General features: G+C 50.8%; 59 protein-coding genes (2 of these 59 only partly in view). 17 read left to right on the top strand and 42 right to left on the bottom strand.

Annotated elements, in window-relative coordinates:
- The 6 genes from AC1RVX_RS02190 to AC1RVX_RS02215 all read right to left on the bottom strand — a co-directional run.
- Window positions 1-742, bottom strand: the 5' portion of a protein-coding gene (locus AC1RVX_RS02190; RefSeq protein ID WP_493214932.1) for a hypothetical protein. The gene continues 329 nt to the left of window position 1, outside the view; the window shows 742 of its 1071 coding nt (coding positions 1-742); the start codon lies at window positions 740-742; its stop codon lies off the left edge, out of view.
- Between the two features lie 111 nt (window positions 743-853).
- Window positions 854-1441 carry a hypothetical protein gene (locus tag AC1RVX_RS02195; RefSeq protein WP_493214933.1) on the bottom strand — a complete coding sequence of 196 codons (588 nt, stop codon included), beginning with the start codon at window positions 1439-1441 and terminating at the stop codon, window positions 854-856.
- A 14-nt stretch (window positions 1442-1455) separates the two neighbouring features.
- Window positions 1456-1791, bottom strand: coding sequence for an antibiotic biosynthesis monooxygenase family protein (locus tag AC1RVX_RS02200; protein WP_493214934.1), 336 nt, complete (start codon window positions 1789-1791; stop codon window positions 1456-1458).
- A gap of 109 nt (window positions 1792-1900) precedes the next feature.
- Entirely contained in the window at window positions 1901-2239 is a 339-nt protein-coding gene (locus AC1RVX_RS02205) for a YkvA family protein (RefSeq protein ID WP_493214935.1), read from the bottom strand.
- Window positions 2240-2286: 47 nt separating this feature from the next.
- Window positions 2287-2922 (bottom strand): LysE family translocator, encoded by a 636-nt coding sequence (locus AC1RVX_RS02210; RefSeq protein ID WP_493214936.1) that lies wholly within the window; start codon window positions 2920-2922, stop codon window positions 2287-2289.
- Window positions 2923-3019: 97 nt separating this feature from the next.
- Window positions 3020-3748 (bottom strand): L,D-transpeptidase, encoded by a 729-nt coding sequence (locus AC1RVX_RS02215; protein WP_493214937.1) that lies wholly within the window; start codon window positions 3746-3748, stop codon window positions 3020-3022.
- Between the two features lie 363 nt (window positions 3749-4111).
- Between AC1RVX_RS02215 and AC1RVX_RS02220 the strand changes: the two genes are divergently transcribed.
- Complete coding sequence (locus AC1RVX_RS02220; protein ID WP_493214938.1) at window positions 4112-4570, top strand: hypothetical protein; 459 nt, start codon at window positions 4112-4114, stop codon at window positions 4568-4570.
- A 72-nt stretch (window positions 4571-4642) separates the two neighbouring features.
- On the opposite strand, the gene AC1RVX_RS02225 is transcribed toward AC1RVX_RS02220, so the two are convergent.
- From AC1RVX_RS02225 to AC1RVX_RS02250, 6 genes are all read right to left on the bottom strand, one after another.
- Entirely contained in the window at window positions 4643-5092 is a 450-nt protein-coding gene (locus AC1RVX_RS02225; protein ID WP_493214939.1) for a GNAT family N-acetyltransferase, read from the bottom strand.
- A gap of 86 nt (window positions 5093-5178) precedes the next feature.
- Window positions 5179-5718 carry a gamma carbonic anhydrase family protein gene (locus AC1RVX_RS02230; RefSeq protein WP_493215152.1) on the bottom strand — a complete coding sequence of 180 codons (540 nt, stop codon included), beginning with the start codon at window positions 5716-5718 and terminating at the stop codon, window positions 5179-5181.
- Between the two features lie 98 nt (window positions 5719-5816).
- Window positions 5817-7853, bottom strand: a complete 2037-nt coding sequence (locus AC1RVX_RS02235; protein ID WP_493214940.1) for a primosomal protein N' — start codon at window positions 7851-7853, stop codon at window positions 5817-5819.
- A 474-nt stretch (window positions 7854-8327) separates the two neighbouring features.
- A complete protein-coding gene (gene hemE, locus AC1RVX_RS02240; RefSeq protein ID WP_493214941.1) occupies window positions 8328-9416 on the bottom strand; it encodes a uroporphyrinogen decarboxylase in 1089 nt (362 codons plus the stop codon).
- 330 nt (window positions 9417-9746) lie between these two features.
- On the bottom strand, window positions 9747-9944 hold the full coding sequence (locus tag AC1RVX_RS02245; RefSeq protein ID WP_493214942.1) for a hypothetical protein: 198 nt from the start codon (window positions 9942-9944) through the stop codon (window positions 9747-9749).
- Between the two features lie 72 nt (window positions 9945-10016).
- Entirely contained in the window at window positions 10017-10841 is an 825-nt protein-coding gene (locus tag AC1RVX_RS02250) for a PPK2 family polyphosphate kinase (protein WP_493214943.1), read from the bottom strand.
- A 389-nt stretch (window positions 10842-11230) separates the two neighbouring features.
- Between AC1RVX_RS02250 and AC1RVX_RS02255 the strand changes: the two genes are divergently transcribed.
- Window positions 11231-12490, top strand: coding sequence for an alpha/beta hydrolase (locus AC1RVX_RS02255; protein WP_493214944.1), 1260 nt, complete (start codon window positions 11231-11233; stop codon window positions 12488-12490).
- 116 nt (window positions 12491-12606) lie between these two features.
- Here AC1RVX_RS02255 and AC1RVX_RS02260 read toward each other — a convergent pair whose 3' ends face one another.
- The 16 genes from AC1RVX_RS02260 to AC1RVX_RS02335 form a co-directional block, all read right to left on the bottom strand.
- Window positions 12607-13038 (bottom strand): CoA-binding protein, encoded by a 432-nt coding sequence (locus AC1RVX_RS02260; RefSeq protein ID WP_493215153.1) that lies wholly within the window; start codon window positions 13036-13038, stop codon window positions 12607-12609.
- Between the two features lie 101 nt (window positions 13039-13139).
- The gene (locus tag AC1RVX_RS02265; RefSeq protein ID WP_493214945.1) at window positions 13140-13562 is read right to left on the bottom strand and encodes a F0F1 ATP synthase subunit epsilon; all 423 of its coding nucleotides are present in this window, start codon (window positions 13560-13562) and stop codon (window positions 13140-13142) included.
- Between the two features lie 76 nt (window positions 13563-13638).
- On the bottom strand, window positions 13639-15045 hold the full coding sequence (gene atpD, locus AC1RVX_RS02270; protein ID WP_186945797.1) for a F0F1 ATP synthase subunit beta: 1407 nt from the start codon (window positions 15043-15045) through the stop codon (window positions 13639-13641).
- Window positions 15046-15075: 30 nt separating this feature from the next.
- Window positions 15076-15945 carry a F0F1 ATP synthase subunit gamma gene (gene atpG, locus AC1RVX_RS02275; RefSeq protein ID WP_493214946.1) on the bottom strand — a complete coding sequence of 290 codons (870 nt, stop codon included), beginning with the start codon at window positions 15943-15945 and terminating at the stop codon, window positions 15076-15078.
- 29 nt (window positions 15946-15974) lie between these two features.
- Complete coding sequence (atpA, locus tag AC1RVX_RS02280) at window positions 15975-17516, bottom strand: F0F1 ATP synthase subunit alpha (RefSeq protein WP_162044016.1); 1542 nt, start codon at window positions 17514-17516, stop codon at window positions 15975-15977.
- Window positions 17517-17542: 26 nt separating this feature from the next.
- Window positions 17543-18076 carry a F0F1 ATP synthase subunit delta gene (locus tag AC1RVX_RS02285; RefSeq protein ID WP_493214947.1) on the bottom strand — a complete coding sequence of 178 codons (534 nt, stop codon included), beginning with the start codon at window positions 18074-18076 and terminating at the stop codon, window positions 17543-17545.
- 2 nt (window positions 18077-18078) lie between these two features.
- On the bottom strand, window positions 18079-18549 hold the full coding sequence (locus AC1RVX_RS02290; protein ID WP_493214948.1) for a F0F1 ATP synthase subunit B: 471 nt from the start codon (window positions 18547-18549) through the stop codon (window positions 18079-18081).
- A gap of 65 nt (window positions 18550-18614) precedes the next feature.
- Complete coding sequence (gene atpE, locus AC1RVX_RS02295) at window positions 18615-18857, bottom strand: F0F1 ATP synthase subunit C (protein ID WP_110254369.1); 243 nt, start codon at window positions 18855-18857, stop codon at window positions 18615-18617.
- Between the two features lie 80 nt (window positions 18858-18937).
- A complete protein-coding gene (atpB, locus tag AC1RVX_RS02300; protein ID WP_493214949.1) occupies window positions 18938-19768 on the bottom strand; it encodes a F0F1 ATP synthase subunit A in 831 nt (276 codons plus the stop codon).
- A 2-nt stretch (window positions 19769-19770) separates the two neighbouring features.
- A complete protein-coding gene (locus tag AC1RVX_RS02305; RefSeq protein WP_493214950.1) occupies window positions 19771-20109 on the bottom strand; it encodes an ATP synthase subunit I in 339 nt (112 codons plus the stop codon).
- 279 nt (window positions 20110-20388) lie between these two features.
- Window positions 20389-20937 (bottom strand): RBBP9/YdeN family alpha/beta hydrolase, encoded by a 549-nt coding sequence (locus tag AC1RVX_RS02310; RefSeq protein ID WP_493214951.1) that lies wholly within the window; start codon window positions 20935-20937, stop codon window positions 20389-20391.
- 13 nt (window positions 20938-20950) lie between these two features.
- Entirely contained in the window at window positions 20951-21844 is an 894-nt protein-coding gene (locus AC1RVX_RS02315; protein ID WP_493214952.1) for a ParB/RepB/Spo0J family partition protein, read from the bottom strand.
- A 2-nt stretch (window positions 21845-21846) separates the two neighbouring features.
- Complete coding sequence (locus AC1RVX_RS02320; RefSeq protein WP_493214953.1) at window positions 21847-22623, bottom strand: ParA family protein; 777 nt, start codon at window positions 22621-22623, stop codon at window positions 21847-21849.
- Between the two features lie 17 nt (window positions 22624-22640).
- Window positions 22641-23264, bottom strand: a complete 624-nt coding sequence (gene rsmG / locus AC1RVX_RS02325; protein ID WP_493215154.1) for a 16S rRNA (guanine(527)-N(7))-methyltransferase RsmG — start codon at window positions 23262-23264, stop codon at window positions 22641-22643.
- A 26-nt stretch (window positions 23265-23290) separates the two neighbouring features.
- Window positions 23291-25234 (bottom strand): tRNA uridine-5-carboxymethylaminomethyl(34) synthesis enzyme MnmG, encoded by a 1944-nt coding sequence (gene mnmG, locus AC1RVX_RS02330; protein ID WP_493214954.1) that lies wholly within the window; start codon window positions 25232-25234, stop codon window positions 23291-23293.
- A 186-nt stretch (window positions 25235-25420) separates the two neighbouring features.
- A complete protein-coding gene (locus tag AC1RVX_RS02335) occupies window positions 25421-26179 on the bottom strand; it encodes a TSUP family transporter (RefSeq protein WP_493214955.1) in 759 nt (252 codons plus the stop codon).
- Window positions 26180-26433: 254 nt separating this feature from the next.
- On the opposite strand from AC1RVX_RS02335, the gene AC1RVX_RS02340 reads away from it, so the two are divergent.
- Both AC1RVX_RS02340 and AC1RVX_RS02345 read left to right on the top strand, forming a co-directional pair.
- The gene (locus AC1RVX_RS02340) at window positions 26434-27309 is read left to right on the top strand and encodes an alpha/beta hydrolase (RefSeq protein ID WP_493214956.1); all 876 of its coding nucleotides are present in this window, start codon (window positions 26434-26436) and stop codon (window positions 27307-27309) included.
- 62 nt (window positions 27310-27371) lie between these two features.
- Window positions 27372-28529: an iron-containing alcohol dehydrogenase gene (locus tag AC1RVX_RS02345; RefSeq protein ID WP_493214957.1), complete on the top strand. Its 1158-nt coding sequence runs from the start codon at window positions 27372-27374 to the stop codon at window positions 28527-28529.
- Window positions 28530-28597: 68 nt separating this feature from the next.
- On the opposite strand, the gene AC1RVX_RS02350 is transcribed toward AC1RVX_RS02345, so the two are convergent.
- Window positions 28598-29992: a YncE family protein gene (locus AC1RVX_RS02350; protein WP_493214958.1), complete on the bottom strand. Its 1395-nt coding sequence runs from the start codon at window positions 29990-29992 to the stop codon at window positions 28598-28600.
- Window positions 29993-30020: 28 nt separating this feature from the next.
- Window positions 30021-30464: a DUF305 domain-containing protein gene (locus AC1RVX_RS02355; protein ID WP_493214959.1), complete on the bottom strand. Its 444-nt coding sequence runs from the start codon at window positions 30462-30464 to the stop codon at window positions 30021-30023.
- A 150-nt stretch (window positions 30465-30614) separates the two neighbouring features.
- Between AC1RVX_RS02355 and AC1RVX_RS02360 the strand changes: the two genes are divergently transcribed.
- On the top strand, window positions 30615-31295 hold the full coding sequence (locus AC1RVX_RS02360) for a heavy metal response regulator transcription factor (protein WP_493214960.1): 681 nt from the start codon (window positions 30615-30617) through the stop codon (window positions 31293-31295).
- Window positions 31292-32734: a heavy metal sensor histidine kinase gene (locus AC1RVX_RS02365; RefSeq protein ID WP_493214961.1), complete on the top strand. Its 1443-nt coding sequence runs from the start codon at window positions 31292-31294 to the stop codon at window positions 32732-32734. The genes AC1RVX_RS02360 and AC1RVX_RS02365 overlap by 4 nt, the downstream gene beginning before the upstream one ends.
- On the opposite strand, the gene AC1RVX_RS02370 is transcribed toward AC1RVX_RS02365, so the two are convergent.
- From AC1RVX_RS02370 to AC1RVX_RS02415, 10 genes are all read right to left on the bottom strand, one after another.
- On the bottom strand, window positions 32724-33392 hold the full coding sequence (locus AC1RVX_RS02370) for an O-methyltransferase (RefSeq protein ID WP_493214962.1): 669 nt from the start codon (window positions 33390-33392) through the stop codon (window positions 32724-32726). The genes AC1RVX_RS02365 and AC1RVX_RS02370 overlap by 11 nt on opposite strands.
- A 172-nt stretch (window positions 33393-33564) precedes the next feature.
- Entirely contained in the window at window positions 33565-33975 is a 411-nt protein-coding gene (locus AC1RVX_RS02375) for a hypothetical protein (protein WP_493214963.1), read from the bottom strand.
- 124 nt (window positions 33976-34099) lie between these two features.
- Window positions 34100-35080, bottom strand: a complete 981-nt coding sequence (locus AC1RVX_RS02380; RefSeq protein WP_493215155.1) for a branched-chain amino acid ABC transporter permease — start codon at window positions 35078-35080, stop codon at window positions 34100-34102.
- Between the two features lie 13 nt (window positions 35081-35093).
- Window positions 35094-35978 carry a branched-chain amino acid ABC transporter permease gene (locus AC1RVX_RS02385; protein WP_493214964.1) on the bottom strand — a complete coding sequence of 295 codons (885 nt, stop codon included), beginning with the start codon at window positions 35976-35978 and terminating at the stop codon, window positions 35094-35096.
- 315 nt (window positions 35979-36293) lie between these two features.
- Window positions 36294-37532, bottom strand: coding sequence for an ABC transporter substrate-binding protein (locus AC1RVX_RS02390; RefSeq protein ID WP_493214965.1), 1239 nt, complete (start codon window positions 37530-37532; stop codon window positions 36294-36296).
- A 68-nt stretch (window positions 37533-37600) separates the two neighbouring features.
- Window positions 37601-38320: an ABC transporter ATP-binding protein gene (locus AC1RVX_RS02395; protein ID WP_493214966.1), complete on the bottom strand. Its 720-nt coding sequence runs from the start codon at window positions 38318-38320 to the stop codon at window positions 37601-37603.
- Entirely contained in the window at window positions 38317-39090 is a 774-nt protein-coding gene (locus AC1RVX_RS02400; protein ID WP_493214967.1) for an ABC transporter ATP-binding protein, read from the bottom strand. Before AC1RVX_RS02400 ends, AC1RVX_RS02395 begins: the two co-directional genes overlap by 4 nt.
- Before the next feature lie 194 nt (window positions 39091-39284).
- A complete protein-coding gene (locus AC1RVX_RS02405) occupies window positions 39285-40904 on the bottom strand; it encodes a GMC family oxidoreductase (protein ID WP_493214968.1) in 1620 nt (539 codons plus the stop codon).
- A 20-nt stretch (window positions 40905-40924) separates the two neighbouring features.
- Window positions 40925-41962, bottom strand: a complete 1038-nt coding sequence (locus AC1RVX_RS02410; RefSeq protein WP_493214969.1) for an NAD(P)H-dependent flavin oxidoreductase — start codon at window positions 41960-41962, stop codon at window positions 40925-40927.
- A gap of 1004 nt (window positions 41963-42966) precedes the next feature.
- The gene (locus tag AC1RVX_RS02415) at window positions 42967-44463 is read right to left on the bottom strand and encodes a CoA-acylating methylmalonate-semialdehyde dehydrogenase (protein WP_493214970.1); all 1497 of its coding nucleotides are present in this window, start codon (window positions 44461-44463) and stop codon (window positions 42967-42969) included.
- A gap of 113 nt (window positions 44464-44576) precedes the next feature.
- Between AC1RVX_RS02415 and AC1RVX_RS02420 the strand changes: the two genes are divergently transcribed.
- The 4 genes from AC1RVX_RS02420 to AC1RVX_RS02435 all read left to right on the top strand — a co-directional run bounded on the left by AC1RVX_RS02420 (window position 44577) and on the right by AC1RVX_RS02435 (window position 47107).
- Entirely contained in the window at window positions 44577-45461 is an 885-nt protein-coding gene (locus tag AC1RVX_RS02420) for a LysR family transcriptional regulator (protein WP_493214971.1), read from the top strand.
- A gap of 122 nt (window positions 45462-45583) precedes the next feature.
- Window positions 45584-46312 (top strand): substrate-binding periplasmic protein, encoded by a 729-nt coding sequence (locus AC1RVX_RS02425; protein ID WP_493214972.1) that lies wholly within the window; start codon window positions 45584-45586, stop codon window positions 46310-46312.
- Entirely contained in the window at window positions 46312-46593 is a 282-nt protein-coding gene (locus tag AC1RVX_RS02430) for a hypothetical protein (protein ID WP_493214973.1), read from the top strand. Before AC1RVX_RS02425 ends, AC1RVX_RS02430 begins: the two co-directional genes overlap by 1 nt.
- Before the next feature lie 34 nt (window positions 46594-46627).
- Entirely contained in the window at window positions 46628-47107 is a 480-nt protein-coding gene (locus AC1RVX_RS02435; RefSeq protein ID WP_493214974.1) for an FKBP-type peptidyl-prolyl cis-trans isomerase, read from the top strand.
- A gap of 54 nt (window positions 47108-47161) precedes the next feature.
- Here the strand turns inward: AC1RVX_RS02435 and AC1RVX_RS02440 are convergent, their stop codons facing one another.
- A complete protein-coding gene (locus AC1RVX_RS02440) occupies window positions 47162-47428 on the bottom strand; it encodes a hypothetical protein (protein WP_493214975.1) in 267 nt (88 codons plus the stop codon).
- Between the two features lie 211 nt (window positions 47429-47639).
- On the opposite strand from AC1RVX_RS02440, the gene glpK reads away from it, so the two are divergent.
- The 7 genes from glpK to AC1RVX_RS02475 all read left to right on the top strand — a co-directional run bounded on the left by glpK (window position 47640) and on the right by AC1RVX_RS02475 (window position 54713).
- Entirely contained in the window at window positions 47640-49109 is a 1470-nt protein-coding gene (glpK, locus tag AC1RVX_RS02445) for a glycerol kinase GlpK (RefSeq protein WP_493214976.1), read from the top strand.
- A gap of 75 nt (window positions 49110-49184) precedes the next feature.
- Window positions 49185-49718, top strand: coding sequence for an SRPBCC family protein (locus AC1RVX_RS02450; RefSeq protein WP_493214977.1), 534 nt, complete (start codon window positions 49185-49187; stop codon window positions 49716-49718).
- Window positions 49719-49907: 189 nt separating this feature from the next.
- Window positions 49908-50300, top strand: coding sequence for a hypothetical protein (locus AC1RVX_RS02455; protein ID WP_493214978.1), 393 nt, complete (start codon window positions 49908-49910; stop codon window positions 50298-50300).
- A 179-nt stretch (window positions 50301-50479) separates the two neighbouring features.
- The gene (locus AC1RVX_RS02460; protein ID WP_493214979.1) at window positions 50480-51694 is read left to right on the top strand and encodes a BtaA family protein; all 1215 of its coding nucleotides are present in this window, start codon (window positions 50480-50482) and stop codon (window positions 51692-51694) included.
- A 9-nt stretch (window positions 51695-51703) separates the two neighbouring features.
- Window positions 51704-52828 (top strand): hypothetical protein, encoded by a 1125-nt coding sequence (locus AC1RVX_RS02465; RefSeq protein ID WP_493214980.1) that lies wholly within the window; start codon window positions 51704-51706, stop codon window positions 52826-52828.
- A 990-nt stretch (window positions 52829-53818) separates the two neighbouring features.
- Window positions 53819-54322 carry a DUF2059 domain-containing protein gene (locus AC1RVX_RS02470; protein ID WP_493214981.1) on the top strand — a complete coding sequence of 168 codons (504 nt, stop codon included), beginning with the start codon at window positions 53819-53821 and terminating at the stop codon, window positions 54320-54322.
- A gap of 88 nt (window positions 54323-54410) precedes the next feature.
- Complete coding sequence (locus AC1RVX_RS02475; protein ID WP_493214982.1) at window positions 54411-54713, top strand: hypothetical protein; 303 nt, start codon at window positions 54411-54413, stop codon at window positions 54711-54713.
- A 353-nt stretch (window positions 54714-55066) separates the two neighbouring features.
- Here AC1RVX_RS02475 and putA read toward each other — a convergent pair whose 3' ends face one another.
- Window positions 55067-57671, bottom strand: partial view of a trifunctional transcriptional regulator/proline dehydrogenase/L-glutamate gamma-semialdehyde dehydrogenase gene (gene putA / locus AC1RVX_RS02480; protein WP_493214983.1) — the 3' portion only. Its footprint extends 1040 nt past the window's final position; only the last 2605 of its 3645 coding nucleotides appear in the window; the start codon falls outside the window, past its right edge; it ends in the stop codon at window positions 55067-55069.

Consider the following 57671-nt stretch of genomic DNA (forward strand, 5'->3'; position numbering starts at 1 on the left):
GCACGACGCCGCCATCCACAAACAGGGTATGAGTCACTTCTTCGACCTGGTAACCCAGGTCTTGCAATGTCTGTTCCAGTATCAGGGCCTGGGCTTCTTCGACCTGGCGTTTTTTCTCTGCGTCCAGCAGGGCTTGAATTTGCAGGCGCAACTCAGCGGCAAGCAAATCAGCACGTTCACCCGGCAAGGATTTTTCCAGCTCTTTCGCCAGTTGTGCAATGTGTTCTGGCAATTGCGTCAGATGCGCAAGGCGTTTCAACAGACGTGCCAGACGGTCTTGTGGCAAGGCTGCGGCGCTGGCTGCCTGCAGGTCGACATCGGTTTTGTCGAACAGGGCATCGGCACGTCGGGTCGATTCCTGCAACAAGACAGGACGCATTTCATGGATCAGCAATTGCAGTGACCGGCAATATTCGATGATGTCTTGTTCATCATTACTTGCAGGCACGGCAGGTCTGACGGCGGTCACTTGCGCAGTGCAACCTATCTTGTCAGCCAGCACCAGCAACTGGGCAAAGTCTTGCTCTGCAAGGCGCACCTGTTCCTGTAATGCCTGGCGCCCCTCAACAAGTGCATTTTGCAGGCGGTCCAGCAAAGCGGCATGTTGCTCTGTCTGGCGCTGGCGCAAGGCATTGGCCTGCTGGCGTGCGTCGGTAACGGCCCGCGCAGCACGAATTGCCGCTGCCGACAAGAGTATCAGGAAGACATCGCCGTTGATCAGGACTGTGGTAGGACCGCTCATATGCCAGATTCAGGTGGTTGAGGCTTCAGTAGAGCTAATTATTAAGTAAAGCTAATGAAGTAGAAGTAATATAGCACGCCATGGCTAGCCAAAAACTACAGGCCCTGGACCTTACTTGAACACACAATAGCCGGTAATCATCCACTGACTATTGCTATTAATCCTGGCAAAACGGAACTCAGTTTCCCATTGATAGGGTGATACCACGATGACGGTGGCCGTGTCACCATCCAGTTTGACGCTCTTGGCCTTCAATTTGCTGACAAAGGATTTTTTATATTCATATTCCTGTGCACAAAAGAAGATGTCCATATCTTCCGTATCCATCAGCGGGCCACGGCCATCCTTGGCCATTTCTGCAAATTCAGCCGGGGTATAGGCGGCAAATTGCTGCTGGTACTTGTCATAGTAACGTTCAATCGCGACCGGGAATTCTGGCGCAAAATAGCCGGAGGCCATGAACTTGCCGCTGAAAGCCTTGATATTCCTGGTATCGAGCTGGAATTTTTTGCTGCCGGGGATATCCTTGATGGCAGGCTGGAGCTTGCTCACTTGGGTACCGTTCTTCAATACCCAGTCGTAAAAACCATGCACGCGCGCCATCAGCGCCTGTTCATCTGCGGTACTGGCAAATACCGGCGCGGCAGTCAGGCTTAGCACCAGCGCAGTCAGGATGCCTGTCAGCCAGGTCGTTTTCATGTTTGTTTCCATTCTTAAGAGATGGCACCATGCAGCTCAGCACAGGGATGCGCCAGTTTGCCATCGCCATAACTACGCAAGACTTGGGCGACGACCACCTGGTAGCCATCCAGCCAGTTGGCCTGAGCAGCCTTGGCTTGCTGGTGTATGGGATTGGCCATCAGCGCCTGCAAGGCTTCCAGACTGTCCCAGTAATAGACATTGGAGATCAAGCCAGTGTCGGCGTTTTCCCAGCTTTCTTCGCCCAGGTAACCGGGGATGGCTTTTGCCAGGCTGGCGATCTGTTCATCCAGCGCATAAAACGCGGCATCGTACTGCTTTTTCTGGAAGGTGAAAGTCGAGGTGTACATGGTCGTGCCAGTCTGATCAAACAAGGCACAGATGATACCGAAATAATCCGGCTGGCGGATGGTAATACATTATGATTTTTACCATTGACCACCCAAGCCCGTAGTGACGCTATTTCAACCCTGTGCCAAACCAGGAATGCATTTTCTGTTGCGCCTGCTGTTTGACTTCATCGGTGATATACATGCTGACGGTGGCTACTGCAGCCGCCAGTGTGGCCATGTCGTCGGTATAGCCCAAAAAAGGTATGGCATCCGGAATAGCATCCAGCGGGGAAATAAAATAAGCCAGTGCGCCGAAAATGACAGCTTTGGCCCAGGCCGGGGTTTCTGGCCTTTGGGCAGCGTAATACAACCACAAGGCTTTTTCGACGACATTGCTGCCGGCGGCCAGGGCAAAGTGTTTAAGCTTGTCCCAAAAACCGCTTTCGCTATAGTGGATTTCTGTCATCGCTGTTTCTCCGGCTGAATTTGGTGCTGGGACGACGTCAACACGCCCTAATCTGCCCCGGCACGTTTGACAGTCGCCAGCAGTGCGGCAGCAGCAACAAAGATGCCACCAGACAATTGGTTAAACATCCTGGCCTTGCCTTTGGAACGCAGCCACGGTCCCATGCGTTCAGCAAATGCGGCATACAGCATCAGGACGCTGAATTCGAAAAATACAAAGGTGATGCCCAGTACCAGGAACTGTGGCAATTTGGCGGCAGCCGGATTGATGAATTGCGGGAAAAACGCGGTAAAGAACAATAGCGCCTTGGGATTGCTGGCACCGACCAGCATGCCTTTGACATACAGGCGCAGGCGAGTGCCGTTGGTATCAGTATCTATCGGCATCTCAAAATCACTGGCTTTCGAGCGCAGGCTGGAGATGCCCAGGTACAGCAAATACAACACACCCAGATATTTAATGACAGTAAACACCATGGCTGAACTGGCCAGTATGGCACCAATGCCGATAGCCGAACAGCTCATGATGGCGATCAGCGAAGTAATGTTGCCCAGTGCCGGATACAGGGTCATGCGGGCGCTGGAGTTGATGCTGTTGGTCACACACATCAACACCGCTGGACCCGGCGTGATCGTCAACACCAGAACGGCAAGCACATACAGTAACCAAGTATCAATAGACATGAACAACTCCGGGAAAAATAAATAAGGCTTTAAACGTCGTTGTTGCATGGTATTACATTTTCCAGTTCCACGTCACAATACGGCAATCACGACAGCCTTACTGCACTTTCACCTGCTTGCGGATGGCAATGCCTGCCCATTCTGGTTTTTCTTGCCGTTCACTGTCGATGACGACCATATAGCGCCCGGCCCAGGCATTGTCTTCCCTGTTCTTGTCCAGCACCCAGAATTTACGACCGGTCGCCAGCGCAGCATCATAATCAGCATCCAGCACGCCATAACGGTCAAACAACACATTCAGGGTTGCCGGGATGCGTACACAGCCTTTGGATTGGACGCTGCCCAACCGTTTTTCCAGGGAGTTCGGATCAGTCGCATGCATTTGCAGGCGCATGTCGGCAATCTGGCGGTCGCCCCAGCCCTTTTTGGCCTTTTGCCAGCCAAAATCAAACACCCGGCGTCCCTTGGCACCGTAGCCACGAATGCCCTTGCTGTTTTTACTGCCTTCGGCACGGTAATCAAGGTTGGCGATGGAATGGGTAAAGACACCGGTCGGCGTTTCAAAATGCTCGAAACCAACAGCACGACCGGTGGATACTGGTGATGCGCCGATGAACTGATACTGCCCTTCTTCATCAATCCAGAACAACATGGCTGCCTGTACTTTGGGATTGCGGTCTACCAGCAAGATGAATTGCGAAGGTAAATTGATCGTGCCGGCGTTAGTCAGCGCGCCGCTCATCTGATCTATATATGTCTGTAGCTCTTCAGAGGGTGGGGTCAGTTGCTGTTCCACGGTAGTTTCATAAATCTCTTTCATCTTCATTGCTGACTCCAGCGCATGGACTGGGGCAGCAAAAATAAAGACGCTAATAATGAACAATGGGTACTTCAGGAAAACGCTGGCTGAACATTGCCGTGCCAGTTGGGTAAACATGTGCATGGAATCAAATAGTAAGTTGATGGTCAAAATATGGAACTCACTGCATTAACGGGAAGCAGTATTTCCCTTCATGAAATGAGTTTCAAGACTACATCTTCAATATGCCGCAAGATCTTCCATGCAGACAAGCGCTAAGCGCAGGGAAAGTGGATAAATGTTGCAATTTTGATTCAAGTCAACGTCGCTGCATGGCTGACTACTATATTGAAGACACCATTGAATCAGGTTTGATATGGAGAATTTGATATGAAATCAGTACAGCTTATTGGGAAAAGTATGCTGCTCGGCACGCTCTTGACGGGATTTGCCAGTCTGCCATCGACAGCAAGTGCTGCGGGACTGGTTTGTTCGGCCAAGGGCATCACCTGCCTTTCTGGTGGCATAGGCGAGCCGGAACGGGAAGAATTGCGTCAGCAGGTTGGTCAATATAGCCTGTGGATAAGCACCGCAGCAAAGAAAAGCGGTGCGTTTCTATCTGACACGAAGATTGTTGTGCGGGATAGCAAAGATCACCGGGTCGTATTTACTACTGTCATGGATGGCCCATGGTTATTCCTGGGTTTGCCTGCTGGTCAATATGAAGTAGAAGCTGTATTTCACGAAAAAACCATGCGCATCGACCAGCAGTTCAAAAAAACCCTCACGATCAAACCGGCTGACCATCACCAGATGATGTTTTATTTTGATGTACCGGATATCGAATAACTAGAACTCATTTCATCAATAGGGATGAGTTCTAGTCGCCAATTTGGCTGCCACTGTCGTCAGGCTGCTGCTCTATCCTTCAAGGTAAATTTTTGGCCTGTAGACTTCCATGAAAGATTCCGGCTTGCTCAAAGGAGTGAAGCCGAATTTTTCATACAAGCCATGGGCAGTTGAAGTTGCCAGTGTGAAACGGCGGAATTTTTTGACTGCCGGATGCGCCATCACGGCATCCATCAGCAAGCGTGAGATACCTTTACCGCGCATGTCAGGCACAACAAAGACATCGACCAGATAGCCAAAGGTAGTCATGTCGGTAATCAGGCGGCAGAAGCCGACCATGCGGTCTTGGCGGAAGACACTGAAACACAGGGAATGTTGCAGGGATTCTGCTACCAATTCACGGGAGATGCCGGTTGCCCAGCCGCTTTGAGTGGACAGAAATTGATGCACGACATCCACATCCACCTCATTGGTATCGGTACTGATCCAGTATTCGCCTTCTTTCGCCCGCCGGTCTTCCATGCTGTTGTTCCTTTTTCCGGTTTATTAATCGCTTTCTGCTTGCCGTGATGTTGGTCTGAGCCAATTCGTCAGCACGAGTTCAGATTTCAGTTTTGCTCTGTTTGCTGATAGTTATTTTTGATACGTACATAATGTTCTGCCGAATAACGCAGGCGGCTGATTTCTTCTGGGGTCAGGGTGCGTACCGCTACAGCCGGGCGGCCCAGATATAAATAACCACTTTCCAGTACCTTGCCCGGCGGCACCAGGCTACCTGCTCCCACCATGACCTGGGGTTGGATGACGACATCATCCATGACGATGCTGCCCATGCCTATCAGGCATTCATCACCGATCTGGCAACCATGCAGGATCACGGCATGGGCGATGGTGACGTAATTGCCTATTATCAGGGGAGAGCCATCGGGTTTGGCAGCGTTTTTGTGCGAGACATGCCCCATTGCCAGGTCTTGGACATTGCTGCTGTGGCCAATGCGTATATGATTGACATCGCCCCGCAATACGGCATTGCACCAGACAGAGCTGTCCTTGCCTATGTGGACATCACCAACAATCTGGGCACTGGGATGGATATAAGCCGTGTCGGCAATCTCGGGTGAACTGTTCAGGTAGGGGCTAAGCGGCATGGATTTCAGGATGTAATTGATACAGTGAAATACCATTTTACCTGATGCCACAAATATGTCTGAGGTGAAGCCAGCGCCAGTCCCTGTGGATATCCCGCTCAGATATCCACAGGATCAATTTCTACCGACCATTTGACCCGGCTTTTCATGGCGCGTAAATCGGCTATCCAGGCTTTGACGAAAGCCTGCAAGGCTGGGCGTGATACTGATTCCACCAATAATTGTGCCCTGTCCACATTCGCCACCCGCGTCATGGTCATGGGGATAGGGTCATTGATCATGATGCCCTGGTGTTCGGTACAGATTGCGGCTTCTTTCAAAAAGGCAATTGCGGTTTCCAGCTCCTTGGCTTCAGCCCGCAATAAAGCCTGGTACATGAAGGGTGGCATATGGGCTTGCTGGCGTTCATCCAGCAAGTCTTTGGCAAAGTCGGGATAGTTATGTGCCATCAGCGCATGATAGAGCGGATGATCAGGGTAACGGGTCTGCACCAGCACTTCAGAAAGATTGCCACCTTCTTTTTGCGCTGCCCGCCCGGCCCGACCCGCTACCTGCATGAGCTGGGCAAACAGGCGTTCGCTGGCGCGGTAATCCTGGGAAAACAGGGCCGCATCCGGATTAAGGGCAGCCACCAGGGTCAGATGTTTAAAGTCGTGGCCCTTGGCCACCATTTGTGTGCCGATCAAAATATCCACTTCGCCTGCATGCACACGTTCAAACGCAGCAGCGGCACTGCCTTTCAGGCGGGTGGAGTCGGCATCAATGCGAAACACTCTTGCCTCTGGGAAAATTGCCGCCAGGCTTTCTTCCAGTCTTTGCGTGCCACGACCCAAAGGTTGCAGGTCGATATTGCCGCAAGTTGGGCAAGAACGCGGTATGCGTTGTTCCAGCCCGCAATGATGGCAACGCAATCTATGGTCACCCTTATGCAACACCAGATGGGCGGTACAGCGTGTGCAATTGCTGATCCAGCCGCATGCATCACAAGCCAGCACCGGTGCATAACCACGCCGGTTCAGGAATAATAGTGATTGCTCACCTTTCTCAAGACGCAGTTTGATGGCGGCTATCAGCCTTTGTGTCAAACCTTCACTGGGTTTTTCACGTTCCAGATTGATCAGCTTAATAACAGGCAATACCGCCAGTTTCACTGCCCGTTCACGCAATTCCAGCAAACGATAGCGACTGGTCTGTGCACCCTGCCAGCTTTCCAGCGACGGTGTTGCCGAACCCAGCAAAACCGGGATGGATAGCTGCCGCGCCCGCCAGACTGCCAGGTCACGGGCTGAATAGCGCAAGCCTTCCTGTTGCTTGTAAGAAGGATCATGTTCTTCATCGACAATCAGTAATTTCAGATTTGGCAGGGACGCCAACATTGCCAGCCGTGTCCCCAGGATGATACGGGCACGACCTGTATGTGCAGCCAACCAGTGAAGCAAGCGCTCACCTTCTGCCATGCCACTGTGCAAGGTCGACAGCATCAGGCCAGGAAAACGGGTGCGGATATGGGCTTCGAGCTGCGGTGTCAGATTGATTTCCGGCACCAGTATCAAGACCTGGGCATCTGCCGATTGTGCCAGTATCCTGGCTGCGGTCTGCAAATAGACTTCGGTCTTGCCACTGCCAGTCACCCCGAATAAGAGATGAGGGGCAAAGCCCTGGGACTGGACCACCGCATCCACCGCTGCCTGTTGTTCTGTGTTCAATACCGGCTCATCACTGGTACTGACATCGGCCTGCACGGGCAACTTGTCGAGTTTCTTGATGGCGCGCTGCAAAGAAACGGTTTTGATAGCTTTGAGATTTTTCGGCAAGGCCGGCAACGCCACCTCACCCAGCGGGCGCTGATAATATTCGGCGGCGAATTGACACAAGGCCATCCACTCTTTATTGAGCGGCGGCAAATCGTGCCTGACGGCCAACACATCACGCAGCTTGGCCTGGGGGACATCAGTTTCGGTCAGTACTTCAAGAATCAAGCCCACCACTTCTTGCCGGCCAAAGGGCAAGGCGACCAGTTGTCCAATCTGAGGCATGACTGTTGGATCAGCATTTGCGTCTTCTGCTGACCATCGATAATCGAAGCTGGTGTCAAGTGGCGTATCGAGCGCAACGCGTAGATAAATTTGTGTCACGATCTAATGTAAGGCCTGAAGTTTAGCGCTAACTATTGATTTCATAAGGCTTTTTGACATATCCACAGATCCTGTGGATAACTTTGTGGAGAAAGGTCTCTTGACAACGGTTTTCGCTAGCGTTTACGCGGGTTTCAGCGAATTGCCTGTTCTGACAGCATAGAATTTAGTCCTTTAAAATCAATCACTTATAAAAAATGCTTGGCGACAAAAAAATATTTTTCAAATTATTTTTTTCCGCCCCGATTTTGTGCATAAGTGACAGAAAACGTGCATGGAAATGCAAAAATTCTACAGTGGCTTATCCATTCATTTTCCGCAGCTTTTGTGCCAGAGAACCGCACCAAATCTATGTTTTGCATAGCAACATGACGACCTGGCAAGCATGCCAGGAGCTTGTTGTAAGGTGTCAATGATTTATTATTTTACCAGCGCATGAATTTTCAGCATCTATAAGCGATTTCCAGCACTGTTTCAGCCCGTCTGACGTTGCTTGCGGCTGTATTCATGCACTGTTTCGACCAGCACGCTAACTGACTCTACCGGTGTGAATTGCGAAATACCGTGGCCCAGATTGAATACATGACCATGCCCAGCCGCCGGTTTGCCATAGCTATCCAGCGCCGTAATAACTTGCTTGCGGATTTGTTCTGGCTCGGCAAACAACACTGCCGGATCAAGATTACCTTGCAAGGCGACCTTGGTACCGACTTTGGCGCGGGCCTGACCCAGGTTCACTGTCCAGTCCAGGCCGACGGCATCAGCACCGATATCAGCAATTTGTTCCAACCACAGGCCGCCACCCTTGGTAAAGACAATAGCAGGAATGCGCTTGCCATCTTTTTCTTTTTGCAACTGGCTGACGATATCGCGCATATAAGACAGCGAAAACTCTTGATATGCGCCATCTGCCAGCGCCCCGCCCCAACTATCAAAAATCATCACGGACTGGGCACCTGCGTCAATTTGTGCATTTAAATAGGCCGCCACCGCATTGGCATTGGTACGCAAAATGTGATGCATGAGGTCCGGGCGCTTGTACATCATGGTCTTGACGGTGTGGAATTCACGCGAACCCTGCCCTTCAACCATATAACAAGCCAATGTCCACGGGCTGCCGGAAAAACCGATCAGCGGTACACGGCCATCCAGCGCGGTGCGGATCTGGGTCACTGCATCAAATACATATTGAAGGCTGCCTGCTTCCGGTACTTTCAGCGCCAGGATGTCTTTTTCATCTTTTAACGGACGCTCAAACTTCGGGCCTTCGCCTTCTTCAAAATACAGGCCCAGTCCCATCGCATCAGGTACGGTCAAAATATCGGAAAACAGGATGGCCGCATCCAGGCCGTAGCGGTCTATAGGTTGCAAAGTCACTTCGGTGGCAAAACCAGGGTTTTTGGCCAGACTCATGAAAGAACCCGCCCCTTTACGGGTTGCGCGATACTCCGGCAAATAACGGCCTGCCTGGCGCATCAACCATAAGGGTGTGTAATCGGTTTCCTGGCGCAACAAGGCCTTGAGGAAGGTATCATTCTTGAGTGGTGCAAAATTCATGGACATAATTGCTTTCAGTAATACCATGCCGTACAAACCATCATCCGGCGCAGTCAATTTCTATTCAGACTACATTATCGCCGATGCAGGCGGTATAGGCATCTGATCTGCAACAAAGGACATATTTTCATCAAAAATTTTCCCTTGATAAACTGTGGATAACTTTGTGGATAGAAATGACAGAATGCCGGTTTACTGATTATTTTTAAATTCGGTTAACAGGAATATTGTGTAAGTCATTGATTTTATTGGTTTGAAACCGCGATTTCTTTAAATAATCGGTTTTTGTAGATAAATAGCTTGCAAACCAAATTGTGCATAAGTCGCCAATTTCTATTATTTTTCCTGATGATTTTCAATAATTATTTTCGCTAATTTTCCAGTCCAAATACTGACGCCAAGTACTGTCGGATAGTAGTCATCTTCGGCCATCAGGCACTTATCTTCAAAAATCCCGCTAACAACAATATGTAAGATTCCAGCTCTGGATACCTCGGTCTGCATCTGGACTTGGTACAGCAGCGGTATTTTCATATCTGATCAGCAACAATTTATGTGCAATTTCCTGACCGGGTTCAAACTGGCAGCAATTCGGAACAAGACATGTCATTCCACCTTGAGTTTGGCATATTCTGGATTGCCTGCCGGGTATTTGAGTTTCATACTCAGCATCTTTTCATGCGCGATACTGGCAATCACCAAATTGCGCTGGGTCTTGGAATCGGCCGGTACGGCATACCATGGAGCATGATCAGCATCGGTAGCAAGCAAGGCATTTTCATACGCCAGTTGATACGCATCCCAGTATTTACGTTCTGCCAAATCCTGAGGATCAAACTTCCAATGTTTTTCAGGGTCCGCCAGGCGCTCTTCCAGTCGCAGCTTTTGTTCAGCTTTGGAAATGTGCAGGAAAAACTTCATGATCACCGTCCCGGTTTCGGCTAGCATGCGCTCGAACTCGCAAATCTGCGCATAGCGGCGTTTGCATTCCGCATGATCTATCCAGTCATGTACACGGGTAATCAGCACATCTTCATAGTGACTGCGATTAAAGATCGTGATTTCGCCCTTGCCCGGCACCTCCTTGTGCACACGCCACAAGTAGTCATGATTGTTCTCTTCTACGCTGGGTGCTTTGAACGCAACCGTACGTGCACCCAAGGGGTTGATTTGTCCAAACACGCCTTTCACCGTCCCGTCTTTGCCAGCGGTATCCATGCCCTGCAAAATAATCAGCAACTTGCGATTATGTTCGGCGTACAGGAGGTTTTGCAGCTCTGCGATCTGTTCTGCCAACTTCAGTGTCGCCAATCTGTCCGCCACTTTTGCCGCGTTCTTATCGTCTGCGGGAGCACCCAGCAACTTCTTTTTGGCATTGACATCCGTAACCTGGAAATTCTTGCTGATGCGGAATTGTTCGGCAATGCTCATGCTGTCCTCGCTCGGTTATTTTGTTTGTAGGGCCTATCTTATCTTATGCATTCAGCAGGTGGGTGATGCGATTGCACAGCGTCACTTATTACCGCTCTTGAGGCCGTTGACGTTACTGAGTTGTGTTTATTGTAATTGGGCGTAACAGCATTTTTGTACGAAGAAAAACGAAGTTAGAATTGTTTTGGCTAAAAATCCCAAGGTAAATATAAACGTGTCAATGCTGCTCGTATTGTGGGCCACTGTCGCCATGCTGTACGCCTCAATGCAAAATCCCGACCATCCCTCTGTGTAACAGGATGGAAAAACGATGCTGCATGTTTTTCAGTAATTCCCGAATGACGATTCACTTTTAGTTCTATACACAGGCAACCAAAAGGAGGTATCTCGTGAAGTACACATTCAGAGCTGGCATTCAATTCTTGTTTTCCTTACTGTTGCTTTCAGCCAGCGCATGTTTTGCCCAGACTTCGGCACTGCCAGCTCCAGACTGTTCCAGCAGTCTGCCTGCCGCCAAAAGCTATACCATCGCCTATATGAATTACCTGAAGCAATCGGGACAAATCACATTTTGGGAACGCGATAATTTTTGTTATGGTGACAGCGCCGTTTGGTGGGAACCGGACTCTGCAGCCTATCTGACCGAGCGCGCATCGGTGTACACCCTCACGGATCCGGCGACTGACCCTGTGGGCACGAAACGCCCTGTTGTTATCTTTACCCATCCCAATGGTCAGACAGAAAAGTTTCTGTTCAAGGACAGCAGCACACCACGCGACAACCCTTACGCAAAATCGACCTTGTTCCAGAGTGTGCTGGTTCAGGCTCTGAACGCAGGTTACACAGTGATCTCACTGGAATTCAGGCATCCAATCGCATCCTATGATGTCAATGCAAATCCAGCACCCGGCAACACCGACATTCGCGATGGCATCCAGTACCTTCGTTACAATGCAGAGCAATTGCACATCGACCCTGACAATGTTTTTCTGGTAGGCCAGTCGCGCGGGTCGCTGAATATGTTGTGGGGTATCAAGGATAATGCTGCTGGCAGTGATCCTCAACGCCCATGGCGTTCTGCATCTTCAAAGGCCAGTGCCATCTGGGATTATCAGGCACAGACTTGCTATGACCGTAATACAGTGGAAAAAACATTTATTCTGTCATCTTCTTATTCTGTGTTTGAATCAGATCCAAAGTTTCCACAACCAGCAGGCTATCGCGCCGGTTGTTCATTGGGGGCAGTAGGAAATTCATCTTCTATTCCACCGATGGTGTTGATGTACGACGAAGCACCGGCCAATACCAGTGCTGTGACCTTGCAGAATTATTGTTCAACTATCTGGACCAGCCAGTATTGCTGGCAAACCCTGAAATGGCATGACGCGAACAATATCTGGAACACCTGGTTTGATGAGCATGATGCCAATTTCGGCGTAGCGATGAACAATGCTTATAACAGCGCTGGTGCCAGTTCGAAGATCAAGGCATGTTTTGGCGTGACGATCACCTACGACGATCCTCCAGGACCGTGGAACGGCTATACCGGGTTCACCAACTTTTTTGACCAGCACCAAACTTTGCCGGTATCACGTGCATCTTCACCATTCCAGTGTCCGCAGGTAACGCATACACCGCCAAGTTCATAAACGGTTTTTGGTGAGCAATCCCTTCCCAGCTTATGCAAACAAGGTGGGAAGGGCGATACAAGGTACACCCTGAACGATGCAGCAAGACAACGTGAGTTTGAACCACCTCAGAAACTTCAGGAACGCATACGGTGTTCTATCTTGATGCACTTATCCATCACGACGCGGATACCAGCAGATTCTGCCTTTTGGGCGGCTACCTCATTGACGATGCCTTGCTGCATCCACAAATACGGAGCTCCAATACGTATCGCTTCTTCGACTATGGGTGGGATATCGTCAGCATTGCGAAAGCAGTCGACCATATCAATATGGTGATCTGCTGCTGCAGCAATCAAGTCTGCATAACAAAGTTCACCCAGTATGGTTTTACCCGCCTCGCGCGGATTCACGGGAATAATCTTGTAACCTTGCGCCTGCATATAAGCCGCCACGCCATAACTGGCTCGTGCAGGCTTGGGTGACAAGCCGACGATGGCAATGGTCTTGCTATTGGCAAGCATGGCGCTCACCAGATTGGTATCTGTTTTGCTTTGTTCCATATTCATCATTAGCTGTGTTTAAAAAACTCAATAAACAAAAACAAAAGGCAGCCTTAGCTGCCTTTTGTTTTAATGTTTTCAACGCAACGGAGTGATCCGCTGGCGTATCAACGCTTTTGACGCAATCTTTGTATCGCTGCCAATTGGGCGATCGCGGAAGCCAATTCTGCCTGTGCTTGCGCATAGTCAATTTTGGAATCGCGATTAACCAAAGCCTGCTCTGCCAGTTTCTTGGCTTCATTGGCTTTTGCTTCGTCCAGATCGTGACCGCGAATCGCAGTATCTGCCAAAACTGTCACTGCATTCGGTTGCACTTCAAGCAGGCCACCGGCAACGAATACGAATTCGTCTTCGGCTTGTCCTGGAACCTTGATGCGCACCGCACCCGGCTTGATGCGGGTGATCAGTGGTGTATGTTTCGGATAAATACCCAATTCACCAGCCTCACCCGGCAACGCGACGAATTCGGCTTCACCAGAGAAGATCAGCTCTTCTGCGGAAACCACGTCAACGTGAATAGTGTGTGCCATGTTGGACCCTTTGTATTCGCTTAAAAAAGCTTTGGTGCGACCAGTTCAGTCGCACCGCCAGTGCGCTCAATTATTATTAAGCAGCAGCCAGTTTTTTCGCTTTTTCGATTGCTTCGTCGATAGTACCTACCATGTAGAACGCTTGTTCTGGCAGGTGATCGAGTTCGCCGGAAGCGATCATTTTGAAACCACGGATGGTTTCTTTCAGCGAAACGTATTTACCTGGAGCACCGGTAAACACTTCAGCAACGTGGAAAGGCTGAGACAGGAAACGCTGCATCTTACGTGCACGTGCGACCAGCAGTTTGTCTTCAGGAGCCAATTCATCCATACCCAGAATCGCGATAATGTCGCGCAATTCTTTGTAGCGTTGCAAAGTACCCTGAACAGCGCGGGCTGTTTCGTAGTGCTCAACACCAACCACTTGTGGGTCCAGCTGACGGGATGTCGAATCCAGTGGATCAACCGCAGGGTAGATACCCAGGGAAGCGATGTCACGGGACAGAACAACGGTGGAATCCAAGTGAGCAAACGTCGTTGCTGGAGATGGATCGGTCAAGTCATCTGCTGGAACATACACGGCCTGGATCGATGTGATCGAACCAGTTTTAGTGGAGGTAATACGCTCTTGCAGACGGCCCATTTCTTCAGCCAGTGTAGGTTGATAACCCACGGCGGAAGGCATACGACCCAGCAAAGCGGATACTTCAGTACCGGCCAGTGTGTAACGATAGATGTTATCCACGAAGAACAAAACGTCTTTGCCTTCGTCACGGAAACCTTCAGCAATCGTCAAACCTGTCAGAGCAACGCGCAGGCGGTTACCTGGTGGTTCATTCATCTGACCGTACACCATCGCCACTTTGGAGTTTTCTGGATTTTCCAGATCAACCACTTTTGCGTCAGCCATTTCGTGGTAGAAGTCATTACCCTCACGAGTACGCTCACCCACACCGGCAAACACGGACAAACCGCTGTGTGCCTTGGCGATGTTGTTAATCAGTTCCATCATGTTCACGGTCTTGCCCACACCCGCACCACCGAACAGACCGACCTTACCACCTTTAGCGAATGGGCAAACCAGATCAATAACTTTGATACCGGTTTCCAGCAATTCCTGGGATGGGGACAGTTCGTCGTAAGCAGGGGCCTTACGGTGGATGGATGCTGTCTGCTCGTGGCTGACAGGACCGCATTCATCGATAGGGTTGCCCAGTACGTCCATGATGCGACCCAGCGTTGCTTTGCCGGTTGGTACCATGATAGGGTTGCCAGTATTGGAAATAGTCATGCCGCGACGCAGACCATCAGACGTACCCAGAGCAATCGTACGGACGATGCCGTCACCCAATTGCTGCTGAACTTCCAATGTCAGTTCGGAGCCTTCCATTTTCAAGGCGTCATAAATCTTAGGCATCGCGTCGCGTGGAAATTCAACGTCCACAACAGCGCCGATACACTGAACGATTTTGCCATTAGCCATGTTCGTTCCTTCTTAATATTTAAATTCAGTTTAGACCGCTGCCGCGCCGGCGACGATCTCGGAGAGCTCTTTGGTAATGGCAGCTTGACGGGTTTTGTTATAAACCAGTTTCAGTTCGCCAATCACGTTACCTGCGTTATCAGTTGCTGATTTCATCGCCACCATACGGGCCGACTGTTCAGATGCCATGTTTTCCGCTACCGCCTGGAAAATCAGTGCCTCTACATAACGAATCAACAATTCATCAATCACCGTAGCTGCATCTGGTTCGTACAGATAATCCCAGGAATGGGCATGTTTCTCTGTCGTCAGTTTGTCCGCTGTCAGGGGCAACAACTGCTCCATCACCGGCTCTTGCTTCATGGTGTTGATAAACTTGGTATAACTCAGGTAAACCGCGTCCAGCTTGCCTTCCTGATACGCATCCAGCAAAACTTTGACTGGACCGATCAGCTTGTCGAGGTGAGGTGTATCGCCCAATTGTGTGACATGCGATACGACTTTTGCACCTACGCGATTCAGGAAGCCGAGACCTTTATTACCAATTGCGACCGCTTCTATCTTTGAACCCTTACCTTCGAGTTCACGCATTTTGCTAGTGACCAGACGCAACACGTTAGTGTTGAGACCGCCACACAAACCTTTATCTGTCGTTACAACAATCACGCCCACTTTTTTGGACAGATCTTGTTGCACCATAAAAGGATGCGTGTACTCTGGGTTGGCCTGTGACAAGTTAGCTGTGATCGTACGAATTTTTTCACTGTACGGGCGAGCCGCACGCATCCGGTCTTGCGCTTTACGCATTTTGGATGCGGCGACCATTTCCATCGCCTTCGTGATCTTCTTCGTATTTTCTACGCTTTTGATCTTGCCACGTATCTCTTTGCCTGCAGCCATGAGTATTGACTCCTTCTAGCTACAGTAAATTAATAGGCGCCGGATTTTTTGAAATCAGCAATTGCGGCAGCCATGGCAGCTTCGCCATCTTTGTCCAGTTGCTTGGTTTCTTCGATCTTCTGCAGCAATGCTGCATGGCTCGTTTTCATGAAATTGTGCACGCCTGCTTCAAATGCCAGCACTTGCTTGACCGGTACATCATCCAGGAAGCCTTTGTTCACGGAGAACAGAGTAACGGCCATCAGGGAGATAGACAGTGGAGCATATTGAGCTTGCTTCAACAATTCAGTCACGCGGGCACCACGATCAAGCTGCTTGCGTGTCACTTCATCGAGGTCAGAAGCGAACTGGGCAAACGCTGCCAATTCACGATACTGCGCCAAGTCATTACGGATACCGCCGGACAGGTTTTTGATAACCTTGGTCTGCGCAGCACCACCAACGCGGGAAACCGAGATACCAGCGTTGATCGCTGGACGGATACCGGCGTTGAACAGGGATGTTTCCAGGAAGATCTGACCGTCAGTAATCGAAATTACGTTGGTAGGAACGAAAGCAGAAACGTCACCAGCCTGGGTTTCAATGATAGGCAATGCTGTCAAAGAACCTGTTTTACCTTTAACTTCACCTTTGGTGAAAGCTTCAACGTAGTCTGGGTTAACGCGTGCTGCACGTTCCAGCAAACGGCTGTGCAAATAGAATACGTCACCTGGGTAAGCTTCGCGGCCTGGTGGGCGGCGCAGCAACAGGGAAACCTGACGGTAAGCAACAGCTTGTTTGGACAGATCATCATAAATGATCAGTGCATCTTGACCGCGGTCACGGAAGTATTCACCCATCGCGCAACCGGAGTAAGCGGATACGTATTGCATCGCTGCAGATTCAGCAGCAGTGGCAGCAACAACGATGGTGTATTCCATTGCGCCGTGGGCTTCGAGAGCGCGCACAACGTTTTTAACGGAAGAAGCTTTTTGACCAATCGCTACATAGATACAAGTAACGTTTTGACCTTTTTGATTGATCACGGCATCGATTGCAACAGCTGTTTTACCAGTTTGACGATCACCAATGATCAATTCGCGCTGACCACGACCAACCGGAACCATGGAGTCGATAGACTTCAGGCCAGTTTGCATAGGTTCAGAAACGGATTGACGTGCAATAACGCCAGGCGCGATTTTTTCGATCGGCGCGGACAGTTTTGCATTGATAGGACCTTTGCCATCGATAGGCTGACCCAGCGCGTTAACGACACGACCACGCAGTTCAGGACCGATAGGCACTTCCAGAATACGGCCGGTACATTTGACTGTATCGCCTTCGGAAATGTGTTCGTAGTCACCCAGAATAACGGCACCAACGGAATCACGTTCCAGGTTCAGCGCCAGACCAAATGTGTTGCCTGGGAATTCCAGCATCTCGCCTTGCATCGCGTCAGACAGACCGTGAATGCGGCAGATACCGTCGGTAACGGAGATAACCGTACCTTGATTGCGAATCTCAGCTGTGTCGCCAAGGCCTTGAATCCGGCTCTTGATCAACTCGCTGATTTCAGATGGGTTGAGTTGCATACTAACTCCTAATATTTATTACGTTCTTACGCGGTCAGGGCGACGTGCATTTTCTGCAGCTTCGCGCGTACCGACGTGTCGAGCACCTGATCACCAACCACGATGCGTACACCACCGATCAAAGTGGAATCCACTTTGACTGTAGGGTGCAACTTGCGGCCAAATTTCTTTTCCAAGAGCACTGAGAGCTCGCTCAACTGAGCTGCCGACATGTCAAATGCGCTAGTCACTTCAGCATCTGCAGCGCCTTCGAGGGCGTTTTTCAGAGCATGAAACTGGAAAGCGATTTCAGGCAACAAAGTCAAACGGTCGTAGTCAGCGAGTGTATTGATGAAGTTTTTCGCTTCAGCAGTCACTGGAGATTTGATCGCAGACAAGAAAATCTCAGCTTTTTGATCAGCCGAGACTTTGGGGTTGTGTGCAAGAGCTTGTACATCGGGATGCGCACCTACCTGTGCCATCTCGGCAACCAGTTCCGACCAGGCGGACAGGTTACCGGATTGGGCAACACGAAACAGCGCTTCTGCGTAAGGACGAGCGATCGTTGCGAGTTCGGCCATGATTACAGCTCGGTTTTCAGTTGGTTCAACAGATCAGCGTGAGCAGATGCGTTGACTTCACGTTTCAGAATTTGTTCTGCGCCTTTGACTGCCAGAGTGGCAACCTGGTCGCGCAATTCTTCACGTGCTTGAGTCACTTGATTATCAGCATCAGCTTTTGCAGCAGCGATAATACGGGCAGCTTCGGCAGCAGCAGTGTTGCGGGCTTCTTCAATGATCAGAGCAGCGCGTTTTTCTGCGTTGATGATATGTGTTTTGCCTTCTTCACCAGCTTTTGCCATTTCAGCTTGTATACGCTTTTCAGCGGCAACCATTTCTGCTTTGCCTTTGTCAGCTGCAGCCAAACCGTCTGCAATGCGCTTCATGCGCTCATCAATCGCACCGATCACTGGTGGCCAGATGAATTTCGCAGTAAACAAGGCCAGGATGATAAACACCCCTGCCTGATACCACATGGATAGATTCAGATTCACTTTAGTTTCCTTATCAAATTAATCGTTCCGCAGGCGCTGGGCCTGCGGTAGAAAAAGGAAAGCTATTAGCCTTTGAATGGGTTAGCTGTTGCGAAGAACATGGCGATACCAACACCGATAATGAACGCAGCATCGATCAGACCAGCCAGCAACAACATTTTACCTTGCAGTTTTTCCATCAATTCTGGTTGACGTGCAGACGCTTCCAGATATTTACCACCCATCATAGCGATACCGATACAAGCACCCAAAGCGCCCAAACCGATGATCAAACCACAAGCCAATGCAACGAAAGCGACGTTAGTCATGAGAAAACTCCTTGAAAGTTAAAATTAAAATACCAAAATCAAAAAACTAAAACCAAAAAACCTGAAACTTCAAAACTTAATTAATGCGCTTCGTGCGCCTGACCCATGTACACCAGAGTCAGCATCATGAAAATGAACGCTTGCAGAGGTACGATCAGGATGTGGAAGATGGACCAGGCAGAACCCAGAACCAGATGACCAATACCGCCGAAGATGGAATCGGAAGCACCCAGCAAAGCCGCAATCAACAGGAACAACAATTCGCCAGCAAACATGTTGCCGAACAGCCGCATACCGAGCGAGAAAGTTTTCGCAGCGTATTCAACCAGATTCAATGCCAGATTGAAAGGGAAGAGCATAGGACCGAACGGTGCGCTGAACAATTCCTTGATGAAGCCGCCTACGCCTTTGATCTTGAAGCTGTAGTACATCATCAGACCAAATACGCCGATGGAAATACCCAAGGTACCATTCAAGTCAGCAGTCGGTACAACGCGATGTGGCATTTCATGATTCAGGCCCAACACCGGGAACAACCATTGTGAGAACAAGTCCACTGGCAGGAAATCCAGGGAATTCATCAACAAAACCCAGACGAAGATCGACAGCGCCATAGGAGCGATGAAGCTGGTGTTGCCATGAACAATGTTCTTGGCATTGTTATCAACCATTTCGATGAGCATCTCTACCGCACACTGGAAACGGCCAGGCACACCGGAAGTTGCTTTACGGGCAGCAAGAAACATGACGACCGTTGCCAATACAGCACAAAATACTGACCAGATAACTGTATCAACGTTAATATAAGACATGTCCCACAAAGACGTTTGTGCAGTGTGGCCATGGTTAGTCAAATGCCCGAGGTGATGGGCTATATATTCTGACGGAGTGACTTGTTCAGCTGAGCTCATGATCAGTGCCTAAAGAGTAAAATGAAATAGCTTTTCAGTACGACGATGAAGGCGATCAAAAAGGCCGGCCAGTTGACATCGTGGTACCAGAAGACAACCGCAGCCATTAGCGCGATCGTCAATATAATCTTGAAAAATTCCCCGATGAAAAAACTCATCGGATTTGCTCCTCCGGGCCTCCGGGCGCTCATGGTCAGGCGCAACGCGAATAAGGCATTTGGAATCGCACAGGACAATCCCCCAAACAGGGCAGAAAGTCCGTAAGAAATATTGCCAAAAATTCCAGCCAGCAAGCCCGCGACCAGCGCTGCCACCAGTTGCAGCAGTATGATGCGTGTCATGCTTTCCTCATTTATCCAGGACTGACACAAAACCTCTCCGGCTTTATCAAGCCACAAGCCCGACTGATACGCAGTCGTCTTTGCGTGGTCTTGCGGGGGACAATTTTGTGTAAGTCCTAATATTTACCAACATGGCAGTTGAATTTGTCTGGCTTGCCACGATATAACCAGGCAGCGCAAATCCTCGCCTATCAAAACCACGGAATTATACGTGGTAGTGCGTTATATCGTCAAACGTTTGATGCGGCGCATCAATATGAGACATTTTGGTGCTTTTTATTATTGTGACTTTTTTGCAATTAGCGCGCTCAGCCAGTCCTGTCCTTGCTTCCAGCTTTCCAGGCCGGATTCGCCATTGACATGTCCTTTCGCACCAATCAGGTGCAAGTCCGCACCCCAGTCTTTTGCCCAATCTTGCGCCAGTGACAAGTCACACCATGGGTCATCACTGGATGCGACAACGATAAGCGGAAACGGGAAGCTTATCCGGGGCATGGGACTAAAACTGGGAGCAGGAAAATCTGCCCGGCCCACATCCGGCGGTGCCACCAACAGCGCGCCTTTGACTTTGTTGTTATTCAGCACACCCGGCATGCCAGATGCCAGCCACCAGGCGGTTGTGGCACAACCCAGACTATGGGCTACCAGTACCACGTCATCGTTGGTCGCATTGATGGCGGCTGACAAGGTGGCGACCCATGCATCCTTCTGAGGGTGATCCCAGTCTTGCTGTTCCACTCTTTTTACATTTGGCAATTCGGCCTCCCAGCGCGTTTGCCAGTGACCGGGGCCGGAGTTGTACAGTCCGGGTAAAATCAGTATCTGCATGGGTCTGGTCTTTTTACTGTCCGCGTATTTTCAGGATGATGCCGTCCAGGCTATCCAAATCAGCAAAATCGATCAGCATCTGTCCCCTGCCCTTGCTACCCATTTTCAGACTGACCTGAGTCGCCAGCAAGTCGGACAACTCTTCTTCCAGACGGGTGATGTCACGTGATTTTTCTGCCTTGTCACGCGGCTTGCCGGTGGCACTCATTTCTGCCGTGGTTTTTGCCACCAACTTTTCTGCTTCACGTACTGACATGCGCTTGGCAACAATCTGATTGGCCAGCTGTATCTGGGTGGCAGCATCGGTCACCAGCAGAGAACGCGCATGCCCCATGTCGATATCACCTGCCATCAACATGGTCTGTACCGGTTTCGCCAGGTTCAGCAGACGCAACAGGTTCGACACCGCACTGCGTGAACGGCCCACAGCATTGGCCGCTTGTTCATGGGTGAAAGAAAAATCCGTAATCAACCGGTGTATGCCCTGGGCTTCTTCCAACGGGTTCAGGTCTTCACGCTGGATGTTTTCAATCAGGGCCATGGCGGCGGCGGCCTGGTCATCCACGTCCTTGACCAGTACCGGCACTTCTTCCAGACCAGCCATTTGGGAAGCGCGGAAACGGCGTTCGCCGGCAATGATTTCGTAACGGGTTACGCCATTGTTTTGCCCTACTGGCCGAACCAGGATGGGTTGCATCAAACCTTGCGCCCTGATGGAGGCGGCTAGCTCGGCCAGCGCGCCCTCATCCATACGGGTACGGGGTTGGTATTTACCGGCCTGCATATGGGCCACGTTGAGGCTGGTAGGCGCACCAGTGACGGTTGGTACCGCTTCTGCAAAGTCGGCGGCGTTGCCAAGCAAGGCGTCAAGGCCGCGGCCCAGGCCTTTTTGTTTTTTGATCGACATACTTATTTTTCCAGTTGTTTAATTCTTTCCACCATCTCCGCGCCAAAAGCGATATACGCTTGGGCCCCCTTGGATGTGGGGTCAAACACCACACCGGGGATACCGTAAGATGGTGCTTCTGCCAGACGAACGTTACGCGGGATCAGGGTCTTGAACACCTTGTCACCGAAATGCTGCTCCAGCTGATCGGACACTTGTTGCGACAAGGTCATGCGCGGGTCAAACATCACGCGCAGCAAACCGACAATTTTCAGGTCAGGGTTCAGGTTGGCCGAGACTTTCTTGATGGTATTGGCCAGGTCAGACAAGCCTTCCAGCGCATAGTATTCACACTGCATGGGAATGATCACCCCATGCGCAGCACATAAACCATTCAGGGTCAGCAAAGACAAGGCAGGCGGACAATCGATGAGAATGAAGTCATAGTCGTCATTGACCTTGGCCAGCGCTTCACGCAGGCGCTTGTCGCGGTTATCCAGGGAAACCATTTCAACTTCGGCGCCGGCCAGCTCACGATTGGCTGGCAAGACATCGAAACGACCGGATTCGGAACGTAATTTAGCCGTTGTCACATCCGACATGCCCAGCAAAACTTCATAGATGGATGCCGTCAGTTTGGCCTTGTTGATACCTGCCCCCATGGTGGCATTACCCTGGGGATCGAGATCAACCAGTAAGACACGTTGATCGAGTTGCGCCAACCCTGCGGCGAGATTAACAGTGGTCGTGGTTTTGCCAACGCCACCTTTTTGATTTGCAACACAAAATATTTTTGCCATAAGGGATTTCCGTTGATTCAAGCCGGAGCCAGGGTTTTCTTGATGAAGACGAGATGCCGTTCAGCTTGCAAGCCGGGCACTGTCAAGGGCTGTATTTTTTCTACCTGCCAGCCTGTGGGCAGACGTTCAATTTCCTGATTCGGGGCCACGCCTTTCATGGCAATAAACTGGCCGCCATCTGCCAGCAGATGACCCGACCAGTTGATGAAATTACAGAGTTCGGAAAAAGCTCGCGAGGTGATGACATCAAATTTGTCTTTCACCTGCAGGGCTTCTACCCTGCCGGTATGCACAGTCACGTTTTTCAGACCCAACTCAGTCTTCGCCTGGGTCAGGAAAGCCGTCTTTTTGCTGACAGTATCGATCATGGAAATCTTGATGTCCGGATAGGTAATGGCCAGCATCATGCCGGGCAAGCCACCACCTGCCCCCACATCCAGCACATTTTTGGCATCCTTGAAGGCAGGGGCAGCCGACAGCGAATCCAGCAGATGTTGCCTGACCATTTCCTTGGGATCACGAATAGCTGTCAAATTATAAACAGAATTCCATTTTGACAATAATGACAAATATGCAATCATTTTATCTATTTGGGCATCTGAGATATCCAGTTGTAATTCCTGGATACCGCTTTTAAGCATGTCTGTCAGTGTATGTTCCACGTGAATCATTCCACCTGACCCTCGACTAAAACATCGGTATTTACCATGAACTCTTTAAAACCACGTTTTTTCAGGTGGACCAAAAGCAGGGAAATCGCCGCCGGTGTCACGCCAGAAATACGGCCACACTGGCCCAGGCTTTCAGGCTGGTGTTTATTCAACTTTTGCCTGACTTCGATGGAAAGACCATTTACTTCCATGTAATCAAACCCGACCGGCATTTTCAGGTTTTCAAAATGCACGTGGCGTTCAACCTCTTTGGCCTGCCTGTCTATATAACCTGCGTATTTGACCTGTATCTCCACCTGTTCGCGTACATGCGGATCGACCACACCTGGCCCGGCCAGCGCCTGCCCTTCCACACCTTGCAAACTCATCAGGCTTTCATAGGTCACTTGTGGACGACGTAGCAAATCAGCCAGGGAATATTCACGTTCCAAAGCTTTGCCTATCACGCGCTCTGCTTCCACATCAGCCAGAATGCGCGGGTTGACCCAGGTCGAGCGCAGCCTTTCCATTTCACGTGAAACACTTTCACGCTTTTCTTCAAACTGCTGCCACTGCGCATCGCTGACACAACCCAGCTGGCGGCCTATCTCGGTCAGGCGCATATCAGCATTGTCTTCACGCAGACTGAGGCGGAATTCAGCACGACTGGTAAACATGCGATAAGGTTCTTGCACACCCTTGGTAATCAGGTCATCTACCAGCACACCCAGATAAGCTTCATCACGGCGAGGCACCCAGGCTTCTTTGCCCTGAGTTTTCAGTGCCGCATTCAGACCAGCCAACATGCCTTGCGCAGCTGCCTCTTCATAACCGGTCGTACCATTAATCTGACCTGCAAAGAACAGACCTTCGATCTGGCGGGTTTCCAGAGATGATTTCAAACCGCGTGGATCAAAGTAATCATATTCAATTGCATAGCCGGGGCGCAGGATGTAGGCGTTTTCCATACCACGCATGGAACGCACCAGATCCAGCTGCACATCAAACGGCAGGCTGGTAGAGATACCGTTAGGATAAAACTCATTCGTGGTCAGACCTTCTGGCTCCAGGAAAATCTGGTGTGATTCTTTGCTGGCGAAGCGGTGTATTTTGTCTTCTATCGATGGGCAATACCTTGGCCCCACCCCTTCAATCACACCGGTGTACATGGGGCTGCGGTCCAGACCAGCACGAATAATATCGTGGGTTTTTTCGTTGGTATGGGTAATCCAGCATGGCAACTGCCGCGGGTGCATACTGGTATTGCCCATGTATGAGAATACCGGCACCGGGTCCAGGTCACCCGGCTGCTCTTGCATCAATGAAAAATCAATGCTGCGGCCATCAATACGTGGCGGTGTACCTGTCTTCAACCTACCCTGCGGCAGGGCCAATTCTTTCAAACGGGCAGACAAGGATATCGCTGGCGGGTCACCAGCACGGCCTGCTGAGTAGTTATTCAAGCCCACATGGATCTTCCCATCCAGGAAAGTACCAGCCGTTAACACCACTGCACGCGCACGGAACTTGATGCCAACCTGGGTCACGGCACCGACAACGCGGTTACCTTCAACCAGCAAGTCATCGACAGCCTGCTGGAACAACCACAGATTAGGCTGATTTTCCAGGCGACTGCGTATCGCTTGCTTATACAATATGCGGTCAGCCTGGGCACGGGTAGCACGTACAGCCGGACCCTTGGATGAATTCAGGATTCGAAATTGTATGCCGGCCTCATCCGTGGCAATCGCCATGGCACCTCCCATGGCATCAACCTCTTTGACCAGATGACCCTTGCCTATCCCACCTATGGACGGATTGCAAGACATCTGACCAAGGGTCTCAATATTGTGGGTCAACAATAGGGTGGACTGCCCCATACGAGCGGCAGCCAGGGCGGCTTCAGTACCGGCGTGACCACCGCCGACGACGATGACATCGAATTCTTTAGGATAAAACATGATGGATTTCTGAGAAACTTGGATCTGGGAGGCACGATTATAGTTTGTTTTGCGAGCAAAGCTTTGATCAACTAAAGATTCTCTTTTTATTTAGATCTGTGTTTCACGTGAAACACAGGCATCAAGACATAAAAAATGGGGCCGAAGCCCCATTTTTACTTTTACGATTGTTTCACGTGAAACAGTTCACTTGAAGAAGCCGTCATAGGTGGTCTTACAGATAAGGGCAACTACCACACCCAGAAACATCTTCCGGACAAAAGACGTTCCATGTTTTATTGCCAAATGACTACCTATTATTGAGCCTCCTACTCCACATACTGCCATCGTCAAACCCAGGCCCCACAGAACGTGGCCACTGTACCCAAACCAGATCAGGGCAGCTGTATTGCACGCCACATTCAATACCTTGGCCGCAGCAGATGCCCGCAGAAAGTCATAACCAAAGATACGCACGAACAAAAACATGAAGAAACTCCCAGTGCCAGGGCCAAAGAACCCATCATAGAAACCTATCCCTGCCCCTACCAACATAGCCATATAGATCTCTTTCGACCCAACAAATACAGGCTTGTTATCAGCACCGAACTCCTTTTTCTTGAAAGTATAGATGGCAACGCCCAGCAAAATAAAAGGTAAAGCCTTGCGCAAATACGTCGGCGGTATGTGCGTAACCAGGAAGGCACCAGCAAAGGAAAACAGAAACGCCATCAAAGCTGCCGGTGCCACCATGGCCCAGCGCAAGCGAACTGTTTTCATGTAACGTGCAGCCGCCACGGTCGTCCCCCAGATGCCAGCCATCTTGTTGGTACCTAATAGTGTCGCAGGCACCGTTCCGGGCATGAAAGAAAACAAGGCTGGCACCTGTATCAGTCCACCACCACCGACTATCGAATCCACGAAGCCAGCGAAAAAAGCCGCCAGCGCTAAAAGAAAAATATCCATATTTGAGTTTGTTTGATTTGTTTTAAAAGCCCTAATGCAGGATGGCAAGAGCACTACAGCAGCACACCACCATCGCACAGATAACTTATACAGAAGCCTGCCAAAGCCAACAAGGTACAGCCACAGCCATAACAGTTATCAAGGCACGCTGCCTATTTGACTAGCCACTACAAATCAGACAACATGCAAAACCGGCTCGCCCAATCTGCCTGACCCTGCCGGCTTACACTGCTTTTCCCAACCAGGAATTAACAATGAAAATTTGCCTGTCGTCCCTCTTTGCCAGTCTGATCTTCCTCAGCAACACCTGCTCTGCACAAGCTCAAATTGAAATTCCCTTGTGGCAAAACGGTACACCCGGCCTGCAACATGAGCATGCAGAAACAGCCGAAGACAGGCATGAAACTGGCCGACTGGACAGATACATCAGCTACGTCAGCAAACCTACATTGACGATCTACCCAGCTCCTGCCGAGAAGGCTACCGGTGCCGCCGTACTGGTGGTGCCAGGTGGTGGCTTCCGTTATGTCTGTATAGACAAGGAAGGTGCAGAAGCAGCGCAATGGCTGAATGCCCAGGGCATTACCGCGGCCGTACTGAAATACCGTACGCTGGCACCTGACGGCGACCGTAGCTGGAAATCCATCCTGCCCCTGACGGTGGACACCAGTCGCGCCATGCGTGTACTACGCCAGCACGCGAACGAATGGAAAATCGACAGCAAGAAGATAGGTGTACTCGGCTTTTCGGCCGGCGGCATCATGGCCTTGCAATTGTTGATGGACCAGAATGAGGGTGATGCCAGCGCCGTCGACACAGTAGAGCAAGCCAGCAACCGGGCAGACTTTATCGCCCTGGTGTATACCGGCTTGCCTGGCGGCAAAATACCAAAGATGAACAAGAACACCCCGCCGGTATTTATCGTCCACGCCTCCGATGATCCCAAAGCAGTGCCAGTGGTTGCCGCCAAGATATATCAGCAATTGCTGGAAGCCGGTGCCCAGGCCGAACTACATGCATTCCGTCGCGGCGACCACGGCTTTGGCATGACACCTGCCAGCGGCAGCATCCGCAGCTGGACCAGCCTGTACGCCGACTGGATGCGGGACCTGAAACTGCTGGACAAATAGAAAATGTCGGCATGTGCTAAGGTAGAGATTCTTCCAACGAACTAAATGAAAATGAAATAAATATGAACGACTTTGAATTCAGAACCGTCCCTAGCCTGATCAGCCAAACCGGTGCAGCAACGCGCCTGGGCAAAATCATACGCCAGGAATTTCCAGCGATTCAGCATGTACTGCTGGTGACCGATGCCGGTTTCCTGCGTACCGGCTTGGTCCAAGCTGTCATTGACAGCCTGGAAACGGAACGAATTAAAGTCAGTATTTTCTCCGACGTGATTGCCGATCCGCCAGAAGCAATCGTCTTGCAAGCAGTTGGCAATGCACGTGACTTGCAGGTTGAACTTGTGGTCGGTCTGGGTGGTGGCAGCTCCATGGACGTGGCAAAACTCATCGCCATTCTGGCTGGCAGCGATCAAAGCCTGTCCACCATGTATGGCATAGGCAACATCAAAGGCAAGCGTCTGCCACTGATACAAATCCCAACCACGGCGGGTACAGGTTCTGAAGTGACCCCGATCTCTATCGTCACCACCGGTGCCACCACCAAGATGGGTGTGGTCGCACCACAACTGTATGCCGACATCGCCATCCTTGATGCGCAACTGACCACAGGCTTGCCAGCCAAGGTCACCGCTGCCACCGGCATCGATGCCATGGTGCATGCGATAGAAGCCTATACAACAAAGCATAAAAAGAATCCGCTGTCCGACATGCTGGCTGTGCAGGCTTTGAAGTTACTGTGGAATAACATCGACGAAGCCTGCACCAACGGCAGCAACCTGGAAGCAAGGCAAGCCATGTTGCTGGGTGCCATGCTGGCAGGCCAATCCTTTGCCAATGCCCCCTGCGCCGCTGTGCATGCGCTGGCTTATCCGGTAGGTGGCATATTCCATGTACCGCATGGCTTGTCGAATTCCCTGGTCTTGCCGCATGTACTGCGTTTCAATGCCAGCCACGCGTCCGACCTGTACGCAGAACTGGCCGCCATCATCGCGCCAGAAGCCACAGGCACTGCCGAGCAACGTTGCCACGCCATGATCAAGGCCATGGAAGACCTCGCTGTAAGAGTCGGCATAGAAACCCGCCTGAGCCAGGTTGGCGTTACAGAAAAAGACCTGGATCAACTCGCCAGCGACGCCATGCTGCAAACGCGCTTGCTGGGGAATAATCCACGTGAAGTGACGAAGGAAGATGCGCGGGCAATTTACGCAGCGGCTTTGTAAAGCAGAATGTGTAAGGCCGGATGCCGCATGAAAAGCATCTGGCCTTACTTCCTAAGTGTCCCTAAGCGTCAGATTGAATCAAGCAACACCGCATTCGCCTTGTCAACCGGCGCACTGCCTTCCATAACGACAATGTGATTAATGTTGCCAGCACTTTTTCCATCTGCGGCAGCCAACTCCCTGACCGGCCCTATCATCGTGCCGTTCACTGCACCCTTCGCATCCGTCTTGAACACACCACTGACACTGGTTTGCCCATTCACGTACACGCTATAAGTAGTTGCCGCCTTGAGCTTGAACAGCGACACTTCCAGCGCATCGACCACACCCAGGTTGCGTAAGACCACAAAGCCACGGGCATCACCTTTGACTGGCTGCAAACGGATATTGCTGGATTCGCCATTTCCACGCGGCAGCAGATTGGTACTGCCGTCGCCGCTTTCCAGCACATGGGACAAGTACACCAGTGCCTGCGGTGCCTGGCCGCCACCCATATGAGCAATCACTTTGTTGTTGGCAGTATCGATGACTTCCACCCCATCACCATTTTCCAGACCGACATACACATGGCTGCTGTCATCAGAAGTCCAGATCCCATGCGGTAAAGCCCCGGTAGCAATCGTCGCCAGCAGTTCTGCATTCTTGTCGGTCGCATAGACCTTGACCACATTCTCGCCACCTATGCTCACATAGGCCAGGACTTTTCCGCCGACTTTAGCAAAGGCAATATGGTTGGTAATAAAGCCTGTATCAAACACACCGATGACTTCCAGTGTCCTGGTATCGATGCGCGTAACCTTACCCACATCCTTATGTGTCATCCAGATTTCGCGGCCATCAGGCGTGAATTGCAGGAAAGGTGAAAACGGGCTGACGACAGGAATCTTCTTGATCACTTCATGCGACTTAACGTCTACTACATCAACTGCAGCAGTAAAACTGGAAACGACAAAAGCCAATTTCCCGTCTGGATGAAACTGCACCATGCCCGGACCAAGGCTGGTCTGGATACGGCGGGTTTCCTTGAAACTGACAGGGTCTATCACCGACACATAATCTTCGCCACGCACGACCACCCAGACTTCTTTGCCATCCGCGCTAAAGAAACCTTCGTGTGGTGAACGGCCCACATAGCTTGTGCCTTTAACCATGTTGGTAGCAGTGTCGATAAAGCTCACCGCATTCGAGCCATTGGAAATCACCAGCAAGGTTTTATGATCCGGAGAAAAGCCCAGACCGTGCACATTGATCTGCCCCTTGTACAAAGGCGACAGCACGTCCGGACGTGCATTGCCCAGGCGAATCTGCCCAACCAGGGAATTCGTGGCGGGATTGAAGACAGACACTGTATTACTGTTCTGGTCCGCCGTGTACACCCGGTCTTGTGCAGGAGGCAAGGCATGCGCGGATGGCAATAGCAAGCCCATTGCAGCAGCGGCCAATAGATAAGAGGTATTTTTCATGAGATTGATTTTAAAATGGGGAAAGGATTTATTTCTTTTCTGACACATCAGCATGATGTTTCAGCCACGCTTGCATCAAGCGTATTTCGTTTTGCTGTTCCGTGATAATGCCCAGTGCCAGATTGCGGATTTCCGGGTCTTCGGTGTACAGCAGCATGCCTTTCGCCATATCCACCGCACCCTGATGATGCGGGATCATCATGGTGATGAAATCATGTTCCGATACTCCATTCATGAATGCTTGCTGCATACCGTCATCCATAACGGCCATGGCGTCTTCCATAAGCTTGGCGAAAGACTTCGCGGTGCTGGCAACAAACACTGGCAATGGATCTGAAGTCGCGCCAGTACCGTGATGATGATGTGTTTCCTGAGCGCTGGCAGCGGTGACGGACAGGCTGAGCAAGATTACCGCCGTCAACCTGCCTATCGCAGGCCAACAGTACTTGAATTTAAAAGTGGAGTTGCGCATGAAAAACCTCCTTAATAATTGAAAACTGACTCGCATCTTAGAAGACCGATACTGAAATTCTCATGTCTTTTGGATGACAAATTTGTCATCCTGTGATGGCGGGTCAGGATGTAAAATCAATCGCAGAATATGTGCAGAACAGGAATACAAATGACCCTTCTAGTCATTGAAGATGATCAAAAAACCGGTGATTACCTGAAGAAGGGTTTTCAGGAATCCGGCTATACAGTGGACCTGACACGCAACGGCATCGATGGATTGCACCTGGCACTGGAAGGCGAGCATGAACTGATTATTCTGGACGTGATGATGCCGGGCATGGATGGCTGGACACTGATCAGTGCTCTCAGGGCGAAGCGTGATGTACCTGTGATTTTCCTGACCGCCAAAGACCATCTCGACGACAAGATTAAAGGCCTGCAACTGGGTGCCGATGATTATCTGGTCAAACCATTTTCATTTGCCGAACTGCTGTTGCGTGTACGCACCATACTGCGGCGTGGTGTAGCGAGGGATACCCGTGATGCCGACATCTTCCAGATCGGCGATTTGCAATTTGATGCCATCAAACACAAGGTTACGCGGCAAGGTGTACAGATCGTACTGACCAAAAAAGAATTCATGTTGCTGCACTTGCTCATCAAACGACAGGGTGAAGCCCTGTCCCGTTCGGTGATTGCATCCCAGGTATGGGACATGAACTTTGACAGTGATACCAATGTCGTCGATGTGGCGGTCAAACGCCTGCGTGCAAAAATCGACGCGCCCTTTGAACAAAAACTCATACACACCGTGCGCAGCATAGGCTATATGTTTTCGGACCAGCCATGAAGTTCTGGAACAACTGGGAACTGCGCTACCGGGTCGCTGCGCTATTTGGCTTGGTGGCCTGTCTGGTCATGGCCGGACTGGGTTTCTACCTGTATGCCTCGGTCAGGCAAGCCATGGAAATGCGCGCCGACTACACCCTGATAGGCAGGGTGGAACACTTCCGCAGTCTCTTCCATGACCTGTACGACATCAAGCAGATGGAAGAGCGCCCAGGCTTGTTCGAAAGCATGCTCGGCAATGAACAGGATGTGCGCATTTTCAAACGCGTTGGTGACGCGCCGTTTATACAGGTGAACCCGGGCAAACTGACCCCGCCAGCCATGTCTGCCGTGCCGGTAGGAACAACCATCAGTATAGGCACCCTGCGCACCGGGCAAGCAGACGATGGCGTGCGTGTGCGCTGGGTGTCAGCGCTGGCGATGCTGGGTACCAACAAGGATACGATAGAGATCACCGCCGCCTATGTCATGACACAGGAAACCAGGGTGCTGTCCACCTACCTGTATAGCATCATGGCCGCCGTCGCCCTGACCGCCCTGCTGACCACGGCACTGGCTTTTATCATCTTGCGGCGTGGTCTGCGGCCAATCAAACTCATGCATGACAAAGCGGCAGAGATCACACCGGCAAAATTGTCCGTGCGCTTTGGCATGCAAGACGCCCCTCCAGAATTCCGTTCACTGACACGGGCCTTTGATGCCATGCTCGACAGGCTGGAAAAAGGCTACCAGCATCTGAACCAGTTTTCTGCTGATCTTGCCCACGAAGTGCGTACCCCCGTCAACATCATGATGGGCCAGTCACAGGTCGCCCTGCGCCAAGCCAGAAGCGAGGCAGAATATGAGCAACTGCTGGAATCCAATGTAGAAGAATTATCCCGCCTGGCACGCATCATAGAAAACATCTTGTTTCTCGCGAATGCCGACCAGGAAGCCGTCGTCGCTGACCAGGTAGAAATTGATGTAGTGACTGAACTGGAAAAGATCGTCGAGTATTTCGAACCCTTGGCAGAAGAAAGGCAGATGCGTTTTGATGTCATGGCAAATGGCAGTATTTTTGCCAATCTCATCATGTGGCGCCGCGCCATCAACAACCTGGTATTGAATGCCATACGCTATGGCAAATCCGGTACGACAATCCAGTTGATCAGTGGGCAAAATGAAGCGGCTGGCACCATTTCTGTCACCAATCAATGTGATGCCTCAATGCCTGTGGATACTGACCGCATGTTCGACCGATTTTATCGCGGTGACGCGTCACGCAGTGTGTACACAGAATCAAATGGCTTGGGTTTATCCATCGTCCGCGCCATCATGCAACTGCATCATGGCGCGGCCAGTGTGACTTATCTTTCGCGGGAAAATAGCATCTGTTTCAAGCTGGAGTTTCCGGGCAAAGAATTAAACAACAGCAAGCTGCGATTCCAGTTCAGGCCGTAACAACAGCCATGGAAAACCCATCAAAGCCTTTGCTGCCCACAGTCTGTATGGCAGTCGCTGACAAACGCGGGTTAGCGGCCATCAGTTCAAAGAAGCGGCGTACACCTTGCACATTGGTATCCTGACTTTCCGCATCAGCCACCGCGCCATTGCGCACTACATTGTCACCGATGATGACGGTACCCGGACGTGACAGCTTCAGCGACCATTCCAGGTAATGCGGATTATTCGGTTTGTCGGCATCAATAAAAATGAAGTCGAAAGGGCCAAGGCCTTCCTGTTCCAGTAAAGGCAAGGTATCAAGTGCCTTGCCGATACGGATATCGACCAGATGCGACACCCCTGCCCTGGCGATATTTGCCGCAGCGATTGCTGCCGCCTGCGGATTCGCTTCCAGCGTAATGACACGACCACCTTCCGGCAGGGCGCGCGCCAGCCAGATGGTGCTGTAGCCGCTCAGGGTACCAAATTCGAGTATCTTGCGTGCACCCTGCATCTTGACCAGCAGGTGCAAAAACTTGCCCTGGTTGGGTGCCACATGATGTTGCGGCAAACTGGCAGCATCACTGTCCGCCAGCGCCTGCGTCAGCGTCGTGTCGTCGGGGATCAGGGTGTCACAGAAATAATTGTCAACAGCAGACCAGGTGGCTTGGTTCATAGTTGAAACAGGTGAATGATGGAAAGCATATTCTGGCATAAATCAGCAGCGTCGGAGAAAAGTCCCGCAACAAAATAGCGTGAGTTCAGCACAAGCCTGTGTAACGAATGCAGGTAAAGCAAGTAAGACAAACAATTTCTCTTGCCTCAGAAAATAAGTCGTCGATTTATTGTTATCGCTTTTTGTTAAAACCCGCAGCTTGTGCAAGCATCTCCAGCACTTCATTGGTGCTTTTGCATTTTGCAAGTTCGATGGATAGAGAGTCACCATATGTCAAACACTGCACTGCCTGTTTGATCAGCATAAAGTCCATGTCACGCAAACTTTCTGCGGCTCCCAAAGATACTTGTTTGTCTGCCAGGAAAAACATATTGATCAACAAGTTTGCTTCGCGCACTACAGCACCATCTCCCAGAATATACGCAAGTCTCTCTTGCCATTCTATGCTTTGCGAACTCCAAAGAACTGAGAGTTCTTGCCATTCACACTCGTCAAAATTTTGCAAAGTATGCATAGAAAATTGGTAGCCATCGTCATACCAGTAGTCAACGCTAAGATCATCTATAAAAGCTGGGGCTATCATGGGAAAAGAGTATCAATTAAAAAATAATATCTGTGTTCGCATTCTTGCATAAATAAATCCTCGAGCAACAAAACAAAAGCCCCGCAATTTACATTGCGGGGCTTGCATAGCCAAGCTTCTAAAATCAACCGGCCTTAGTCTTAGGAGTCCGCCCGACAAAAGCAATCAGCTCACCCACGATCCCGCGCCGGAAAGCCAGCACGCAGACGATGAAAATCAAGCCGGTAACGATAGTGACGGAATCCCCGATACCGCGAAACCATTCTATGGTCGTGACATCTGCCAGCAGGTTGCCGAGCTCGCCCAATTTGTTTTCCAGGGCGATGATGATGACGGCACCAACGATAGGGCCTACCAGCGTGCCCAGACCGCCCACCAGGGTCATCAAGACCACCAGGCCAGACATGGACCAGTGTGCGTCCGTCAGCGTCTCTGAGCTGAATATCAGCGTTTTGGTGGCACCAGCCAGGCCAGCCAGGGCGGCAGACAAGACAAAGGCCAGCAATTTGTATTTATCCACGTCATAACCGAGCGAAATCGCACGTGGCTCATTTTCCTTGACTGCCTTCAATACCTGGCCAAATGGAGAATGCACCGTACGCATGATGATGGCAAAGCCGGCGATGGCAATCGCCAGCACCAGATAATACAGATTCAGGTCCACTGTCAGATCAATCATGCCCAGCAGCTTGCCGCGCGGTATGCCTTGCAAACCATCTTCGCCCCCCGTGAACTTGGCCTGTAAAAATACAAAGTACAGCATCTGCGCCAGGGCCAGCGTGATCATGGTGAAGTAAATGCCCTGCCGCCGTATCGCCAGCATGCCCATCAGCAAACCGATCAGCGCCGCAGCCCCTACCCCAAGCAAGATACCCAGTTCAGTCGGCAAGCCAGCATCGCGCAATGCCCAACCTGTGATGTAACCGGCACCACCGAAAAACGCCGCATGCCCAAACGACAGCAAGCCGGTAAAACCAATGAGCAAATTGAAAGCGCAGGCAAACAGCGCAAAGCACAAGAGCTTCATCAGGAAGACGGGATACACAACAAACGGTGCTGCCAGCAACAACGCAAAAGCGATACCGTATCCAATTTTTTTATTCATCATAGGTGCTCCCTTATTTTTCTTTACCGAACAGACCGGCAGGGCGGATCATGAGCACAATCGTCATGACGATAAACACCACGGTGGCCGACAGTTCAGGATAAAACACCCGTGTCAGCCCTTCGATAATGCCCAGCCCAAGACCGGTCAATATCGAGCCCAGAATCGAACCCATGCCACCAATCACCACCACGGCAAAGACGGTGATGATGAGGTTGGAGCCCATCAGTGGCGACACCTGTATCACAGGTGCTGCCAGCACACCGGCAAAGGCCGCCAGTGCCACGCCGAAGCCGTAGGTCAGGGTCACCATCAGCGGCACATTGACACCAAATGCTTCCACCAGTTTGGGGTTTTCGGTACCGGCACGCAGGTAGGCACCGAGCTTGGTTTTTTCAATCACAAACCAGGTGGCAAAGCACACCACCAGCGAGGCCACCACCACCCAGGCCCGGTAATTCGGCAGGATCATGAAACCCAGATTGGTCGCCCCTGTCAGTGCTTCAGGCACCGAATACTGCTGGCCCGATACGCCATACACTGAGCGGAACAAACCTTCCAGCAGCAGGGTGATACCGAAAGTCAGCAACAGCCCATACAGGTGATCCAGCTTGTACAACCAACGCAGCATGGTCTTTTCTATGATGACGCCAAACAGGCCGACCAGCAAAGGCGCAGCGATCAGCATCACCCAATAATTGATGCCAAAATAATTCATGCCCATCCATGCGAGGAAAGCCCCCATCATGTACAACGCGCCGTGAGCAAAGTTGATTACATTCAGCAAGCCGAAAATCACGGCCAGCCCAAGAGACAGCATCGCGTAAAACGAGCCGTTAACCAAGCCCAGCAAAAGCTGACTTAGCATCGCCTGTAGCGGAATACCAAATATTTCCATGGCACTCTATATAAAATGACCCGATGATGCACGGGTGGGTGAAAAGGGGAAAGACCTCTCAACACAGAGACACGGAGACACAGAGAAGAGCAATTCTTATTGGCAAACTCTGTTCATTCTTCCTGTCCATCTGACTAAGAGAACTTCAATTTCTACAAAGTCGAAGCATCCTTTTTAAAGGATGCTTCACGTAAGTAAAACAACGGCAATTTTGAAATTCAATTATCGGAATGCAGAGCAAGGCGCAAAACATAGCAATACTTTAGTATTGCGAGGCTTTGCAACGCCGCTATGCGCCCGAGAATTGGATTTCAATTATTTCCAGAGGGCGCATTTGGATTCGGCTTTGGTAGTAAATGCCTGTTCACCCGGAATAGTCTGTGCCACCTTGTAATAATCCCATGGCTCTTTGGATTCGGCATTCGACTTCACCTGCATCAGGTACATGTCATGGATCATGCTGCCGTCACCACGGATATAACCGTTTTTGGCATACATGTCATTGACCTTCATGCTCTTCAGTTTTGCCAGGACTTTGACGGTATCATCAGAACCGGCAGCCTTGACCGCATTCAGGTAAGTCAGGGTGGCAGAGTAATCAGCGGCCTGCAGGCTGGACGGCATTTTTTTCATTTTTTCAAAATAGCGACGCGACCATTTGCGTGCTTCTTCGTTCTGGTTCCAGTACCAGCTATCGGTCAAGTACATGCCGCTAGTGGCATTCAGGCCCAGGGAATGAATGTCATTGATAAACATCAGCAAACCAGCCAGTTTCATGGTCTTGGTAATGCCGAATTCATTCGCTGCCTTGACTGCATTGATGGTGTCACCACCAGCATTGGCCAGACCCAAAATCTGCGCCTTGGATGCCTGTGCCTGCAACAGGAAAGAAGAGAAATCAGAAGCTGACAAAGGATGTTTGACCGACCCTGCCACCGTACCACCGTTGGCTTTCACCACGGTGGCGGTATCACTTTCCAGCGATGCACCAAACGCATAATCGGCGGTCAGGAAATACCAGCTCTTGCCACCCTGTTTGACAACCGCAGAACCTGTGCCTTTGGCCAGCGCCACCGTGTCATACGCATAGTGAATGGTATGTGGGGTGCATTCTTCATTGGTCAGGCGGGCAGAGCCTGCACCGATGGAGATAAAGACTTTTTTCTTTTCATTGGCCACTTTGGACATGGACAAAGAGGTACCTGAATTGGTACCACCAATCAACATATCGACGCCGTCACGGTCAAACCATTCCTGTGCTTTGGCAGAGGCGATATCTGCTTTGTTTTGGTGATCGGCAGTAACCAGTTCAATTTTCTTGCCCAGTACCGTACCACCAAAATCAGCAATTGCCATGCGTATGGCTTCAGCACCGCCTTTACCATCGATATCAGAATACAGACCGGAAATATCAGTGATGAAACCGATTTTGACCACATCACCAGAAACCTGCGCATTGGCATTCACTGCAAAGCCAGCCAGTGCGGCGGTTACAGCAAGACTTGTTGCTTTCAATTTCGCTGACGTTGCGAATTTTGCGAACTTTGTATTCATGCGTCTTCTCCAATCACTTATTATTTGATCTGCGGCACCGGGACGGCACTGCAGTTTGCCCAATTTACCTACACACCCAACAACTCATTCAAGACCGGCATTTTTTCCTGCAGTTGCGCAGCTGCAAAACTTTCGACGATCTGCCCGTGTTCCATGACATAAAACCTGTCCGCCAGCGGAGCAGCAAAGCGGAAATTCTGTTCGACCATGACGATGGTATACCCCTTGGCTTTCAGTGTCGTGATCATGCGCGCAAGCGTCTGCACAATGACTGGCGCCAGGCCTTCGGAAATTTCATCCAGCAACAACAACCTGGCACCCGTGCGCAAGATACGCGCCACCGCCAGCATCTGTTGTTCACCGCCCGACAGGCGCGTGCCTTGACTGTTTTTACGTTCTGCCAGATTGGGAAACATCTCATAAATTTCTGCCACCGACATACCCTTGTTATCTTTCGACACAGACGGAGGCAACATCAGGTTTTCTTCTGTGGACAAGGACGAAAATATCCCCCGTTCTTCCGGGCAATAGCCAACGCCCAGATGGGCCACCTTGTGGGTTGGCAGGTGTATCGCCTCTTGCCCATTGATCTTGATCGAGCCCTTGCGTGCACCAGTCAGACCAACAATGGCACGCATGGTGGTGGTGCGCCCGGCACCGTTGCGCCCTAGTATGGTCACGACTTCGCCCTGGTTCACCTTCAGGTTCACATCATGCAGGATATGTGATTCGCCATACCAGGCTTGCAGGCCGGTAATTTCCAGTGCGGCATTATTTGCAGCGCTCATGCGTGCGCTCCTTCCAGTTCGCCACTGGTGCTACCCATATAGGCTTCCATGACTTTGGGATTGGTCGACACTTCGGCATACGTACCTTCTGCCAGCATGGCACCTCGCTGCAGCACCGAGATCTTGTCACAAATACCGGACACCACACTCATATTGTGTTCCACCATGAGGATGGTGCGGCCAGCCGACACCTTCTTGATGAGCTCTGTCACGCGATGTACATCTTCATGACCCATGCCCTGAGTAGGTTCATCCAGTAGCATCATCTCGGGTTCCATGGCCAGCGTAGTAGCAATTTCCAGCGCACGCTTGCGGCCATACGGCAAATCCACGGTAACGGTATCGGCAAAAGAAGTCAGATCAACCTCGGTCAACAATTCCATGGCGCGGGCATTCAGCTGGTTCAGCGATTGTTCGCTTTTCCAGAAATGGAAAGATGTGCCCAGCTTTCTTTGCAAGCCTATGCGCACGTTTTCCATCACCGTCAGGTGCGGGAAAACAGCTGAAATCTGGAATGACCGTATGATCCCCTGCCTGGCGATCTGAGCCGGTTTGGCCGAGGTAATATCGCTGCCATTGAACAGGATTTGTCCCGAAGTCGGGACAAGAAATTTGGTCAACAAATTGAAACAGGTAGTCTTGCCGGCACCGTTAGGGCCGATCAGGGCGTGGATATGCCCACGCTGTACCTGCAAATTAACATCGCTTACAGCAGTGAAGCCCTTGAACTCTTTGGTCAAGCGCTTTGTCTCCAGGATGACGTCGGTCATCTCTTCTCCTTATTGTCTGGCTTATGGTTATTAGTCCAACGCGACAACACTTCCTTAATATATGGAATGTGGAAGTTTTTTATATTAGCTTTTTATAGTACCCAGCAAACCGATATCTAAACAATACGGTATAACTACTATAGGGGTCCGCACGCCCTGTTCCCAGCCAGAAAAATCCCCCTTTTTAACTTCTTTCAGGCGCCCAATATACTCCTCGCCGCCTTCTCTGCAATCATCACAGTTGGTGAGTTGGTATTACCTGAGGTTATAGTCGGCATAATAGAAGCATCAGCCACGCGCAGACCCGCTATGCCAATTACCCGCAAAGCACTGTCGACCACTGCCCCAGTATCGTTGATACGGCCCATTTTGCAAGTACCGACCGGGTGAAAAATCGTCGTCCCTATGTCACCAGCGGCCCTGGCCAGTTCTTCTTCCGTCTGGAACTGTGCGCCTGGCTTCATTTCTTCAGGCGTATATTTTTGCAGGGATGGTGCAGCGACAATCTTGCGCGTCAACGTCAGGGAATCTGCCGCTATCTTGCGGTCTTCTGGTGTCGTCAGGTAATTCGGCACGATTTTTGGCGCTGCAGATGCATCATTGCTGGCAATCCGCACATGGCCGCGTGAAGTCGGGCGCAGATTGCACACACTGGCGGTAAACGCCGGGAAATCATGCAGAGGGTCACCAAATTTTTCCAGTGACAAAGGCTGCACATGGTATTGCAGGTTGGGTGTAAGCTGGCTGGCATCTGAACGGGTAAATGCCCCCAGTTGCGATGGTGCCATCGACATCGGGCCACTCTGGAACAAGGCATATTCCAAACCTATGCGCGCCTTGCCCAGCAGGCTATTGGCCATCTTGTTGAGGGTTTTTGCGCCACTGATTTTAAATGCAGAACGGATCTGCAAATGATCTTGCAGATTGCCACCGACACCCGGCAATTCATGCACCACAGCAACACCGGCCTGTTGCAAATGGCTGCCATCACCAATGCCTGACAATTGCAGTATCTGCGGTGAACCTATGGCCCCTGCCGCCAGCACAGTTTCTTTCATGGACTCGGCGAACCAGCTACGGCCACCTCCGACAAATTCCACTCCTGCACAACGCTTGCCCTGTTCGCCATCCTTGATACAAAGTTTTTGTACCTGGCAACCAGTCATGATGGTCAGGTTGGGTCTGTCCGCTGCCGGTTTCAAGAACGCCTTGGATGCATTCCAGCGCACACCACGTTTCTGGTTAACGTCGAAATAACCACAACCTTCGTTGTTGCCACGGTTAAAGTCATCACTTTTTGGTATGCCAACCTCTGCTGCCGCCTCGCGGAAGGCATCCAGGATTTCCCATGACAACCTTTGTTTTTCCACCCGCCATTCACCGCCACTGCCATGAAATTCTGCATTGCCGCTATAGTGGTCTTCGCTGAGTTTGAAAAGCGGCAAAACCTGATCCCAGCGCCAGCTGTCGTCACCCGTCAGGTCTGCCCATTGCTGGTAATCCCTTTCCTGGCCACGCATATAAATCATGCCATTAATGGAGGAACAACCACCCAATACCTTGCCACGTGGATAGATCAGGCTGCGGCCATTCAAACCTGCTTCAGCCTCGGTGCGGAACATCCAGTCGGTACGCGGATTATTGATACAGTACAGGTAACCAACCGGGATATGTATCCACACATAATCATCCTTACCACCCGCCTCGATCAGCAAGACTTTGTTGTCCGGGTTCTTGCTCAGACGGTTCGCCAGCACGCAACCAGCCGTACCGGCACCGATGACGATGTAATCGTATTGTCCTGCTGCTTCCATACTGTTTTCCTTATTTTTCGTTAATCCTGCATTTCAGCAAGCAGGGTTGTCATCAGCTCAGCTACTGTCAAATCTCTTGCTGCCGCCACACCCTGGCCAGCCCACATCGACATCAGGTCAGTGTTGCCTGCTTTTGCCGCTGCTGCCCGTATGGCACCAGTCAAGGCATTCTGTATCGGGTAAGCCGGCACCTTGTCGGCGACTGCTGCCATAGCCTGCATAAAATGGTTATCCAGGCCACGCGCAATACGCCCGGAAAAAGCACGGGTCTGTCGTGTGGTATCGCTGCTGTTTTCCAGCAAGCGCTGTTTATAGGCCGGGTGGATGGCTGATTCCTTCGTCGTCAGGAATGCCGTCCCCATCTGCACTAATTGCGCCCCCGCCTGCAGTGCCTGTTTGATCTGTTTGCCATCCATGATGCCGCCTGCTGCAATCAACGGTACATGGATATGCGGTTTGCATGCCTCCAGCAGCGCGAACAGCCTCAAGGTTGAATCTTTTTGAGCACCGATAAAGGTACCTCTATGACCACCAGCTTCCACGCCTTGCAAACAGACCGCATCCGCACCCATGGCTTGCCAGACGATGGCCTCCTGCACATTAGTGGCGGTACCGACAACCAATATGCCAGCATCATGCAGGCGTTGCAGCTGGCTGCCGTGCAATACATCAAAAGTAAAGCTGGCAACCGCCGGGCGCGCCGTGATCAGGGCATCCAGTTGTTCTTCAAAGTCTTCACACCAGCGTGTCGGTGTCGGCAGCGTGTCCCAACCCAATTCCTGGCATACCGGCTGCAGCAATAACTTGGCCGCTTCCAGTGCCGCAATATCGACCTGTGGCCGGGTTTGTACGAACAGGTTGATGGCAAAGGGTTTGTCCGTCAGTCTTCTGATGTGTTCAGCCTGTTCTATGATGGCCAGTGGCGTCAGCAAGGGGGCCGCGAGGGAGCCCAGGCCACCGGCATTCGACACTGCAGCCACCAGTTCGGGCGTGGTGGTACCACCGGCCATGGGGGCCTGGATGATGGGGTGAGGGCAGAGGGTTTGCATGGGGGACATGAGAGGGCTCCGGGTTGGGTGTTAATTAAATGGTTTGCGTTAAGGAAATCAAGCTTTCTTGTTCAATTGCATTGTCTTGTTTAGTACTGATACTAACTTGAAATCATTAAAGAATTGCTCTTTAAACGCTAACTCATTTAATTACCATGCTCACGGTGTTGCGATTGCAGGTCGGGGGTAGCCCGACAGCTACTCACTTTTCTTGTCTTGCCAAGAAAAGTAAGCCAAAGAAGGCGCCCGTGGCGTCGCTGCCCCTTCGGGGTCCCCGTTTATGCGGTACAAAAAATGGGAAGATCCGAAACTCGCTGCCCTTGCAGGGCGCACAATCGCTTGCAAGCGATTGCCGTTATGCTGGCGAGATGCATGCATCTCGAAATCCCAGCTACACCTCAAACATCGGCTCTTCTATTCCATTTTCTGTACCGAACAAACGGCATCGCCACAGCGGAACTGCAAAGGTCAAAGACAACTGCAACATCAAAAACAACGACAACCCCAAAACCAAGGTTGATTTACGGTATTCAGTGTAGATTAAACTTCGGCTGCATTGACGTTGCTTTTGACCTTCAACCGCTTGGGACGATGTAATTTGTGCATCACAGAAAATGGAAAAAGAAGAGACGATGTTTGAGCGAAGCGAGTTTCGGATCTTCCCATTTTTTGTGATGCACAAATTATGCTGAAGCGCAGCGTAAGCACCCGTAGGGCGAGTCTGCGGTCGCCTTTCTTTGAATCCTTTCTTTGGCGAAGCAAAGAAAGGAATTCGGCCGCCGGGCCGAGACCCGGCTTGTGTCTACGAAGGGCAATCGCTTTGATAACAACTCAAGCATGCAACAAACGCCACTGAGCTTCAGCACAAAATAACGAATACGTAGTTGAAAAGCACAGTGTTGGGCTGATGAAGCGTAGCCCAACCTACAGCGACAACAATACGATTGCCGTGTATCGACAGAACCCCATCCTCATTCCACCTACTCCTTGAAGGAGAAGGAACCTGCACGCCGCTACTTCGCCACCGGCATCGTAAACTCTGCACCCTTCCCTATGCTATCCGGCCACCTCTGCATAATCGATTTGTAGCGCGTATAAAACCGTATCCCCTCTTCACCATAGGCATGCACATCACCAAACAAAGATCGCTTCCAGCCGCCAAAAGAATGCCAGGCCATAGGAACAGGAATCGGTACATTAATACCCACCATGCCGACCTGGATGCGGCGTGAAAATTCGCGGGCGGTGTTGCCGTCTGAAGTGAACAATGACACACCATTGCCAAATTCATGCCGGTTGATCAGTTCAACAGCAGACGCAAAATCCGGTACGCGGACTATGCATAACACTGGACCAAAAATTTCTTCGCGATGGATTTTCATGCCCTCTTTGACATGGTCAAACAGACAGCCACCGAGGAAGAAACCGCCTTCATGACCAGGCACTGTCAGGCCACGGCCATCAACCAGCAATTGCGCGCCTTCGGCTATGCCTTCAGTAATATAAGACTCAATTTTTTCCTTGTGTTGTGCAGTCACCACCGGGCCCATTTCGGCATCAGCTTCCATGCCGTTTTTAATGGTCAGAGCCTGCACCCGTGGTACCAGCGCTTCGACCAGTTTGTCCGCCACATTGCCAACGGCAACGGCGACAGAAATCGCCATGCAGCGTTCACCGGCTGAACCGTAGGCAGCACCCATCAGGGCATCGACGGCTTGTTCCAGATTGGCGTCTGGCATGACGACCAGGTGATTTTTTGCACCACCCAGAGCCTGCACGCGCTTGCCCAGGCGTGTACCTTCGCTATAGATGTATTCAGCAATCGGTGTTGATCCGACAAAAGAAATGGCGGATACATCAGGGTGTTGCAACAAGCCATCAACGGCAACTTTATCACCTTGCAATACATTAAACACGCCATCGGGCAAACCAGCTTTTTTGAGCAACTCAGCAATCAGCAAAGAGCAGGACGGATCACGCTCGGAAGGTTTCAAAATGAAGGTATTACCAGTCGCTATCGCCAGCGGTGCCATCCACATCGGCACCATGAAAGGGAAGTTGAAAGGCGTGATACCAGCAGTCACCCCCAGTGGCTGGCGCAGGTTGTAATTATCTATGCCACCACCGATATTGTCTGAAAACTGCGACTTCAGCAGTTGCGGCATGCCACAGGCAAATTCAACGATTTCTATGCCACGTGTGACTTCACCCATGGCATCCGACAAGACCTTGCCATGTTCACGGGTAATCAGGGTGGCCATTTCCTTGTGATGCTGGTCCAGCAATTCCTTGAACTTGAACATCACACGCGCACGCCGCAGTGGTGCAGTTTCTGCCCAGGCGGGTGCGGCGGCCTTGGCGGCAGCGACGACAGCATGCACTTCATCCAGGTTGGCCAGGGCAACACGGGCAGTAACTTCGCCCGTGGCGGGATTGAACACATCCTGCTGGCGACCACTGCCAGAAGCATACGCTTGCCCATTCATATAATGCGATAGTGTGGATGTCATAAGTAAACCTTAGGGAAGAATTGAGGATAATCCAATAATGTCCACGAGAATAATTCACTCCTCATGGTAAATCCAATGAGTTATTATCAATGGCAATATAAGGATTACTAATAATGGACTTGACGCAACTCCGTGCTTTTGTCGCCGTCGCCAGGGAAGGCAACCTGACGCGGGCGGCAGAGCAATTGCATGTGACCCAACCAGCAGTCAGCCTGCAGATCAAGGCCTTGCAGGAATACCTGCAACTACAGTTATTCACACGCAGTGCCAGCGGCATGCGCCTGAGCAATGATGGTGCCAAATTGTTGCCTTATGCAGAAAAAGTACTGGCCAGCATGACTGAGTTTCGCCAGGCCGCTAACGCCTTGCACAGCACCATTTCTGGTGAGCTGGCGATAGGCACCATACTCGATCCCGAATTCACGCGGCTGGGGGTATTTTTGAAGCGCCTGGTTGAGACTTATCCACAGTTATCCACAAAGTTGCAACAAGGCATGTCGGGTACAGTATTGCAACAAATCCGTGCCGGTACGCTGGATGTGGGGTTTTATCTGGGGCAGCCCCCGGACGATGGCAAAACGCCCTGCCACAGTCTGGCACTGACCACCTTTACTTACCGTGTGGTTGCCCCCAGCGGCTGGAAGAACAGGGTTTCAGGCCAGGGTTGGGCCAGTCTTGCCAAGCTTCCATGGCTGTGGACACCACCGGAATCGGCACATCATCGCCTGCTGAGCAAGATCTTTAACGAACACGGTGTCAACGCCAATGTGGTAGCTCTCGTCGATCAAGAGCCATCCATGCTGGATCTGGTCAAATCCGGTGTCGGGCTCAGCCTGATACGTGATTCCATCGCCATACGCGAAGCCCATGCTCACGGTCTGGTTATCGCCGATGCCGTCAGCGTACCAACCGAGCTCAGTTTTATCTGCCAGGAAAAACGCCAACACGAAGCCATGATTGCGGCCAGCTTTGTACTACTAAAAGCAATATGGGAATAATTGCATATTTTGAAGAAACTACAGCCAGGTGTCGCAAACCACGCCAACAAACGAAAATAGCTGCCAAAGCAGAAATTCAGCGGTATATTTCCAACACTAAAAAAATATAATGAGACCTTGTCGTGAAATTATTAGCACCCTGCTTAGTATTTTGTCTGTCACTCACCCCGGCTATGAGTCAGGCGGAAACCATCAAACTGCTGATACAGGAATACGCCCCCTACACCCATACTGACCTCAAAACTGGTGAAATTCAGGGGATATTGACTGAAAAAATACAAGAAATCCTGAAACGTGCCGGTGATAACTACAGCATCAGCAGTACTTCCCTGGCCCGTGGACTGAATGCCACCTTAAATGATGACAATACCTGCCTGTTTGGCTTTCGTCGTACCCCGGATAGAGAAAACTCGTATAAATGGGTAGGCCCGCTGGTCACCGACAACTGGGTTTTGTATGGTCGCAAAACCGATACCAGAGTATTAAAAAATTTTGAGGATGCCAAACCCTATTCCATTGGCTCTTATAAAAATGCGGCAACCGGCATACAACTTAACGAGCAGGGTTACAAGATCGAGTTTTCGAATCAGGATGAAGACAATCCACGCCTGCTGGTCAATAATCGCTTGAACTACTGGGTAGTCTCTGAATCACACGGCATGGTCCTTGCACAGCAGCAAGGCTTTGGAAATGATATTGTGCGTGTCGTCAAATACAAAAGTATAGAACTCAATATGCTGTGCAATAGCCGCATGGACAAACAGCGAATAGACCTCTATAACAAACTCAATAAAGAACTGGATAATGACGGTACCATGGAAAAAATCATGCACAAGTACGGGATGAAATAATGGCACGCTCCACCAAGGCCAGCTATGCCGTCAACCGCCTGCGTGAACGCAGCAACAATGCCCCTTATTCCATGGTCAGTATGGCTGATGGCAGGTTTTACCTGACGCTGGCAAATGTCGACGACGAAGATGGCGCTCCTCAAGTGCTGGGCGAACCTATGGAAATGGATGAGTTTGTGGCCTATGTGAATAACCTGCACAAGCAGGCGCCCAGAAAAGCCAGCAAGCTCGACATTGCTTTTGAAAAGAAATTGCAGGCGTCCAAAGACAAGATTGGCTAAGAAGTTGTTCTCCACCAACTATAAGGATAAAAGAATGAAGTCTCGTTTGATCATCAGCCTGTTGGCAAGCAGCCTTTTGCAGGCATTGCCCGTGTATGCAAACCCGGCAGCAGAAGCTCCAGCCCAGAGTCCGGCAACCACGCCCGCCGAACCCGCAGTGGTTACCGGACCCAGTGTACAAAAAATCGACCAGATAATCGGTAATGGCAAAGAAGTTACGGTCGGCAATACTGTGTCAGTCCATTACACCGGCTGGCTGCATGACCCCTTTGCCAAACAGGAACGCGGCAGGATGTTCGACAGCTCGAAAGGCCGTGCACCGCTGAGTTTCACTCTGGGTGCAGGTCGATTGATCAAAGGCTGGGAACAAGGCGTGGTCGGCATGAAAGTCGGCGGCAAACGCACGCTTATCATTCCGCCAGAACTGGGCTACGGAGCCAACGGCGCAGGCAATGGCGTGATACCGCCGAACGCCCAGCTTATTTTTGATATTGAATTACTGAGCGCAAAATAAGCAAGACAGGGCAGAACTCGTTTCCTCCGTGGTGACGAAATGGGTTCCGGGTTTTTATTTATCCTGGGCTTCAAACCACACCGTTTCATTCGAATACACCACATAGAAAAAACTGCAGATGACCAGCACGGTGGCCAGGGTTCCAGCAATGAACAAGAAACTCAGCCCAGTTGGGAAAATGTACTGGTACCAAGCCAGCAAGGTGGCAATTACCATGAAAAAGAAAGCCAGCATAATCAGGCGACGGCTCTTGCGCAAGGTGCCAAAAGCAATCAGGATCAGGATAAGTAAAGACAATGAAAAATTGATGAGTCCGGGCACAAGCTGGCCTTTCCTGCATTACGCAAATGCGACAGATGTCAAAATTTAATTAATATTTAAACTATAACAAATATAAATATATTTGCCTGTATAGCCAAGCAAAGAATTTGTAAGTAGTTGTCAGTACCTGTTTTTTGTCGCCAATTTACCAATATCCAAAACAACAGATACAACTCATTGCCACAGTCACCGAGACAAATCAGGATCTTCCATGACTTATCTGCTCGCTCTAGACCAGGGTACTTCCAGTTCACGCAGTATCATTTTCAATGAACGCGGTCAATTGATCGCATCGGCCCAGCAAGAATTCCGTCAGATTTTTCCACAACCAGGCTGGGTGGAACATGACGCCAACGAAATCTGGCAAACCCAGTTTGCCACCTGCAGACAGGTATTGCAAAATGCCGGACTGCAAGCCAGGGACATTGCTGCCCTGGGCATTACCAACCAGCGCGAAACCACCATACTGTGGGACAGAAAAACCGGCCAACCCTTATCCAATGCCATCGTCTGGCAAGACCGCCGCACCGAATCCTATTGTGAACAACTGCGGCAACTGGGCAAGGCTGAACAGATACAGGCCAAGACTGGCCTGATACTTGACCCCTATTTTTCTGCCACCAAACTGAAATGGTTGCTGGACCAGATTCCCGATGCCAGACGCCGTGCCGATGCTGGTGAACTGGCCTTTGGTACCGTCGATAGCTGGCTGGCCTGGCAACTCAGCGCCGGCAAACTGCATGTCACCGATGTCAGCAATGCTTCACGCACCATGCTGTTCAACATCCATCACGGTGAATGGGATCAGGACTTGTTAGCGTGGTTTGATATTCCAGCAGCAGTGCTGCCGCAAGTCTTGCCATCCAGCCATCGCTTTGGTGAGACCAGTCTGCTGGGCGACAGCATTCCCATCGCCGGTATTGCAGGTGACCAGCAAGCAGCGCTATTCGGCCAGGCCTGTTTTACCCCCGGCATGGCAAAAAATACCTACGGCACCGGCTGTTTCATGCTGATGCACACCGGTGACAATTGTCCTGTGTCGCAAAACGGCCTGATCAGTACTGCCGCCTGTCAGACAGACTCGCGACCCCAGTATGCCCTTGAGGGCAGCGTATTTATCGGCGGTGCCGTCGTGCAATGGCTGAGAGATGGTTTGAAAGCCATACAACATTCCACCGATGTCGAAGAGCTGGCCGCCAGCGTACCGGATTCTGGCGGCGTAGTGTTTGTGCCTTCTTTTACAGGCCTGGGTGCACCTTACTGGGTGCCGTCTGCCAAGGGGGCAATACTAGGCCTTAGCCGTGGCAGTACCGTCGGCCATATTGCCCGTGCCGCACTGGAATCGATTGCCTTCCAAAGCACCGCCCTGTTGCAGGCCATGACCAGGGACGCCGTTTCGCCCATCAGCGAATTAAGGGTGGATGGCGGCGCAGCAGCCAATAATCTCTTGCTGCAATTCCAGGCAAATTTGCTGGGCATACCGGTCATACGCCCCAAAGTGACAGAAACCACAGCTCTCGGTGCAGCCTATCTGGCCGGGTTGGGGACAGGAATTTATCAAAGCACCGATGAATGTGCCGCATTATGGCAAATGGACCGACAGTTTTTCCCCACCATGAGCAGAGACCAGGCAGCCAGCCTGATGCAGAAATGGGAAATCGCGGTAGGCAGAGTACGTTGAAGTGGTGTTGAATTGGTATATTGGTATAGATAGTGGTCGTGGCCATTTTTACCTTCCCTTTTACAGGAGCAGAAAATGAAAATCATCAAATGGATAGCCGGTATTATCGTCACCCTGATCGTCGTCCTGCTGGGTATCGCTTATTCGCTACCGAATGAATACAGCGTCAGCCGCAGTGTCGTTATCCAGGCCACACCCGCCAAGATTTTCCCCCTGATCGCCGCACCCAAGGCGTGGAAAAACTGGTCAGTTTGGAATCAGCGTGACCCCTCCATGGAAATGCAATATTCCGGACCAGAATCTGGCCCCGGTGCCGCATGGGACTGGAAAAGCAAGAGCCAGGGCAATGGTGGCATGAAGTTCAGTCAGGTGCAGACTGACCAGAAACTCGAATACGAACTGCACTTCGAAGGCATGGGCAAACCCTCGGTCGGTGCATTCGTGTTACAAGTACAGGATGGCAGTACCAAAGTCACCTGGGACATGCATGGCAGCAGTGAAGGAAACCTGATGATGAAGCTATTCGCCCCATTTATGGATAAAATGGTGGGTCCCGACTTTGAAGCCGGTCTGGTTAATTTAAAAAAACTGGCTGAGAAAACTACCTGACAAGCTTAGAACCTGTTTACGATCTGTAGCGAGCGAGCGTCAGCGGGGCGAAGAGCAGCGCAAAAAGCGGAATGTACTCTAAGTACATGAGCATTTTGAGCAGCACATGAGCCCCGATCACGTTCGCGCAGTAAGATCGGAAACAGGTTCTCAGGCTGTTAAAGAATCACCCCTAATCCGATTGTATTAATGAAACTCAAGTTTGCCCTGATCCTGGCCTTGCCACTGCTGACCGCATTGCCAGGGCTATCCGTTTTTGCTGCTGAAGCTGGCAAAGTTGCCCCTACAGTTCAGCCTGGCCAGCCAAGTCAGGGTACACAAGCCGTATTTGTGGTCGCCCCGGAAGATTTGCCCAAGCAAAATAGTGGTGTACAAATCGATGCCCCCAAGCAACAAGCTATCGCGAAAAGCAATAAACCCAATGTCCCCATCCAGGTATGGTCAGGGCCGGTACCTCTGGCAGGCGGCCTGTGGATATTGGTCGCCTCCATGCCAGTGCTGGCTTCACTGTATTTTGCTTACCAGTTGTTATTGTTTATCAAGGCACGCCGTCGCAGGTTATCCACAGAACGGGGCAGTTAAAAAAAGTTAAGTCAAAAGCACGTCAAAACAACTGTCCTGAAACTACAACACGGCTGGGGCGGTTTTGCGTAAATCCTCATATGGATTTTGTTTTTCACTGAAAATTCATCTGGCTGTCACCAGCCTGTCACCTGCACATCCTACAGTCTCCCTTATCTAAACCATAAGTGGAGACCAGCATGTCCACCAAAGCCCTGATAGACAGCGCCGTTTTCAATTCCACCACGTCTGGCCGCAAAGGCTTGGCTGACAAACTGTTCGCCCACTGGTTCAGCCGCCTGGTGTATGCCCAGATCTGGGAAGATCCACAATCTGACCTTGATGCACTGCAACTCAAGCCAGGCGCAAATATCCTGACTATCTCTTCTGGTGGTTGCAATGCCCTGGCCTATCTGTCTGCCGAACCGGCTGCCGTACATGCCGTGGATTTGAATGCTGCCCACCTCGCCATGCTCAACATGAAGCAAATGGCCATCAAGCATTTGCCCGATTACCAGGCGGTACTGGCCTATCTTGGCAGCGCCAACCAGGCCGACAACCTGAAACGCTATAAGCGACATATCCGCGATCACCTGTCCGACGATGCCAGCAATTTCTGGGAAAGCCGTTCCCTGTCCGGCAAGGCGCGTTACCATTATTTTGCCAGTGAAGCCTATCAACATGGCTTGCTGGGCAACTTCATCAGCTTTGCCCATTTCTTTGTACGCCTGATGGGTGGCGACATGAGCCAGCTCATGCAAGCCCGCAACATGCAGGAACAGACACAACTGTTTGAACAATACGTGGCACCGGTATTTGAAACTCGTTTATTTCGCCTGATAGCCAACCAGCCACTGGCGCTATACAGCCTGGGTATTCCACCATCCCAGTTTGAAGCCCTGAAAAAAGATGCTAAAGAAGGTCTGCACGTCCTGTTCAAGGAAAGAATGCGCCATCTGGCCTGCGATTTCCCACTGGATAACAACTGCTTCGCCCAACAAGCCTTCGCCCGTCGCTATGACACCAAGCAGCAAACTGCTTTGCCCCTTTATTTGCAGCAACAGCATTTCACCAGCCTGCGCCAGAACATAGACAGGCTGCATGCGCATCACACCACCCTGACCGATTTTCTGCTAGGCCAGCCACGCGCCTCGATGGATGCCTATCTGTTTCTCGATGCACAAGACTGGATGGACCAGCAACAACTGACCGGACTGTGGCAAGAAGTCACCCGCACAGCAGCGCCAGGTGCCAAAGTCGTGTTCCGTACTGGCGGCAGCGAATCTCCGCTGGAAGCCCAATTGCCAGCAGACATCCTGGCCGCCTGGCATACAGACCCAGAACAAAACCGCAAGCTGTACAAGACAGACCGTTCAGCCATCTACGGCGGCATGCACCTGTACACCAAATACTGATTTTCAGAATTGAACACATCCCTACCACCGCATGTGGTGGCTGATGCTCTGTGGTTGCTGACGGCCCGTTCCCGTGGCGGTCAGCACTGGGTCAGCAACAGCAATTGTGCCATTGACGTGATTGAAATTGCTGGTCAAAGTCAGCCAGTCAGCCTGCTCGACCACAGCAACTGGCAAGACAGTTATGTCGCCAGCCCACGTTCTACCTGGTTACGCTATGCGCGTCAGGAAATGTTGCGCCAGCTAAGTCCAGGTCTGGCCGCTTTGGGCCAGCTGCTTTCCTGCGCCATATTCAGCCCCATGTCTGCGCTGCTGAATGCCAGTAAACTGGACCAGGCTGCCATTTGCGGGAATCACCTGATATCCACCAACCTGTACCCTGACTGGTCAGCAACTGCCGTGCAACAAGCGACAGACAAGTTGCTACAAAAATATCCTGAGCGGCCGCTGATGATGCGTAATATCTGTCCGGCATTGCACCCGGCACTTGCGCAACAACTTATCCACAGCGGCTGGCAAATGCTGCCTTCACGTATGATTTACCTGTGTGATCCGCAAGACAAATCCGTCTGGAAACATAATCACGTCAAACAGGATGCCCGTCTGCTGGCCAACACCGAGGTGGAAATCCTGCCGCATGAAGCCATACAGATCCAGGATTTACCTGCCTTGCGCCAGTTGTTCCGGCAATTATTTATCGACAAGCATTCTTACCTGAACCCGGATTTTAGCCCCGCATTTTTTGAACTCTGCCTGGAAACGCGTTTTCTCGAACTGCTTGCCCTGCGCTGGCAAGGCAGGCTAGTCGGCGTCATAGGTTTATATACCCATCCCGAAAGTGGCTGTATCACCACACCCCTTATCGGTTATGACACCAGTTTGCCGCAAGAACTCGGTTTATATCGTCGCCTGATGGCCTTGTTATTACATAAAGCCAAAGAAAAACAACTGAAACTGCACTATAGCTCCGGTGCCAGCCAATTCAAAAGAGCACGCGGGGGCCTTCCCCATCTTGAATATACGGCTGTCTATAGCCAGCACTTATCCACAGTTAGTCATCAATCCACCCGCCTGTTTACCAGCATTCTGCAAAACTGCGCCCCAGCAATCCTGAAACGAGTGGACCATTTGTAGCAACCCAGCAATATCAAAAAGATAGCAAATAGCCTTGATAAACCATAAAAAGACTGTGGATAAGTCTATGCATATCCCCAGGACGAACTGTGCAAAACTACCCCGACTTATCCAACGCCGATTTTTATCCCAAAACTGTTCTTTTTTCATACAAGACTTATAAGAACATCTATACATGCACTAAGCTTTTGATTCTGTGGACAAATACAGACTTATCCACAAAAAATCGCGACGTTAACTACTACTACTATGTATATATAAACTAAGTTATCTAATTGAACGGCTTTGAACCCTGAGAAGAGATTTCTTGTTTTTTTAAAACCCCAATATCCCTTTTCAGTAAAAAAATAAGCTATTCCCTAAACCAAAGCGCCTCGTCAAAAAAGCTAAGCGTCGTTTAAATTACATCCTGCTTAAAAAAAAGACGCTAAGCATTTTTTGCAAACAATCTTTCTCAAAAGTCATTTTTTCTTGCGCCAAACATCAAAAATCACTTGCCAGCACAAAGGCGTTTGTAAAAACGACAGGTTTTAAAGGAATGCCTCTGATTTTTCCTGAGTAAACACATCTCTGATTGCAAATTGACCTGGTCTAAACCAAAAATTTTCCCCAGCAATCCCGTATTCCAGCTCTTTTTGCAAGAAATTCAGCAGAAAAACCACAAAATACAAAAAAAACTTTGTGGATAACTCAGTCGATATCCACTGTATGCATTGTGTGTAAGCCAGAAATTATTCACTCTCGAGTTTACTGTTCAGATTTTGTCCTGTGGATATACAGACTTTTATCACCGCCTTATCATTTGCTTAAACTTTTGATTCTGTGGATGTTTACCGACTTATCCACAGACAAGTGCCGACGTTAACAATCACTACCATGTATATATAAAGTTATTCAATCTAAGGGTATCCACAGGCAAAAAAAGTCAAAAAAACAAAGATCTAAAACTGCCGTAGAATTCGTAACTCGTTCAATCACAAGGAAATTTCCATGAAACTCTGGTCTAAATTACTACTCGTAAGCTTGCTGGTTTGTGGATCTGCTCATGCAGAAAAAGCCAGTGAGGCATCGGTAAAAGAATTGCTGGTAGTGACGAATACTCAGCAAATGCTGACTGCAATCGAAGGACAGGTCGATGGCATGATGAAAACCATGATGCAAAAGGTCGCTAAAGACAAACCACTCAACGAAGAAAATCAAAAAGCCCTGGATAAATTCAGGGAAAAAGTCGTTGCCATTCGCAAGCAGGAAATGAGCTGGGAAAAACTCGAGCCAATTTTCATCGAAATTTATAGCAATTCGCTGACGCAAGAAGATGTGGATGGCATTGTTGCTTTTTACAAATCCCCAGCTGGCAAGTCCTATATCAGCAAAATGCCCGCGATGATGCAGCAATCCATGGTCTCCATGCAGAAATTTATGGGTCCCATGATGGAAAAAATAGTGCAGGCAGGTAAAGAAATGGATGAAGAGCTGGCCAAAACAAAAAAATAAGCCTTAACCTGGTTCAGTGCGGGCCTGAATCAAGCATAAGTAGTGTCAGGCCTGTGGAAAAAGCAAAAGATATCAACAGGTAGCAGCCATGAAAATAAATCCTGCCTTGATCTGTCTGCTCGCTTTGGTGGCCGCAACACGAGCTACAAGCGCAATTGCCGCCACCAAGCCTGCTTTTACCGGCAACAATTACAGCGGTATTTATGATTGCGAGGGCAATGACAGCCACGAAGGTGATTACACCGGCACCGTCACCCTGGATCTGGTTGTAGCGCAAAGCTTCAACAAATACGGTGCCTACAGCTTCAAACTTGAGGTACCAGAACATGGTACCTACCTAGGCCAGAGGCAGCAGCAGACAAGCAGCGAATGGCCATGCATTTCGCCCTGATCGATCCAAGCGCCAAAGACTTTGGTAAGCGTGAATTAAAAGAAGACTTCAATGGATCTATTGGTCACACTAGTCCGGTACATGCACGGAGTGAATTTTTGGTATTAATCAGATAAAAAATAGTTGGTCCAACGATTATATTGGAGGAATAATTATTTTTATTACAATCTAAATAACTTACCTAACAAATTAAAATTCAGACAACAAACAAGTTGTATTTTTACAAATATCTCTATTTGAAAATTTCGATTAGAAGTACGAGAAGATCTTCGGGAAACAATTATTCCCCCAAAGAAAAGCCCCGTGAATTTTCACGGGGCTTTGCTTACTCAGCTTTCAAGATCCGAATAAACTCACCCCTCCAAAGTCATCAAACTCGCATTCCCACCCGCTGCCGTGGTATTCACGCACAGCGCCCGTTCAGCGACCAGACGCCATAAAGGTATTTCCACATGGTCCTGGGTTTCAAGGACAGAGACGATAGCTTCATCCTGGGCGGCAAACAGCAGTTTGTAGTGGGCCAGCAAAGCACCTTCCACCAGGGCTAGCTGGGCACCGCACTGGTCAGCTTCGGCAGCGACGATGAGCTTGCTGACATCCACTGGCAGGCCGCCGGGCAGCATGGCCAGGGTTTGTGCAGGCAAGACCGGGGTATTGCCTGTGGCCAGTGTGGCGGCCAGTTGGTTGATCAGGCAATTGATGCTGTTGGCAGCGCAGAAAATACGGCCACGTGGGGCGAAAGATAAAGTATTACGTTCACCTGTAGGACCGGGCAAGACCTGGGTCAGTTTGTAAGGACTGGTGTGGGCATAATGTTCACCCAGCTCGGCTATCCGTTGGTGGCCATGGGTTTTGGCCCATACCAGCAAGGCTTCCAGTGCCGGTGGTGACTGGCGTTCATACACGGTATGGCCGCCCAGGCCAACCACAGGTGTGCGTTGCAGCCGTTTCAGGTACAGCGGGCCGCCAGCTTTGGGGCCGGTGCCGGATTTGCCTTCACCACCAAAGGGCTGAACACCCACCACGGCACCGACGATATTCCGGTTCACATAGATATTGCCGACATGGGCGCGATCAGTGATGAAGTTGATGGTTTCATCGATGCGCGAATGTATACCCAGGGTCAGGCCAAAACCGGTGCCGTTGATCTGGTCTATCAATTGCGGCAAGTCATCACGCCGATACCGCAAGACATGCAGTACCGGGCCAAATACTTCTTTTTTCAGGTCAGCCAGATTGGCGATTTCCAATACTGTTGGTGCCACGAACGTGCCATTACGGCAGCTGCTGGCCAGATCCAAAGTATAGAAAGATTTGGCCTTGCCGCGCATGGCATTGATGTGGCTGAGCAGATTGTTTTGCGCTTCGGCATCAATGACCGGGCCGATATCAATCGCCAGTTGATCTGGCTGGCCTATGCGTAATTCCTGCATGGCACCATGCAGCATTTCTATGGTCTTGTCGGCGATATCTTCCTGCAGGCACAGTATGCGCAGCGCCGAGCAACGCTGGCCGGCACTGTCAAAGGCAGATGACAGTACATCGTTGACCACCTGTTCGGGCAAGGCACTACTGTCAACGATCATGGCATTCTGGCCACCAGTTTCGGCGATCAGGGGGATGTCTATGCCTTCTGCCACTGCACGTTTTGCCAGGGTGCGGTTGATGATCTGTGCCACTTCGGTAGAGCCGGTGAAAATCACGCCCTTGACGCGGCGGTCAGCCACCAGTTGAGCACCAACCACTTCACCCGTGCCGGGCAAGAATTGCACAGCGCCACGTGGTACACCAGCTTCATGCATCAGTTGTATGGCGCGATAAGCGATCAGCGGTGTCTGTTCTGCCGGTTTGGCCAGCACCACATTACCTGCTGCCAGTGCTGCACTGACTTCACCTATGAAGATGGCCAGCGGGAAATTCCAGGGGCTGATACAGACCACCGGCCCCAGTGCCTGGGTATTGGGCAGGCTTTCTACCTGGGCCGCGTAATAACGCAAGAAATCCACCGCTTCACGTACTTCTGCCAGGGCATTCGGCAAGGATTTGCCAGCTTCGCGTATGGCCAGGGCCATAAAATCCAGGGTTTGCGTTTCCAGCAGATTCGCTGCTCTTTTCAGGGCGGCAGCACGTTCTACCGGCGCTGTGGTTTGCCAGTCCATCGCATATTGTTCTGCTGCATGGAGGGCAGTTTCTACATCCTGGGCATCAGCTTCGATCACATGGCCGACGATATCGAGCAGGTTCGCCGGGTTATTCACAGGCCGGGTCTGGCTGGCAGATACCTGGCCATGCAGGATGGGGCCGGCAGTCAATGTCTGTTGGCCACTTTCAGCAAAGTGAGCAGCAATACGTTGCAGTTCCAGTTCATTGGAAAAATCCAGACCAATGGAATTTTTCCTTTCCTTGCCAAACAGATCCTTGGGCAAGGCAATGCCGGGGTGTGGCAAACCGCTCAGTTCACGCGATACGGCGATGGGATCAGCCAGCATGGATTCTATGGAAACATTTTCATCCACGATCTGATTGACGAAAGATGAATTCGCACCGTTTTCCAGCAGGCGACGCACCAAATAAGCCAGCAAAGTCTGATGTGACCCAACTGGTGCATAAATGCGGCAAGGTTTGTCCAGCTTGTCTTTGCCTACCACCTGATCATACAAAGTCTCACCCATGCCATGCAGACACTGGAATTCATAGTCCGTGATCCCGGCTTTTTGTGCCCAGGTATAGATGGTAGATAAGCTCAGTGCATTGTGGGTAGCAAACTGTGGATAAATCACATCGGTAGCTGCGAGCAGTTTTTGTGCACAGGTCAGATAAGACAAATCGGTGTACACCTTGCGGGTATACACAGGGAAATCGCTCATCCCATCGACTTGTGAACGCTTGATTTCAGCATCCCAATACGCGCCCTTGACCAGCCTGACCATGAACTTGCTGCCACTGCGGCGAGCCAGG

It is taken from the genome of Undibacterium sp. GW821-FHT11B02, from assembly GCF_058808955.1.

What these genes read in the sequence shown, in the direction of transcription:
- atpB (WP_493214949.1), bottom strand. Translation starts at nt 19,768, where the DNA reads ATGAGCTCAGCTGAACAAGTCACTCCGTCAGAATATATAGCCCATCAC.
- AC1RVX_RS02345 (WP_493214957.1), top strand. Translation starts at nt 27,372, where the DNA reads ATGAACGACTTTGAATTCAGAACCGTCCCTAGCCTGATCAGCCAAACC.
- atpD (WP_186945797.1), bottom strand. Translation starts at nt 15,045, where the DNA reads ATGGCTAATGGCAAAATCGTTCAGTGTATCGGCGCTGTTGTGGACGTT.
- AC1RVX_RS02195 (WP_493214933.1), bottom strand. Translation starts at nt 1,441, where the DNA reads ATGAAAACGACCTGGCTGACAGGCATCCTGACTGCGCTGGTGCTAAGC.
- AC1RVX_RS02355 (WP_493214959.1), bottom strand. Translation starts at nt 30,464, where the DNA reads ATGCGCAACTCCACTTTTAAATTCAAGTACTGTTGGCCTGCGATAGGC.
- AC1RVX_RS02265 (WP_493214945.1), bottom strand. Translation starts at nt 13,562, where the DNA reads ATGGCACACACTATTCACGTTGACGTGGTTTCCGCAGAAGAGCTGATC.
- atpG (WP_493214946.1), bottom strand. Translation starts at nt 15,945, where the DNA reads ATGGCTGCAGGCAAAGAGATACGTGGCAAGATCAAAAGCGTAGAAAAT.
- rsmG (WP_493215154.1), bottom strand. Translation starts at nt 23,264, where the DNA reads ATGCTTAAAAGCGGTATCCAGGAATTACAACTGGATATCTCAGATGCC.
- atpE (WP_110254369.1), bottom strand. Translation starts at nt 18,857, where the DNA reads ATGACTAACGTCGCTTTCGTTGCATTGGCTTGTGGTTTGATCATCGGT.
- AC1RVX_RS02470 (WP_493214981.1), top strand. Translation starts at nt 53,819, where the DNA reads ATGAAACTCTGGTCTAAATTACTACTCGTAAGCTTGCTGGTTTGTGGA.
- AC1RVX_RS02220 (WP_493214938.1), top strand. Translation starts at nt 4,112, where the DNA reads ATGAAATCAGTACAGCTTATTGGGAAAAGTATGCTGCTCGGCACGCTC.
- AC1RVX_RS02370 (WP_493214962.1), bottom strand. Translation starts at nt 33,392, where the DNA reads ATGAACCAAGCCACCTGGTCTGCTGTTGACAATTATTTCTGTGACACC.
- AC1RVX_RS02390 (WP_493214965.1), bottom strand. Translation starts at nt 37,532, where the DNA reads ATGAATACAAAGTTCGCAAAATTCGCAACGTCAGCGAAATTGAAAGCA.
- AC1RVX_RS02395 (WP_493214966.1), bottom strand. Translation starts at nt 38,320, where the DNA reads ATGAGCGCTGCAAATAATGCCGCACTGGAAATTACCGGCCTGCAAGCC.
- AC1RVX_RS02420 (WP_493214971.1), top strand. Translation starts at nt 44,577, where the DNA reads ATGGACTTGACGCAACTCCGTGCTTTTGTCGCCGTCGCCAGGGAAGGC.
- AC1RVX_RS02305 (WP_493214950.1), bottom strand. Translation starts at nt 20,109, where the DNA reads ATGACACGCATCATACTGCTGCAACTGGTGGCAGCGCTGGTCGCGGGC.
- AC1RVX_RS02415 (WP_493214970.1), bottom strand. Translation starts at nt 44,463, where the DNA reads ATGACATCCACACTATCGCATTATATGAATGGGCAAGCGTATGCTTCT.
- AC1RVX_RS02380 (WP_493215155.1), bottom strand. Translation starts at nt 35,080, where the DNA reads ATGAATAAAAAAATTGGATACGGTATCGCTTTTGCGTTGTTGCTGGCA.
- AC1RVX_RS02205 (WP_493214935.1), bottom strand. Translation starts at nt 2,239, where the DNA reads ATGACAGAAATCCACTATAGCGAAAGCGGTTTTTGGGACAAGCTTAAA.
- AC1RVX_RS02460 (WP_493214979.1), top strand. Translation starts at nt 50,480, where the DNA reads ATGTCCACCAAAGCCCTGATAGACAGCGCCGTTTTCAATTCCACCACG.
- AC1RVX_RS02475 (WP_493214982.1), top strand. Translation starts at nt 54,411, where the DNA reads ATGAAAATAAATCCTGCCTTGATCTGTCTGCTCGCTTTGGTGGCCGCA.
- mnmG (WP_493214954.1), bottom strand. Translation starts at nt 25,234, where the DNA reads ATGTTTTATCCTAAAGAATTCGATGTCATCGTCGTCGGCGGTGGTCAC.
- AC1RVX_RS02230 (WP_493215152.1), bottom strand. Translation starts at nt 5,718, where the DNA reads ATGCCGCTTAGCCCCTACCTGAACAGTTCACCCGAGATTGCCGACACG.
- AC1RVX_RS02430 (WP_493214973.1), top strand. Translation starts at nt 46,312, where the DNA reads ATGGCACGCTCCACCAAGGCCAGCTATGCCGTCAACCGCCTGCGTGAA.
- AC1RVX_RS02215 (WP_493214937.1), bottom strand. Translation starts at nt 3,748, where the DNA reads ATGAAGATGAAAGAGATTTATGAAACTACCGTGGAACAGCAACTGACC.
- AC1RVX_RS02410 (WP_493214969.1), bottom strand. Translation starts at nt 41,962, where the DNA reads ATGTCCCCCATGCAAACCCTCTGCCCTCACCCCATCATCCAGGCCCCC.
- atpA (WP_162044016.1), bottom strand. Translation starts at nt 17,516, where the DNA reads ATGCAACTCAACCCATCTGAAATCAGCGAGTTGATCAAGAGCCGGATT.
- AC1RVX_RS02405 (WP_493214968.1), bottom strand. Translation starts at nt 40,904, where the DNA reads ATGGAAGCAGCAGGACAATACGATTACATCGTCATCGGTGCCGGTACG.
- AC1RVX_RS02250 (WP_493214943.1), bottom strand. Translation starts at nt 10,841, where the DNA reads ATGAGCATTGCCGAACAATTCCGCATCAGCAAGAATTTCCAGGTTACG.
- glpK (WP_493214976.1), top strand. Translation starts at nt 47,640, where the DNA reads ATGACTTATCTGCTCGCTCTAGACCAGGGTACTTCCAGTTCACGCAGT.
- AC1RVX_RS02360 (WP_493214960.1), top strand. Translation starts at nt 30,615, where the DNA reads ATGACCCTTCTAGTCATTGAAGATGATCAAAAAACCGGTGATTACCTG.
- AC1RVX_RS02375 (WP_493214963.1), bottom strand. Translation starts at nt 33,975, where the DNA reads ATGATAGCCCCAGCTTTTATAGATGATCTTAGCGTTGACTACTGGTAT.
- AC1RVX_RS02435 (WP_493214974.1), top strand. Translation starts at nt 46,628, where the DNA reads ATGAAGTCTCGTTTGATCATCAGCCTGTTGGCAAGCAGCCTTTTGCAG.
- AC1RVX_RS02260 (WP_493215153.1), bottom strand. Translation starts at nt 13,038, where the DNA reads ATGAATATGGAACAAAGCAAAACAGATACCAATCTGGTGAGCGCCATG.
- AC1RVX_RS02285 (WP_493214947.1), bottom strand. Translation starts at nt 18,076, where the DNA reads ATGGCCGAACTCGCAACGATCGCTCGTCCTTACGCAGAAGCGCTGTTT.
- hemE (WP_493214941.1), bottom strand. Translation starts at nt 9,416, where the DNA reads ATGTCCATGAATTTTGCACCACTCAAGAATGATACCTTCCTCAAGGCC.
- AC1RVX_RS02200 (WP_493214934.1), bottom strand. Translation starts at nt 1,791, where the DNA reads ATGTACACCTCGACTTTCACCTTCCAGAAAAAGCAGTACGATGCCGCG.
- AC1RVX_RS02385 (WP_493214964.1), bottom strand. Translation starts at nt 35,978, where the DNA reads ATGGAAATATTTGGTATTCCGCTACAGGCGATGCTAAGTCAGCTTTTG.
- AC1RVX_RS02340 (WP_493214956.1), top strand. Translation starts at nt 26,434, where the DNA reads ATGAAAATTTGCCTGTCGTCCCTCTTTGCCAGTCTGATCTTCCTCAGC.
- AC1RVX_RS02245 (WP_493214942.1), bottom strand. Translation starts at nt 9,944, where the DNA reads ATGAAAATACCGCTGCTGTACCAAGTCCAGATGCAGACCGAGGTATCC.
- AC1RVX_RS02335 (WP_493214955.1), bottom strand. Translation starts at nt 26,179, where the DNA reads ATGGATATTTTTCTTTTAGCGCTGGCGGCTTTTTTCGCTGGCTTCGTG.
- AC1RVX_RS02455 (WP_493214978.1), top strand. Translation starts at nt 49,908, where the DNA reads ATGAAACTCAAGTTTGCCCTGATCCTGGCCTTGCCACTGCTGACCGCA.
- AC1RVX_RS02450 (WP_493214977.1), top strand. Translation starts at nt 49,185, where the DNA reads ATGAAAATCATCAAATGGATAGCCGGTATTATCGTCACCCTGATCGTC.
- AC1RVX_RS02210 (WP_493214936.1), bottom strand. Translation starts at nt 2,922, where the DNA reads ATGTCTATTGATACTTGGTTACTGTATGTGCTTGCCGTTCTGGTGTTG.
- AC1RVX_RS02310 (WP_493214951.1), bottom strand. Translation starts at nt 20,937, where the DNA reads ATGCAGATACTGATTTTACCCGGACTGTACAACTCCGGCCCCGGTCAC.
- AC1RVX_RS02350 (WP_493214958.1), bottom strand. Translation starts at nt 29,992, where the DNA reads ATGAAAAATACCTCTTATCTATTGGCCGCTGCTGCAATGGGCTTGCTA.
- AC1RVX_RS02365 (WP_493214961.1), top strand. Translation starts at nt 31,292, where the DNA reads ATGAAGTTCTGGAACAACTGGGAACTGCGCTACCGGGTCGCTGCGCTA.
- AC1RVX_RS02320 (WP_493214953.1), bottom strand. Translation starts at nt 22,623, where the DNA reads ATGGCAAAAATATTTTGTGTTGCAAATCAAAAAGGTGGCGTTGGCAAA.
- AC1RVX_RS02400 (WP_493214967.1), bottom strand. Translation starts at nt 39,090, where the DNA reads ATGACCGACGTCATCCTGGAGACAAAGCGCTTGACCAAAGAGTTCAAG.
- AC1RVX_RS02315 (WP_493214952.1), bottom strand. Translation starts at nt 21,844, where the DNA reads ATGTCGATCAAAAAACAAAAAGGCCTGGGCCGCGGCCTTGACGCCTTG.
- AC1RVX_RS02225 (WP_493214939.1), bottom strand. Translation starts at nt 5,092, where the DNA reads ATGGAAGACCGGCGGGCGAAAGAAGGCGAATACTGGATCAGTACCGAT.